Source organism: Arthrobacter sp. STN4 (genome assembly GCF_024539665.1).
Taxonomy (GTDB): domain Bacteria; phylum Actinomycetota; class Actinomycetes; order Actinomycetales; family Micrococcaceae; genus Specibacter.
This window is the reverse complement of record NZ_JAKZGX010000009.1, coordinates 56,270-110,845: the sequence shown is the minus strand read 5'-3', so window position 1 is coordinate 110,845 and position 54,576 is coordinate 56,270. Positions and strand designations below refer to the sequence as shown.

60 protein-coding genes, 1 pseudogene and 1 riboswitch (2 of these 62 only partly in view) are annotated in these 54,576 nt (G+C 63.5%); of the genes and pseudogenes, 27 read left to right on the top strand and 34 right to left on the bottom strand.

The features are described from left to right. The 3 genes from MMF96_RS09220 to MMF96_RS09210 all read right to left on the bottom strand — a co-directional run. Window positions 1-530, bottom strand: partial view of a transglycosylase domain-containing protein gene (locus MMF96_RS09220; protein WP_256883358.1) — the beginning only. It extends 1,720 nt beyond the left edge of the window; only the first 530 of its 2,250 coding nucleotides appear in the window; its start codon is at window positions 528-530; its stop codon lies off the left edge, out of view. Window positions 531-681: 151 nt separating this feature from the next. Beyond that, window positions 682-1,584 carry a prolipoprotein diacylglyceryl transferase gene (gene lgt, locus MMF96_RS09215; protein ID WP_256883383.1) on the bottom strand — a complete coding sequence of 301 codons (903 nt, stop codon included), beginning with the start codon at window positions 1,582-1,584 and terminating at the stop codon, window positions 682-684. Window positions 1,585-1,720: 136 nt separating this feature from the next. Then, on the bottom strand, window positions 1,721-3,187 hold the full coding sequence (locus MMF96_RS09210) for a DHA2 family efflux MFS transporter permease subunit (protein ID WP_256883357.1): 1,467 nt from the start codon (window positions 3,185-3,187) through the stop codon (window positions 1,721-1,723). A gap of 55 nt (window positions 3,188-3,242) precedes the next feature. Here MMF96_RS09210 and MMF96_RS09205 point away from each other — a divergent pair, with 55 nt between their 5' ends. Together MMF96_RS09205 and MMF96_RS09200 are read left to right on the top strand one after the other, a co-directional pair. Continuing rightward, entirely contained in the window at window positions 3,243-3,773 is a 531-nt protein-coding gene (locus MMF96_RS09205) for a MarR family winged helix-turn-helix transcriptional regulator (protein WP_256883356.1), read from the top strand. Next, the gene (locus tag MMF96_RS09200) at window positions 3,770-3,979 is read left to right on the top strand and encodes a hypothetical protein (protein WP_256883355.1); all 210 of its coding nucleotides are present in this window, start codon (window positions 3,770-3,772) and stop codon (window positions 3,977-3,979) included. The genes MMF96_RS09205 and MMF96_RS09200 overlap by 4 nt, the downstream gene beginning before the upstream one ends. Window positions 3,980-4,256: 277 nt before the next feature. On the opposite strand, the gene MMF96_RS09195 is transcribed toward MMF96_RS09200, so the two are convergent. Continuing rightward, a complete protein-coding gene (locus MMF96_RS09195) occupies window positions 4,257-4,682 on the bottom strand; it encodes a DUF302 domain-containing protein (protein WP_256883354.1) in 426 nt (141 codons plus the stop codon). A gap of 34 nt (window positions 4,683-4,716) precedes the next feature. Further along, window positions 4,717-4,974: a metal-sensitive transcriptional regulator gene (locus MMF96_RS09190; protein ID WP_256883353.1), complete on the bottom strand. Its 258-nt coding sequence runs from the start codon at window positions 4,972-4,974 to the stop codon at window positions 4,717-4,719. A gap of 196 nt (window positions 4,975-5,170) precedes the next feature. On the opposite strand from MMF96_RS09190, the gene MMF96_RS09185 reads away from it, so the two are divergent. Then, on the top strand, window positions 5,171-6,580 hold the full coding sequence (locus MMF96_RS09185) for a rhodanese-like domain-containing protein (protein WP_256883352.1): 1,410 nt from the start codon (window positions 5,171-5,173) through the stop codon (window positions 6,578-6,580). A 498-nt stretch (window positions 6,581-7,078) separates the two neighbouring features. Here the strand turns inward: MMF96_RS09185 and MMF96_RS09180 are convergent, their stop codons facing one another. Then, complete coding sequence (locus MMF96_RS09180) at window positions 7,079-7,219, bottom strand: hypothetical protein (RefSeq protein WP_256883351.1); 141 nt, start codon at window positions 7,217-7,219, stop codon at window positions 7,079-7,081. A gap of 306 nt (window positions 7,220-7,525) precedes the next feature. On the opposite strand from MMF96_RS09180, the gene MMF96_RS09175 reads away from it, so the two are divergent. The 3 genes from MMF96_RS09175 to MMF96_RS09165 are packed head-to-tail and all read left to right on the top strand — an operon-like array spanning window position 7,526 to window position 10,142. Further along, on the top strand, window positions 7,526-8,881 hold the full coding sequence (locus MMF96_RS09175; protein ID WP_256883350.1) for a ferric reductase-like transmembrane domain-containing protein: 1,356 nt from the start codon (window positions 7,526-7,528) through the stop codon (window positions 8,879-8,881). Between the two features lie 2 nt (window positions 8,882-8,883). Then, the gene (locus MMF96_RS09170; protein ID WP_256883349.1) at window positions 8,884-9,390 is read left to right on the top strand and encodes an FMN-binding protein; all 507 of its coding nucleotides are present in this window, start codon (window positions 8,884-8,886) and stop codon (window positions 9,388-9,390) included. Next, window positions 9,390-10,142, top strand: a complete 753-nt coding sequence (locus tag MMF96_RS09165) for an FAD:protein FMN transferase (protein ID WP_256883348.1) — start codon at window positions 9,390-9,392, stop codon at window positions 10,140-10,142. Before MMF96_RS09170 ends, MMF96_RS09165 begins: the two co-directional genes overlap by 1 nt. Here MMF96_RS09165 and MMF96_RS09160 read toward each other — a convergent pair. Further along, window positions 10,093-10,653 (bottom strand): DUF6069 family protein, encoded by a 561-nt coding sequence (locus MMF96_RS09160; RefSeq protein WP_256883347.1) that lies wholly within the window; start codon window positions 10,651-10,653, stop codon window positions 10,093-10,095. The two genes, MMF96_RS09165 and MMF96_RS09160, sit on opposite strands and share 50 nt — an antisense overlap. Window positions 10,654-10,802: 149 nt before the next feature. Between MMF96_RS09160 and MMF96_RS09155 the strand changes: the two genes are divergently transcribed. Both MMF96_RS09155 and MMF96_RS19795 read left to right on the top strand, forming a co-directional pair. After that, the gene (locus tag MMF96_RS09155) at window positions 10,803-11,471 is read left to right on the top strand and encodes a response regulator transcription factor (protein ID WP_256883346.1); all 669 of its coding nucleotides are present in this window, start codon (window positions 10,803-10,805) and stop codon (window positions 11,469-11,471) included. Beyond that, a complete protein-coding gene (locus tag MMF96_RS19795; RefSeq protein WP_256883345.1) occupies window positions 11,468-12,691 on the top strand; it encodes a HAMP domain-containing sensor histidine kinase in 1,224 nt (407 codons plus the stop codon). The genes MMF96_RS09155 and MMF96_RS19795 overlap by 4 nt, the downstream gene beginning before the upstream one ends. A gap of 1,181 nt (window positions 12,692-13,872) precedes the next feature. On the opposite strand, the gene MMF96_RS09145 is transcribed toward MMF96_RS19795, so the two are convergent. Next, a complete protein-coding gene (locus MMF96_RS09145; RefSeq protein ID WP_256883344.1) occupies window positions 13,873-14,718 on the bottom strand; it encodes a hypothetical protein in 846 nt (281 codons plus the stop codon). Then, entirely contained in the window at window positions 14,715-15,035 is a 321-nt protein-coding gene (locus MMF96_RS09140) for a PadR family transcriptional regulator (protein ID WP_256883343.1), read from the bottom strand. Before MMF96_RS09140 ends, MMF96_RS09145 begins: the two co-directional genes overlap by 4 nt. 49 nt (window positions 15,036-15,084) lie before the next feature. Here MMF96_RS09140 and MMF96_RS09135 point away from each other — a divergent pair, with 49 nt between their 5' ends. After that, window positions 15,085-15,447: a hypothetical protein gene (locus MMF96_RS09135; RefSeq protein ID WP_256883342.1), complete on the top strand. Its 363-nt coding sequence runs from the start codon at window positions 15,085-15,087 to the stop codon at window positions 15,445-15,447. 511 nt (window positions 15,448-15,958) lie between these two features. Here the strand turns inward: MMF96_RS09135 and MMF96_RS09130 are convergent. The 4 genes from MMF96_RS09130 to pstS all read right to left on the bottom strand — a co-directional run bounded on the left by MMF96_RS09130 (window position 15,959) and on the right by pstS (window position 18,274). Beyond that, on the bottom strand, window positions 15,959-16,345 hold the full coding sequence (locus MMF96_RS09130) for a hypothetical protein (RefSeq protein WP_309145227.1): 387 nt from the start codon (window positions 16,343-16,345) through the stop codon (window positions 15,959-15,961). A 45-nt stretch (window positions 16,346-16,390) separates the two neighbouring features. After that, a complete protein-coding gene (locus MMF96_RS09125; RefSeq protein WP_256883341.1) occupies window positions 16,391-16,585 on the bottom strand; it encodes a hypothetical protein in 195 nt (64 codons plus the stop codon). Next, window positions 16,582-16,836: an HAD family hydrolase gene (locus MMF96_RS09120; protein ID WP_256883340.1), complete on the bottom strand. Its 255-nt coding sequence runs from the start codon at window positions 16,834-16,836 to the stop codon at window positions 16,582-16,584. The genes MMF96_RS09125 and MMF96_RS09120 overlap by 4 nt, the downstream gene beginning before the upstream one ends. Window positions 16,837-17,152: 316 nt before the next feature. Further along, window positions 17,153-18,274 (bottom strand): phosphate ABC transporter substrate-binding protein PstS, encoded by a 1,122-nt coding sequence (pstS, locus tag MMF96_RS09115; RefSeq protein WP_256883339.1) that lies wholly within the window; start codon window positions 18,272-18,274, stop codon window positions 17,153-17,155. Window positions 18,275-18,604: 330 nt separating this feature from the next. Here pstS and MMF96_RS09110 point away from each other — a divergent pair. Then, window positions 18,605-18,703 (top strand): annotated as a pseudogene (locus MMF96_RS09110) (recombinase family protein); the annotation flags it as partial. A 1,051-nt stretch (window positions 18,704-19,754) separates the two neighbouring features. Here MMF96_RS09110 and MMF96_RS09105 read toward each other — a convergent pair. From MMF96_RS09105 to MMF96_RS09095, 3 genes are read right to left on the bottom strand one after another with little or no spacing between them, the layout of a single operon-like run. After that, a complete protein-coding gene (locus MMF96_RS09105) occupies window positions 19,755-20,183 on the bottom strand; it encodes a hypothetical protein (protein WP_256883338.1) in 429 nt (142 codons plus the stop codon). 10 nt (window positions 20,184-20,193) lie between these two features. Then, complete coding sequence (locus MMF96_RS09100) at window positions 20,194-20,625, bottom strand: hypothetical protein (RefSeq protein WP_256883337.1); 432 nt, start codon at window positions 20,623-20,625, stop codon at window positions 20,194-20,196. A gap of 13 nt (window positions 20,626-20,638) precedes the next feature. Continuing rightward, complete coding sequence (locus MMF96_RS09095; RefSeq protein ID WP_256883336.1) at window positions 20,639-20,776, bottom strand: hypothetical protein; 138 nt, start codon at window positions 20,774-20,776, stop codon at window positions 20,639-20,641. A 161-nt stretch (window positions 20,777-20,937) separates the two neighbouring features. Between MMF96_RS09095 and MMF96_RS09090 the strand changes: the two genes are divergently transcribed. From MMF96_RS09090 to MMF96_RS09075, 4 genes are all read left to right on the top strand, one after another. Next, entirely contained in the window at window positions 20,938-22,140 is a 1,203-nt protein-coding gene (locus MMF96_RS09090) for a tyrosine-type recombinase/integrase (RefSeq protein ID WP_256883335.1), read from the top strand. Then, entirely contained in the window at window positions 22,140-23,099 is a 960-nt protein-coding gene (locus MMF96_RS09085; RefSeq protein ID WP_256883334.1) for a tyrosine-type recombinase/integrase, read from the top strand. Before MMF96_RS09090 ends, MMF96_RS09085 begins: the two co-directional genes overlap by 1 nt. Then, complete coding sequence (locus tag MMF96_RS09080) at window positions 23,096-24,136, top strand: tyrosine-type recombinase/integrase (RefSeq protein WP_256883333.1); 1,041 nt, start codon at window positions 23,096-23,098, stop codon at window positions 24,134-24,136. Before MMF96_RS09085 ends, MMF96_RS09080 begins: the two co-directional genes overlap by 4 nt. A gap of 352 nt (window positions 24,137-24,488) precedes the next feature. After that, entirely contained in the window at window positions 24,489-25,067 is a 579-nt protein-coding gene (locus tag MMF96_RS09075) for a helix-turn-helix domain-containing protein (protein WP_256883332.1), read from the top strand. A gap of 159 nt (window positions 25,068-25,226) precedes the next feature. On the opposite strand, the gene MMF96_RS09070 is transcribed toward MMF96_RS09075, so the two are convergent. From MMF96_RS09070 to merA, 9 genes are all read right to left on the bottom strand, one after another. Beyond that, complete coding sequence (locus tag MMF96_RS09070; protein WP_256883331.1) at window positions 25,227-25,607, bottom strand: hypothetical protein; 381 nt, start codon at window positions 25,605-25,607, stop codon at window positions 25,227-25,229. A gap of 11 nt (window positions 25,608-25,618) precedes the next feature. Beyond that, window positions 25,619-27,595, bottom strand: coding sequence for an amino acid transporter (locus MMF96_RS09065; protein ID WP_256883330.1), 1,977 nt, complete (start codon window positions 27,593-27,595; stop codon window positions 25,619-25,621). Between the two features lie 1,091 nt (window positions 27,596-28,686). Next, window positions 28,687-28,857 (bottom strand): hypothetical protein, encoded by a 171-nt coding sequence (locus MMF96_RS09060; RefSeq protein ID WP_306295804.1) that lies wholly within the window; start codon window positions 28,855-28,857, stop codon window positions 28,687-28,689. Between the two features lie 4 nt (window positions 28,858-28,861). Beyond that, a complete protein-coding gene (locus MMF96_RS09055) occupies window positions 28,862-29,614 on the bottom strand; it encodes a F510_1955 family glycosylhydrolase (RefSeq protein WP_256883329.1) in 753 nt (250 codons plus the stop codon). Between the two features lie 222 nt (window positions 29,615-29,836). After that, complete coding sequence (locus MMF96_RS09050; RefSeq protein ID WP_256883328.1) at window positions 29,837-30,439, bottom strand: DUF305 domain-containing protein; 603 nt, start codon at window positions 30,437-30,439, stop codon at window positions 29,837-29,839. A 105-nt stretch (window positions 30,440-30,544) separates the two neighbouring features. Beyond that, the gene (locus tag MMF96_RS09045) at window positions 30,545-31,027 is read right to left on the bottom strand and encodes a DUF6153 family protein (protein WP_256883327.1); all 483 of its coding nucleotides are present in this window, start codon (window positions 31,025-31,027) and stop codon (window positions 30,545-30,547) included. A gap of 84 nt (window positions 31,028-31,111) precedes the next feature. After that, entirely contained in the window at window positions 31,112-33,232 is a 2,121-nt protein-coding gene (locus MMF96_RS09040) for a copper-translocating P-type ATPase (protein ID WP_375141416.1), read from the bottom strand. Between the two features lie 30 nt (window positions 33,233-33,262). Then, on the bottom strand, window positions 33,263-33,544 hold the full coding sequence (locus MMF96_RS09035; protein ID WP_256883326.1) for a heavy-metal-associated domain-containing protein: 282 nt from the start codon (window positions 33,542-33,544) through the stop codon (window positions 33,263-33,265). A 1,107-nt stretch (window positions 33,545-34,651) separates the two neighbouring features. Next, window positions 34,652-36,094 carry a mercury(II) reductase gene (gene merA, locus MMF96_RS09030; protein ID WP_256883325.1) on the bottom strand — a complete coding sequence of 481 codons (1,443 nt, stop codon included), beginning with the start codon at window positions 36,092-36,094 and terminating at the stop codon, window positions 34,652-34,654. Window positions 36,095-36,220: 126 nt separating this feature from the next. Between merA and MMF96_RS09025 the strand changes: the two genes are divergently transcribed. Next, window positions 36,221-36,610: a heavy metal-responsive transcriptional regulator gene (locus MMF96_RS09025; protein WP_256883380.1), complete on the top strand. Its 390-nt coding sequence runs from the start codon at window positions 36,221-36,223 to the stop codon at window positions 36,608-36,610. Window positions 36,611-36,668: 58 nt separating this feature from the next. Here the strand turns inward: MMF96_RS09025 and MMF96_RS09020 are convergent, their stop codons facing one another. The 3 genes from MMF96_RS09020 to MMF96_RS09010 form a co-directional block, all read right to left on the bottom strand. Continuing rightward, on the bottom strand, window positions 36,669-37,208 hold the full coding sequence (locus tag MMF96_RS09020; RefSeq protein ID WP_256883324.1) for a DinB family protein: 540 nt from the start codon (window positions 37,206-37,208) through the stop codon (window positions 36,669-36,671). Between the two features lie 91 nt (window positions 37,209-37,299). Beyond that, window positions 37,300-37,791, bottom strand: coding sequence for an N-acetyltransferase family protein (locus tag MMF96_RS09015; protein WP_309145225.1), 492 nt, complete (start codon window positions 37,789-37,791; stop codon window positions 37,300-37,302). Window positions 37,792-37,811: 20 nt separating this feature from the next. Beyond that, the gene (locus MMF96_RS09010) at window positions 37,812-38,162 is read right to left on the bottom strand and encodes a metalloregulator ArsR/SmtB family transcription factor (protein ID WP_256883323.1); all 351 of its coding nucleotides are present in this window, start codon (window positions 38,160-38,162) and stop codon (window positions 37,812-37,814) included. A 145-nt stretch (window positions 38,163-38,307) separates the two neighbouring features. Between MMF96_RS09010 and arsB the strand changes: the two genes are divergently transcribed. The 11 genes from arsB (at window position 38,308) to MMF96_RS08955 (ending at window position 48,244) form a co-directional block, all read left to right on the top strand. Next, window positions 38,308-39,354: an ACR3 family arsenite efflux transporter gene (gene arsB, locus MMF96_RS09005; RefSeq protein WP_256883378.1), complete on the top strand. Its 1,047-nt coding sequence runs from the start codon at window positions 38,308-38,310 to the stop codon at window positions 39,352-39,354. Between the two features lie 39 nt (window positions 39,355-39,393). Continuing rightward, a complete protein-coding gene (locus MMF96_RS09000; RefSeq protein WP_256883322.1) occupies window positions 39,394-39,816 on the top strand; it encodes an arsenate reductase ArsC in 423 nt (140 codons plus the stop codon). Between the two features lie 18 nt (window positions 39,817-39,834). Then, entirely contained in the window at window positions 39,835-40,806 is a 972-nt protein-coding gene (trxB, locus tag MMF96_RS08995; RefSeq protein ID WP_256883321.1) for a thioredoxin-disulfide reductase, read from the top strand. A 71-nt stretch (window positions 40,807-40,877) separates the two neighbouring features. Beyond that, the gene (locus tag MMF96_RS08990; protein WP_256883320.1) at window positions 40,878-42,386 is read left to right on the top strand and encodes an FAD-dependent oxidoreductase; all 1,509 of its coding nucleotides are present in this window, start codon (window positions 40,878-40,880) and stop codon (window positions 42,384-42,386) included. A 16-nt stretch (window positions 42,387-42,402) separates the two neighbouring features. Further along, the gene (locus MMF96_RS08985; protein ID WP_256883319.1) at window positions 42,403-43,065 is read left to right on the top strand and encodes an arsenate reductase ArsC; all 663 of its coding nucleotides are present in this window, start codon (window positions 42,403-42,405) and stop codon (window positions 43,063-43,065) included. A gap of 9 nt (window positions 43,066-43,074) precedes the next feature. After that, a complete protein-coding gene (locus MMF96_RS08980; RefSeq protein WP_256883318.1) occupies window positions 43,075-43,596 on the top strand; it encodes a universal stress protein in 522 nt (173 codons plus the stop codon). Window positions 43,597-43,611: 15 nt separating this feature from the next. After that, window positions 43,612-44,034: a low molecular weight phosphatase family protein gene (locus MMF96_RS08975; RefSeq protein ID WP_256883317.1), complete on the top strand. Its 423-nt coding sequence runs from the start codon at window positions 43,612-43,614 to the stop codon at window positions 44,032-44,034. Window positions 44,035-44,848: 814 nt separating this feature from the next. After that, window positions 44,849-45,133 carry a hypothetical protein gene (locus tag MMF96_RS08970; protein WP_256883316.1) on the top strand — a complete coding sequence of 95 codons (285 nt, stop codon included), beginning with the start codon at window positions 44,849-44,851 and terminating at the stop codon, window positions 45,131-45,133. A gap of 208 nt (window positions 45,134-45,341) precedes the next feature. Next, window positions 45,342-45,662 (top strand): metal-sensitive transcriptional regulator, encoded by a 321-nt coding sequence (locus MMF96_RS08965; protein ID WP_256883315.1) that lies wholly within the window; start codon window positions 45,342-45,344, stop codon window positions 45,660-45,662. A 38-nt stretch (window positions 45,663-45,700) separates the two neighbouring features. Beyond that, complete coding sequence (locus MMF96_RS08960) at window positions 45,701-45,922, top strand: heavy-metal-associated domain-containing protein (protein ID WP_256883314.1); 222 nt, start codon at window positions 45,701-45,703, stop codon at window positions 45,920-45,922. Between the two features lie 30 nt (window positions 45,923-45,952). Next, window positions 45,953-48,244 (top strand): cation-translocating P-type ATPase, encoded by a 2,292-nt coding sequence (locus MMF96_RS08955; RefSeq protein WP_256883313.1) that lies wholly within the window; start codon window positions 45,953-45,955, stop codon window positions 48,242-48,244. 52 nt (window positions 48,245-48,296) lie between these two features. On the opposite strand, the gene MMF96_RS08950 is transcribed toward MMF96_RS08955, so the two are convergent. From MMF96_RS08950 to MMF96_RS08935, 4 genes are all read right to left on the bottom strand, one after another. Beyond that, window positions 48,297-48,830 carry a DUF3515 domain-containing protein gene (locus MMF96_RS08950; protein WP_256883312.1) on the bottom strand — a complete coding sequence of 178 codons (534 nt, stop codon included), beginning with the start codon at window positions 48,828-48,830 and terminating at the stop codon, window positions 48,297-48,299. Window positions 48,831-48,841: 11 nt separating this feature from the next. Continuing rightward, window positions 48,842-49,960, bottom strand: a complete 1,119-nt coding sequence (ccsB, locus tag MMF96_RS08945) for a c-type cytochrome biogenesis protein CcsB (protein ID WP_256883311.1) — start codon at window positions 49,958-49,960, stop codon at window positions 48,842-48,844. Then, on the bottom strand, window positions 49,960-51,492 hold the full coding sequence (locus MMF96_RS08940) for a cytochrome c biogenesis protein ResB (RefSeq protein WP_256883377.1): 1,533 nt from the start codon (window positions 51,490-51,492) through the stop codon (window positions 49,960-49,962). Before MMF96_RS08940 ends, ccsB begins: the two co-directional genes overlap by 1 nt. A gap of 119 nt (window positions 51,493-51,611) precedes the next feature. After that, entirely contained in the window at window positions 51,612-52,253 is a 642-nt protein-coding gene (locus MMF96_RS08935; RefSeq protein ID WP_256883310.1) for a TlpA disulfide reductase family protein, read from the bottom strand. A gap of 96 nt (window positions 52,254-52,349) precedes the next feature. Beyond that, a riboswitch (cyclic di-AMP (ydaO/yuaA leader) is annotated at window positions 52,350-52,551 on the top strand. Window positions 52,552-52,556: 5 nt separating this feature from the next. Here MMF96_RS08935 and MMF96_RS08930 point away from each other — a divergent pair. Beyond that, a complete protein-coding gene (locus MMF96_RS08930; RefSeq protein ID WP_256883309.1) occupies window positions 52,557-53,381 on the top strand; it encodes a M23 family metallopeptidase in 825 nt (274 codons plus the stop codon). On the opposite strand, the gene MMF96_RS08925 is transcribed toward MMF96_RS08930, so the two are convergent. Together MMF96_RS08925 and MMF96_RS08920 are read right to left on the bottom strand one after the other, a co-directional pair. Further along, on the bottom strand, window positions 53,374-54,351 hold the full coding sequence (locus MMF96_RS08925; RefSeq protein ID WP_256883308.1) for a cytochrome c oxidase assembly protein: 978 nt from the start codon (window positions 54,349-54,351) through the stop codon (window positions 53,374-53,376). The genes MMF96_RS08930 and MMF96_RS08925 overlap by 8 nt on opposite strands. 1 nt (window position 54,352) lies before the next feature. Beyond that, a protein-coding gene (locus MMF96_RS08920) for a hypothetical protein (protein WP_256883307.1) crosses the window boundary here: on the bottom strand, window positions 54,353-54,576 show its 3' portion. Its footprint extends 22 nt past the window's final position; 224 of the gene's 246 nt are visible here — the last part of the coding sequence; its start codon lies beyond the right edge, outside the window; the stop codon is at window positions 54,353-54,355.

Sequence of the window (54,576 nt, the reverse complement as noted above, 5' to 3'; positions counted from 1 at the left end):
TTCTTCTCCATGGCGATGGCTAGGCGCATTTCCTTGAGCTTGTCGCCTACGGTTTTCTGGGCCCCGAGCTTGACCTGGTTTGACTGTCCTTTGGAGACCAGGTTTTGGATGATGATGTTGTTCACATACTGCTGGGTGATGGTGGACGCGCCCTCGCGCCCGCCCTGGACCGTGGCCACAATGGCGCGCAGGATGCCGGTGGGGTCAATGCCGCCGTGCTGGTAGAACCTGGCGTCCTCGATCGCGACGATGCCGTTCTTGATGTACGGGGACATGTTGGCCAGGGTTACATCGTGTCGGTCCTCGGCATAGAACCTCGCGATCACGGACCCGTCGCTGGCGAGAACTTTTGTGGTCTGGGCGGGTGGGTCAATGTCGAGGGTTCCCGGGAGGTGGTTGAACATGGAGATGGAGTCATCGGCCACCGTGGCTGCCACGGCCGTGGCAGGGGCGAAGAGGCCCGCAACAAGGGCCCCGCAGGCGATGCTGACGACGATCAGGCGCAGCAGCCTGCCCAGGGCACTTGCCATATCGAAGACTGGGCTCTTGGTCGCTTTCATCAGGTGGTGGGCCTTTCAGGATCGTGCCGGCGGGGGGATGTTCGTTGGGCGCCATCACGGGTGGTTGTTGGTGGCCGAATATAAAGGGGTCGGTGGAAAGCCACAGGTGCGTGGCGCGCGCCTACACTCCGGTGTCAGTTCGGGAGTGTTGCGTCTTCGGGGCGCCTGTGGGGCCTGCGGTTGGAAGGAAAGCGGTGGAGCGTGGGCGTGTGCGCAGGAGCATGAATGCTGTTGCTGCGGCCAGGCAGATCAGTCCGGCGACCCAGGTGTTGACCCGAAGGCCGAAGATCAGGTTCGCGTAGTCGGAGCGCATGAGTTCGAAGACGAACCTGCCGGCCGTGTATCCGGCGGCATAGCAGGCGAAGACGGCCCCGGCACCGAGCTTGTAGCGCCGGTCCAGGGCGAGCAGGGCGAGCCCGACGACCAGGCACCAGAGGGATTCGTAAAGGAATGTCGGCTGGTAGTAGCCGAGGATGATCGCGTGGCCTGAGGCGTCCGTGGCGGCGGTTCCGGCGCCTTGGTCCATTTGGTGGATTTGGAGTTTCCAGGGCAGTGTAGTCGGATCGCCGTAGAGTTCGTTGTTGAACCAGTTTCCCCACCGCCCGAGAGCTTGGGCGAAGATGACGCCGGGGGCGACGGCGTCCAGGAAGGCGATCAGGGACACCCCGGCCCGGCGACAGCCTATCCAGGCGCCCACACATCCCAGGGCGATGGCTCCCCAGATGCCCAGGCCACCATCCCAGATAGCGAACGCGTTCCACGGGTTGCGTCCGGGCAGGAAATACAGTTCGGGATCGGTGATGACGTGGTAGAGCCGGCCGCCGATGATGCCGCCGGGAACGGCCCAGAGGCAGACGTCCATGACCTGTCCGGGGCGCCCACCCCGGGCGATCCAGCGCCTGGATCCGAGCCAAATGGCTACCCCAATGCCGGCGATGATGCACAGGGCGTAGAAGTGGATGGTCAGTGGGCCCAGGTGAAAGGCGCTGACCGTCGGGGAGGGTAGGAATGTCTGGTTGGTCATGAGGTGCCGTTCGGTGAGTGAGGGACGCGGCGGGTCGTCATCGTGCACATTGTCATGGTTTGCTGCGGAAACGCTGGGGGTCGGTGGGGCACGGCACCCGACGCAGGTACCGTCGGGTGCCGTGCCCGTGAAGCCTTCAGGACCCGGCCTGCCGCTTGCCGGAGACGGCCAGGATGGCGGCGAGCAAGGCCGTGGCGGCGAACACTGCGATCGCGAGTTCAAATCCGGCAGTGGAAGCGGGGGCGCGTCCGCCGGTTGTTGTGGTACCGGAGGCCAGGACGTAGAGGACGGCTCCGAAGGCCACGCCCAGGGAGGTGCCGACGCCTCGGGTCATGTTCATCACCCCGCTGACCATGCCCGCCTGGTGCGTGTGGCCGGCTGCGGCGACGGTGGCATTGTTGGCCGGAGTGAACAAACCCAGACCCACCCCGATCCCGCCCAACGCGGAACCGGCGAGCCAGAGATTTCCGCCGGAGAAGGCCAGGACCGCCAACGAGGCGGCCGCCAGGGCCATGCCGACGGTAGTGGGGACGCGGGCCCCAAGCCGGTCCGCAAGTGTCCCGGCGACGGGGGCGATCAGTGCCAGTCCGATGGGCAAGATGGTCAACAACAACCCGGCCTGCACCGGGGGCATGGAATGCGCCGCTTCCAAATACAACGGCGTCACGAAGAGCACGCCGAAGAGGACCAGGTAGCTGAGCAGGCCTGTGGTGATGCCGCGGGAGAAGGTGCCAGTCCGGAAGAGTCCCATGTCGACCAGGGGGTGGGGTGCCCGCCGTTCCCAGAGGACGAAAGCGGTGAAAAGTACCAAGGAAGCGGCCAGCAGTGCTGCGACCAGGGGGTTGGCGAATCCGAGCCGTGAGGCCTCGGAGAGGGCCAGCAGGAGTGCGCCGGTTGCTGGCATGAGCAGTAGCAGCCCGGCCCAGTCCAGTCGGACCTTGGGCGCTTTGATGTGGGTGCGGGGGAGCAGGAACCAGCCGAGTACCAGGCCGATGATGCCGGCGGGGATGTTGACGTAGAACACCCAGCGCCAGCCTCCTGCGCCGACGAGGAGTCCGCCGACGGAGGGGCCCATGGCCAGGCCGACTGCCTGGGCTGCGCCTTGCAGGCCGATTGCCTTGCCGAGCTTGCCTGCCGGCATGCTGGTGCGGATCAGTGCGACGCTGTTGGCTTGGAGCATTGCCGCGCCGACTGCCTGGATCGCGCGGGCCACCAGCAGCCAGGTGATGTCCGGGGCCAGGGCGCATCCCAGCGACGCCAGGGTGAAGAGCCCAAAGCCGTAGGTGTACAGGAGCTTGCGGCCGAGCATGTCGGCGAGGCGGCCGATGGCGGAGATGCTGCCTACCAGGACCAGCAGGTAGATCAGGGCGACCCATTCAACCTGGGCCAGGGAGGCGTTCATGTCCGTTTTGATGCTGGGGATTGCCAGCGTCACGATGCTCGCGTCCAGCTGGCCCATGAACGCGCCAATGCACACCGTGGCGACCACAAGCCAGGGCGCCGAGGGCCGGCGACGGACCCAATCGGGCCTGGCGGGCTCACGAAAGAGTCGTTCCCACCACGCTTTTGGACCGGGGACCTCCAGGGCAAGTTGTTCTGACATAGAACTATTCTATGTCAGAAAATATCGAAAGTGATAGTGGAGATAGTATGGGGTCATGACCAATACGGCAGAAGCGCTTCTCGAGCCCCCCGACGAACCGCTGCACGTGGTCGGGGATGCTTGGTCCCTGACGGACGTCATCACCCGGTTGCGGCGCGTTCTGCGCTCGAGCGTTCGACATGAGTTCCCCTGGGAAGCGCTGCCCATGGCCCAGGTGGAAATCCTCCAGCGGCTGGCCGACGAACCCGACCTGGGCGTCAGCGAGCTCGCCGCCCGACAGCGCCTTGCGACAAACACCGTCAGCAACTTGATCCAGCAAATGGTGGTTTCACAGTTGGTCAGCCGCACCCCGCGCCCCGGAGACCGGCGCGCCCAGAACCTGCGACTGACCAGAACCGGGGCGGAATTGTTGCAGTCCTGGCAAAACGCCAATGAACGCCGGGTGGCCAACGCCTTGTCCAGACTGCCGCGCCACCGCCAAACCCTCATCGAAGAAGCCATCCCCGCTCTTTCGGACCTTGCGACTCTTCTGGAGACGGACGAATCAACCGACACCACCATCGAGAGGACCGTTGAGAAGCCATGAGCCAGCAAGAAATCAGCAAACCCAACAGCCGGTATGGCCTCGTTCTGGCCATGGACATCATCGCCATTGGCCTCCTCATCACCCTGGCCATCGTGCTCCCACATCTCAGCATTTTCCTGTGGCTGATCGCCCTGGTCTGGATTGTGGTGGCGATCAGGCGCGGCATCAACGAGCGCCGAAACCGAACCGCCGGTAAGTGCCCCTGAAAAGCCGGGGGCATGAGGACTACGCTGCCCACCGCGACTGATTAGAGGGCATCGGCGCCGGTTTCCGTCACGGTTCCGTGGGGGCGGGCGCACACACTGCGCCGGGATTCGCCCCGCCGTGGTCTGTTCAGCGACGCGGGCGTAGGAACGGGCATGGGCGAGGCGTTGCAAGCCCGCTGTCCGCTCTCGCACGTCGAATCCGGAAGGTTGCCGTCTCTGATGGCGAACCCTCCGTCAACATTGGCCACTGATGTGCTGGGTCGGTGGCTGGCGTTGCTCAATCCCGGGGCGTCTGTGCGGCGCTCAGGGCGGCCAGGGCTGCGCGGAGCCGGGTGCCGGCGTCGTCGGCGATCTCACTAACTGCCGGGTTGTCGCTGAGCTGGACCATGGTCTGCGGGTCGATGGCCTCGATGGTGGTGTCGGTGGCGTCAGTGCCGCGTCGGACGACCACGTTGCAGGGCAGCAGCGCCCCCAGTGCTGGTTCAGCGGCGAGGGCGCGGCTGGCCAGGGTCGGGTTGCATGCCCCCAAGATGAGGTAGTCGCCCAGGGCGTCGGCGGCGTCGGGGCCGAGCTTGGCCGCAAGGGTCGCGCGGACGTCAATTGCAGAGAGAATGCCAAAGCCCTGTTCGGCCAGTGCATCGCGGGTTGCCTGGACCGCGTTTGTCCAAGTCAGCGGGACGGTGACAGCATGCGTGTAGCTCATGGGTACTCCTTGGGGTTGACTTTCCGGAGCCGGTTTAGGCAAGGGACAGGAAGAGCTTTTCCAGGTCTTTCTTGGCCATGCCGGGGTCCTCGCTCCTGATGCACTGCTCCAGGCCGGTGGCGATGATGACAAAGCCGGCCCGGTCCAGGGCCTTGGATACGGCGGCGAGCTGGGTGACGACGTCCTTGCAGTCCCTGCCCTCTTCGAGCATCCGGGTCACGGCGGCGAGCTGGCCTTGGGCACGTTTGAGCCGGTTGATGACCGGGGTGAGTTCTTTCGCGTCAAGTTCCATGGCGGGCTCCAAAGTAGTGTAAGTAGTTCCTCATTGTATACCCCGGCGGGTAATTTTCCTGAAGTGGGCCTTTCGTCCCAGGGTTCGCATTCAAGCGCCTGACAAATACCCTAGGGGGTATTATTGTTGTGGTTAGAACAACGGCGGGTTCCCCATCGGGGGCTCCATCACCGACCCCACGCAAGGAGAGCCTCCCATGCTTATTGAGCGCATCTACGACGAAGACTTGGCTCAAGCGAGCTATCTCATCGGCTGCCAGGCCAAGGGCGAAGCACTTGTTGTCGATCCCCGCCGTGATGTCGCCGTGTACCAGTTGTTGGCTGCCGCGAACGGGATGAAGATTGTGGCCGTCACCGAAACGCATATCCACGCCGACTTCCTCTCCGGAACCCGGGAGCTGGCGGCCGCGACCGGCGCCACGGCCTATGTCTCCGGTGAGGGAGGTACGGACTGGCAGTACGGTTTCGAGGCCGAGCGCTTGCTTGACGGTGATGAGATCACCTTGGGCAACATCACGGTGAAGGCCCTGCACACCCCGGGCCACACCCCCGAGCACCTGTCCTTTTTGATCACTGACGGCGCATTCGCCGACACCCCGGGATACCTACTCTCAGGGGACTTTGTCTTCTCCGGCGACCTCGGGCGCCCCGACTTGCTCGACGAGGCCGCTGGCGGCGTGGACACCCGCTTCGCCGGTGCCAAGCAGCTCTTCACCAGCCTGGGGGAGAAATTCCTGACCTTGCCGGATTACGTCCAGGTCCATCCCGGCCACGGGGCAGGCAGCGCCTGCGGCAAGGCCCTGGGCGCGATCCCCTCCTCCACGGTCGGCTACGAACGGCTCTACTCCTGGTGGGGACCCTACCTGGCCGCAAACGACGAACAGGGCTTCATCAACGAACTCCTCGACGGCCAGCCCGACGCCCACGCCTACTTCGGCCGCATGAAACGCAAAAACCGCGATGGCCCCGCCGTGATGGGCGAACGGACCCCGCTGGCCGAACTCGCCACCGCCGACGTCGTGGCCGGCCTCGCCACGGACACGGTGACCTTCATCGACACCCGCTCCAATACCGAAGTCCACGAGGGCACCGTCACCGGCTCCCTGAACGTCCCGGCCGGCAAATCCACCGCCAGCTTCGCCGCCTGGGTCGTCAACCCAGAAACGGACAACAACCCGCTCGTGCTGCTGGCCCCCAACCAGGCCGCCGCCCAGGAGATGTGGGACCACCTGGTCCGCGTCGGCATCGACCGCGTCGCCGGTTACATCACCAGCATCGAAGGCCTGCCCGCGAGCACACCGAAACTCATCCAACCCGCGGAGCTTGACGGTTTCGACGCCGCCATGGTCCTGGACGTCCGCAACCGCACCGAACACGCCGCCGGACACATCCCCGGCTCCCACCAGCTCAGCGGCGGCCGCGTCATGTGGAACCTCGGCCAACTCCCGTCCGAGGGCACCATCGTCTCCTATTGCCAGAGCGGTGTCCGGAATTCCGTCGCGGCCAGCGCCCTGCGCCGCGCAGGCTACGACGTCGTCGAGCTCGATGGCAGCTACGCCGGATGGGCCACCTGGCAACAGACGCGGGAATCTGTTTCCAGCAACTAATCCGGGCCGCATCTGAACCGATTGACTGCACCCGTGGCGGTGCCGGGAAAGCCGGGCACCGCCACCGTTGCACACCCCTGCGAAGGCCTGCCGGCAGCCGCATCCTCGTGGCGGCATCTATGCACAGCAACGGCCACAATCCTGCCGCCTGGCGAGAAAGCACCATCGCAACAAAATACCCCATGGGGTATACTGACGGAACGATCCAAACATATATTTAGGGAGCAAGCAGATGTGTCGTGCGGTGACATGCAAGAAATGCGGTAAGACAACGTGGGCCGGTTGCGGTGAGCACGTTGATCAGGTCATGCGCGGGGTCCCCTCTTCTGAACGCTGCCGTGGGCACGAGCAGGAAAAGTCTGAAGACAAAAGCTTCTTCGCTAAGCTGTTCGGCCGGTAGCTGGAAAATTCCCAGCACCAGGGGAGCCGTTGAGCTCATACGGGAGGCCCCGGAGGATCGAGTCCTCCGGGGCCTCCCGTATGTCGCCGCGGCTCCTCTCAGGAGAGGAGCGCCTGCACGGCCATGTAGGCGGAAATGACCAGGACCAGGATTCCAAGGCCACGTTTGACAATCTTCTCGGGGATCCTGACACCAGTCCTTCCCGCCATAAGCGAGGCGGCCATGTCGAACATGCTCACCAGGCCACCGATGTCGGGGGCGGCAGGTATTCGTTCTTTGTATGGGCATTAATGCCCTATCGGAGTTTTGGGTAGTCGCTCCAGGTGTGACCGGCGCGTTGTGCCCATTGGCCGGCAGTGTAGGTGCTAATTCCGAGAGTGTCAGCGATGACGCTGGCGGGCATGGTTTCTCCCTCACGTGTGCTTGCACCGTGCACTCACAGTAGTGGGTGGGTCGGATCCGTCAAGTTGCAGGCGCGCCGGTTTGGGGGATGCCGCCTAAGAAACTTCTAAGATCGGGTGGCTAGCGTTTGTGGCATGGCATCCATGACTGCTCCCGCCGCCGTGCGGCGGCGACGCCACTCCGCCCGGTCCGGGCGGCTGCTGCTGCGCGCCCTGCTCGTTGCCGGTATCATCGGCGTCCTGGCGGAGTGGTGGTTCGCCACCCCGTCGTCGCTGACCTTCACTCCGGCGTCCACGGCAACCTCCCTGGGCGAACTCAGTGGAATGGCCGGCGCGTTTCTTGTCTGCGCCCAGGTGCTGCTGATCGCCCGTGTTCCCTGGTTCGAGCGCGCCGTCGGCATGGATCGTTTGGTCAGCTGGCACCGGACGCTCGGCAGTAGCGTCCTCTTCCTCATTCTCAGCCACGTCCTGCTCATGGTCCTCGGGGTCCAACTGCTCACGTCCGGCACTCCGTGGGCAGCAACGGCGGCGGTCCTGACCTCATACCCCGACATGTTCACCGCCTTGATCGGCACAATGTTGTTTCTCGTCATCGGGATCAGCAGCGCCCGCATCCCGCGAGGAAAGATTTCCTATGAGACCTGGTACTGGCTGCATGTCACGGCCTATGTGGCTGTCTTCCTGACGTTTTTTCACGAACTGAGCGCAGGGGTCCATTTCGTCAACAACCCCGTCAATCGCGCGGTGTGGATCGCGCTCTACCTCGCCACAGCCTCCGCTGTCCTCACGTGGCGGTTCATTCTCCCAGCCGCCGCCGCGTGGAAGCACCGCATGGTGGTGTCCCACGTAGTGGATGAAGGCAACGGACTGAGCAGCATCTGGCTTGCCGGTCCGTATCTGGATGAGCTGGGAGTGCGGGCCGGCCAATTCATGATGTTCCGTTTCATCAGCGTTGGCCACATGCTGACCGCGCATCCGTTCTCCCTGTCACGGCTGCCCGCTGACGGCCTGATGAGAATCACCGTCGGGGCGCTGGGCGACCACAGCATCCGGATGCGCCACTTGAAGCCCGGCACCGCGGTCCTGGCCGAAGGCCCCTTCGGCCATTTCACGCCCGAGGCAAGCCGGCGGCCGAAAGTCCTGCTGATCGCGGGCGGCGCCGGGATCGGCCCCATGCGCGCACTGGCCGAGAGCCTGGTTAATGAAGGACGGAATGTGGTGATGGTCTACCGGAGCACAAGCAAGGAGCGGCCTGCCCTGGAAAGTGAACTGCGTGCACTCCACCCCCTGGTGCTGCACACCGTCTTGGGAAGCCGTGCGGAGCTGGGCCACGATCCGCTGGCAGCACGCCCGCTTGGACGCTTGGTCAAGGACATCTCGGAACGGGAGGTCTACGTCTGCGGCCCGCTGGGGATGGCGCACACCGTGGAGGAATCGTTGTCACGGCTTGGGGTATCCAAGCGAATGATCCACCGCGAAATACTGAGCATGGGACATTGATCATGAACGGACGGAAGTGGACGGGTACGGCCCTTTTCCTGGCAATCTTCGTTGTCATGGGTGCGACGTTCGGCCTGCGGCTGTATTCGGCCCAGGAGCACTCAGCCATCGCCAGCTCGCTCACGAGCGCAGCAGCCAAGCCGACAACCTCCGGGGGTGCCCCTCCTGGAACCTCTACTCAGTCCGCGGCGCCCAGTGCGCCCCCAGCGGCGACCGGCACCGGCAAGGGCTCGCCGGTCACGACCATCACGGGCGATCCCGAGAGTACGCCGTACGGCAACGTGCAGGTGGCGGTCAGCTTCGCCGGCAAGAAGATCACCGGCGTGACGGTCCTCCAGGTACCCACCTCCGGAAACTATGACCAGCAAGTCGCTCAGGTGGTGCCCCCCACCCTCCTGCAGGAGGTCCTCACCTCGCAGTCGGCCAAGGTCGACACCGTCAGCGGCGGCACGTACACCTCCACCGGTTACTTGCAGTCGGTGCAGTCGGCGATCGACAAGGTTCCCTGATGCGGTTTCTGGACACCGTCATGGGCATCCCCATGTCCCTGGACATCCGTGACGCGGGGGACCATCACGCGGCGGCCAAGGAGGCCTTCGCATTGTTGCATGAGGCGGATGCTATTTTCAGTCCGTACCTTCCCGGCAGCCAACTCAGCCGGCTCAACCGCGGCGAGCTGACGCTGGGGACGGCTGGCGCATTGTTTCTGGAGGTGCATGACCTGGCGGCGCGGTTCGCGGCGGTCTCCGGCGGCGTATTTTCCCTTCAAACAGCATCCGGCGACTCGGATCTGAACGGCACCGTCAAGGGGTGGGCCGCCCAACGGGCAGCCCAGCGCCTCAGGACGCTGGGGCTGGCAAATTTTTGTCTCAACGCCGGAGGAGACGTCGTCGTCGCCGGGGGCAGCGGGCGCGGAACGGCCTGGAACGTCGGGATCCGATCCCCGGACTCACCGCAACGGATGATGGCCGTGCTCGCCCTTCGCGACATGGCCGTTGCCACATCCGCCACGTATGAGCGGGGAGAGCACATCATCGATGGCCGCACGGGCCTCCCCGCCTGCGCGTTCGCCAGCGTTTCAGTGGTCGCTGCCGACTTGACCATCGCCGACGTGCTCGCGACGACGGTGTTCGCGATGGGCCCCGACGGTCCGCGCTGGGCTGCTGAACGCTATGACTGCAGCGTCCTTGCACAGTTGGCAGACGGCACGTTCATCGACGCAGGGGAGCTGCGGCGCTGGCTGGTGTCGGCGCCAAAGTGACCGGTGGGCCCGGCGCGGGCTTTTGCGGCGCGATGAACACCAGGGCCGGGTAGGTGACCGCGGCCAAGGCCAGGTGCATGACCACCAGGAGCAGCACGGCGTTGGGCGGGGCGCCTCGGTACAGGATCCAGAGGTCAGGGGCCAGGCCGCCCATTGTGACGACGACGGTGAGCCAGGCAAACAGCAGCCGTGCCCGCGGCGTGAACAACGTGACAACGGGCCATGCCAGGGATGCCAGGGCCACCCCCGGCACCGTCAACTTCGCATAGTCCAAGAACCGGAAATGCTCATAGCCGGCCATTGCCGGGAAGGTGGCGGTGCCGGCCGCCACGATCGCCGCGCAGGCAGCCAGCGAACCGATGATGGCGACGGCGGCGGCGGCGAGGAACCGGCCAGGGGCGGGCTGGCGCCGTCGCCGGGGGCGTTCGAGACTGAAGTAGCCGCCCGCCCGCTGGACAAGTGTTGGACGGGCCGTGGCCTCGTCATTTTCCGGGCTTGACCAGTGGGGCATTCGATGGGCTCCTTGCGCTGTGGACGATGTCGGGCGCCGGGCCGCAAGCACGGCGCCTCCTGCCCCCGACGCTATGCGAGCTTTCTTAGAAGATTCTTGGACGCCACCGCGGAACCTGGAGCCGGTCCATGACGCCTATACTTCAAATCATGTCGGACACACTCTCCGTCCTGGTGGTTGAGGACGACCCAGCGCTGGCGTCGATGTTGCGGGAACTGCTCGAAGGCGAGGGCTATGCGGTCGTGGCCGTCCATGACGGCCAGCGCGGACTGCATGAAGGATTGACCCGGCGCTTCGACATCCTCCTGCTGGATCGGGGGCTTCCGGCCCTGGACGGTCTTGACCTCCTGGGCCGGCTGCGGGCCAAGGGTGTTACGGCCCCGGCGTTGATCCTGTCGGCGCTCAGCAATCCCGCCGACAGGGTTGAGGGTCTGGACATGGGCGCCGAAGATTATCTCGGCAAGCCGTTCGATATTGACGAGCTGCTGGCCCGGCTCAGGTCCTTGCTGCGCCGACATGCGGCTGTCTCGGATGCCGTGCGGGTCCCCGGGGGGCTGCTGGAGAGCGCGAGCCGCACCGTGACACTGGACGGAGGAGCCGTCGTCGTCCTTTCCGAGCGGGAATGCGGGCTGTTGGCGCACCTGGCCCGCAGTCCGCGGCAAATATTCAACCGGCAGGCCCTGGTGGACAGCGTTTTTACCGAAGCCGATGACGAAGGCGTGGTGGATACCTACGTGCACTATCTGCGCAAGAAATTGGGGCGGTCCTGCGTCGTCACCGTCCGCGGTGTGGGGTATCGGTTGGGTCCGTTGGCGTGAACACCCGGGACAAAACCGAGCTTAGGCGTGCCGTGGTGTGGCTTGCTCTGCAATTCACTGCGTTGATCGTTGTGCTGTTTGTCCTGCTCGGCACCCTCATCTACTCGATCGTGGCTGCCGGTGTCCAGGAATCGACCAACAAGACACTGGCCGGCGCGGCCCTGATCGATTCGCCCTCCGACGCGCCGTTGGGGGTCTTCGTCGCCATCAGCGCTCACGGACAGCTGCTGCTCTCCCATGCCGCGCCTCCCGGTCTGCCCGACACCGTGGCGATCGATCAGGTCGCCGCGTCACATAGGAACGAACAGAAATACGCGAGGATCGACGGGAAGTCCTATACAGTTCTGACCACGTACCGAGATGGCAAGGTCATCCAGGTGGCAGTCAACCAGCACGAACGCCAAGAGGAACTAAACCGCTTAGTGCTGGCCATCTCGATAGCCACATTCGTCTCGGCGGCGATGGCTGCGGGCCTGTCGATTTGGATAGCCCGGCGTGCCATGCGGCCGATGGCTGAGAGTTTGGCCCTGCAGCGTCGGTTTGTTGCCGATGCCAGCCACGAACTGCGCACCCCGCTGACTTTGTTGAGCACCCGCGCCCAACTTTTGCGCCGCAAGGTCCAGGGCACTGGTTCTAAGCTCTCTGATGACGAAGTGGCGGCCGGTGTGGCCAGACTTGTGGATGACGCCAAAATGCTGACTGGAATACTGGATGACTTGTTGCTGTCGTCGGATCCGCGCGAAACCATAGGGCATTCCCTCGTAAACATCGTAATGATCGCGGACAGTGCCACAGCATTGTCCGAACCGGAGGCCCAGCAGCGCCTCATCCGGTTGAGACGGACCGGATCCCCGGGCCCGGTCAATGTCCGGGGCTCGGAGGTCGCTCTCCTGCGCGTCTTTACTGCACTGATCGCCAACGCCCTTGACCACGCCGCAACGAGCGTGGAAGTTGAGGTGACCGTCCAGGGCCGGGACGCCGCCATCCGCGTCATCGACGACGGCCCCGGCTTCGCGGCCGGGACCGAGACGAGGGTCTTTGAACGCTTCGCCTCGTCGCGCCTGCCCGCCGGCAAGTCCGACGCCGTCCGCCACTATGGACTTGGCCTCGCCCTGGTTGCCGAGATCGTGGCACTGCACAGTGGGAAGATCATGGTCGAACCTGGGCTGCATGCGAGCGGGGCCGTCGTCAACGTCCTCCTGCCCCGGGTCCAGTCCTGAGCAGCAATTCCTTATGCCTGTCCAAGAAATCGCAAAGGAACCGAGTGAAAAATGAAAGTATGAATTTAGGCAAAACTGAAGACCGGAGCAGGCCATGAGCACGCGCCCAGATTCCATGACTCTTGAGGCACCACGCGAGTACCTGGGCGCAGAGTCAATATTGGCAGCCATGAGCCAGGCCCAATCCATGGATTGATTGGAGAACGCTCTGCTCGTAGTTGGATTAGCCGGTGTCGTCGTACGTTTGTTGCTCATGTTCCGACGGCATCTTTCCAAGGCCGGCAGTCGCAAAGGGAGGGGCGCGGCTGCTGGCATGGCTTTGATGGAGACCCTATCCGCCCCTTCGAGCCTTGAGGCTCGGATTGAGTTGGAACGGCAACGTCAAAAGCAGGCTCGGGCCCCGTGCCGGGGGACCCTATGCGCGGGGTCCACGTGGCCGTGAATGACGACGGCATTTACCGCCGAGTGGTCTTCAGCTCCAACAATCCCTGACGCCAAACTAAAGTTTGTACGTGGCTCGTCCCGAAGTGACGTCCCGCAAGGGGCATCCCGTATAGAGGATGCCAAAGCGTAAACCGGTCCCATCCGCGACGATTTGGGAGTTTGGCTGACGGGATGAAAGCCGGGCTGGTACAACAATTCTGTCACCGTTCGTGAGGCCGTCGATTCGATGCATGGTTGTCGAATTGCGTGAGCCGGAAAGGCTGCGCTTCAGCGCCGGTTTGATCGCCGTCCCGCGGGCAGGATACTTGCTCACCGGCCGTGTTCAGTGCCGTGAGCAGGACGTTCACGGGGATACTCACCCAGCCACGATAGTTGATCGCATCCGGGCCGACTGCTGGCAGCCACCCCTTCGCAGATGGCCATCTGCCGATCGTGCTGTAGGTCGATCCCCTTCTGGAATGGGTGAGTTGTCCCAGTAAGCGTTCCCCCTTTGACATCGCGGTGTGTCCTCTGCACTGCTAGCGAGGGGCGAAAGGATGCCGCCACTGTTTGATGAACCTTCATGTGGTGAGAGCCGAGATCGCGTGGTGGCACGCGATACCGGGCTCCTGCTCCCATGAGGGCAGCGGGCCGGTGACCTTGCCAACCGTCGTAGTGGTCCGGCCGATATCAGCGGGTGCTGGCGGCGGTGCCGTCACCTGAGCGCGCTGGTCCTGCGACCGGGGGTTGTGGGGCGGCTATTTTTGGTGCACGGACTTGAGGCCATGGGCGGAGCTCACCTGGGCGATGACTGAGGCGATGACGGCAACGACGACCACGATGATCACAGGGATGACGCTGCCGAGCAGTGCGGCGTCGCGACCAAGGAATACTGCGACCACGCTGCACCCGCACATGCCAGTCAACACGAACGCAAGGCCGGAACCGAGGAACACGGGTGCACGCAGCGTCGAAATCCCTGCGTCAAGTCGCCGCAGGCTCACGGTCGGCCCAACACCCAAACAGCCAAGGAAGACCACGAGCGCGAGCAACCAGGCCGTCAGGGCCCAGGACAGGCCGGCCGGAGCCTGTGTTCCTTCAGGGCGGATCAACACAAGCGCCAGGAACCCCACCACCACAACGACCGCCAGGACTATGGCGGGAATGAGCGGGACGAGCACCCTCCGCGCCTGTGACCGGAGGGCGGGAATGAGAACGCGGGCCACAATGAGGCCGAGGCCAAGCAGTGCAATCACCCCTCCGAGACAGAGGAGGACGGTCGCGGCATCCATTAACCCCCTGACCGCTGCGAGGGCGTCTGGCCCTGCCGGGTCCAGGAGGGCCTTGTTTAGTGCCGGGACGATCAGGAAAGCAGCGCACCACGCGATCCAGGTGGTCGAGATGGTCGCTTGCAGGCGCAAGCGTATGCCGTCCGGGCCGGTGAAAGTCGGCCGGACCCACGCCCGGAGTGCGCCACCGAACAGATCCGCCGTCGTACGCGCCGAACCCGGCATTTCCTCAACCAGGGCGGCCAGTTCGTCACCGTAGCGCGCACGAAAGGAGGGCGGATACGAGCGCAGTGCGAGTTTAGCCAGGCGACTCATGGCTGGGCCGTCTTCAACCGTGCCAGGCCGTGCGAGGCGAAACTGCTCATCGCCTTCAACCGCTCCGTCAGCAGCGCCGAGCCGGAGGCCGTGATCTCATACGGGCGACGGCGGTCCTCACCGGGAAGGGCGTGCACGTAACCGCGAGCTTCCAGTCGGGAGAGAGCTGCGTACAGCGTGCCTGGACCGAGGGTGACCCCGGCGGATTCCTCGGTGTCCTGCACGATCGCGTATCCGTGCTTCGGACCGGCCGCGAGGCTTCCGAGGATCAGCAGTGCCGGGTCCGCCCACGCCACATCTTGTTTGCGCCGAACCATCAATTACTCCGTCTCTCGTAGTACGTGAAACGATACTATACTGCCTCTCATGAGCAAACAACCCGGAATGACGGTCCTTGGGCTAATCCTTGCAGCGGCACTCGTCGCCCTCCTGGGCCTGATCGGCGCTCGCTACATCTTCGTGGGGTCCGCGCTGAGCCTGGTCCCCTGGGGGCTCGCTGCCCTCATCATCGGGTTGTTCTCCCGAACCTGGGCGACTGCCCTCAGCCGCAGTGCACTCTTCGGGTTCTGCCTCGCAGGGACGTTCATGCTGGCCGGCTATCAAGGAACAGTCCCCGTGACGAACCATCTGATCCCCTTCGCCATCATCGGCCTCGTCGGCGCGCTCTGCGCCATCACCGGTGCAACATTCGGTCACCTGGTGCGAACGAAGCTTCGCGGGCGGCCCTAATCCAACCAGGGCCGACAGCCGATGCCGATGCGCACCTGCCCCTCGAAATGAGCCACACCGCCGGGAAGGAGTGCATGAGCCGTCGTTTCCGTGGTCCAGGAATCCCTTCCCGCAGGAACCCAAACCACGAGCAAATACCATCCCGGTCAAGGTCCCCATTCTGGGGTTTTTTGGGGGGTGCTGGGACAGGCGCTTGGCCTGCACCCCACCGAGGATGTGCATGCTCCGGAGGCCGGCCATGACGGCCAGGACGACGGCGAGCAGCCGACCCCGGGCAGCGGGGATCCCGCCGCCGGCACGTCATGGATTGGGTGCGCGGGGATCCTTTCCCGATGTTGGGGGCGGCTGTCGGGTCGTCGGTTATTGTATGGGTGAAGGGTGGTTGAACTCTTGGTTCGTGGTCAGTGGGCGTTGGCCGGGTTGAGTTTGAGCCGGCGCAGCAGTTGCGTGTTCAGAGCCACTACGATGGTGGACAGTGACATAAGCACCGAGCCGGCGGCGGGTGAGGGCATTATCCCGGCAAGGCCAGCATGCCGGCAGCAAGCGCTACGGAGATGACGTTGTACTCGGCTGCCCAGACGAGGTTTTGCCACATCTTGCGGTAGCTGGCGCGGGAGAGGTTCACCATGGACAGCACGGCCCGGGGGTCGCTGCCGGCCAGGACCACATTGGCCGATCCCATGGCGACCTCGGTTCCGGCCCCTATGGCAATGCCGACCTCGGCCCGAGCGAGTGCTGGGGCGACGTTGACGCCGTCGCCCCCATGGCCACCTTCAGCCCGCGGCCGTGGAGTTCGGTGGTTTTTTGTCCTTGTTCCGGGGAGAACCTCGGCGAAGACTTCGTCAATGTGCAGTTCGGCGGCCACAATGACGGCAATCTGGTGGGCGTCGCCGGTAATCTTGGCGACCTTGATGCCGCGATTCCGCAGGGCAGGGACGGCGTGTCAGTATTCGTCGTGGACTTCGTCCTCCAACGCAAGTGCCCCGATCACTGCCGCGTCGCGAATTACGTGCAGCACGGCAGCGCCCCGGCCCATCCGCGCAGCAGTGACCGCGCCAGTGGTCTCGGGTTCGGTCAGTGCGCGTTCCGCCAGGAGGGTGGGGCCAACGACGTTGGCTTGGATGCTCCGGCCGGTCATCGACTGGAAATTGCTGGCCGGAGCGGTGGGCGCCCCGGTGGGCCGGCGGCCGCGACGCTGGCACTCGCCAGGTGGTGCTCGCTGTCGGATTCAATAGCCCCGGCCAGGGCCAACAGCTCATCGGTTGTCACGCCGTCGACCGCCATAGCCTTGGTGACGGAAGGCTCGCCCTTGGTCAGGGTGCCGGTCTTGTCGAAGAGCACGACGTCGATGGTGCGCATCCGCTCCAATGCCATCGGGTTCTTGATCAACACCTCCAGCCCGTGCGGCCCGTTCGGTGGAGATGGCAATGGTAAGGGGATGGCCAGACCCGGGGCTTGGCCATCCCCTTACCGTTGCCCTGGCTGGCATATCGGTACTGTGCGCCGTCCTCCTGCACCGGATCCCCACCCGCTAATCAAAGGGACTCGCAACGGCGGAATAGCAAGACCTGAGTGCTATTGCTTGATCTTTGGTGGCGTGAGGCCTACGGCGATGGCGAGTGCTGCGGGCAGGCTCCCGATCGGCAGCAACGCGAGGGCGGCAAAGCCCACGGCGGTGCCGTAAATGTCGTTCTCTGTACGTTGCTTACTTTGCGACGGTGATGGAATCGATGGCAACCTTGGCCTTGGCTGCGAGCGCTGCGGGAAGCGGGGCGCTCTTTGCAGCGGCGACGGCGGCCTGCTGGCCGGCGTCGCTGATGGCGTAGTTTCCGAAAGCTTTGACCAGGTCAACGGTCTTGGCGTCGGGGTAGGAGGCGCAGACCACGGCGTAGGAGACGAGCGTGGCCGGATAAGCGCCGGCTTCCTTCGGTGTGCGGTTGAGTGTCAGCGACAGGTCGTGTGCTGAGCGCCCGGCCACAACTGTGGCAGTACCGACGCCCTTGGCGGCAGCCTCGGCGGTGACGGGCACGTATGAGTCACCGACCTTCAGCTCAGCTTTGCCCATGGCGGCGGTGACGGCGGAGTCGTCGGCGTAGGCGATGGCGCCGGCCGTCTGGGTCACGGTCTTGACGACGCCGGAGGTGCCCTTGGCGTTTTCACCGGGCAGTGAGGCGGGCCAGTCGCCGGTTGCCTTGTCTGTCCACACGGTGGGGGCGGCCTTGGCCAGGTAGTCGGTGAAATTCTGGGTGGTGCCCGAGTTGTCCGAGCGGTGCAGCGGTGTGATGGCCAGGTTTGGCAGCGTTGCGGACGGGTTCGATGCCTTGATGGCCGGGTCGTTCCAGTTCTTGATTTCGCCGCGGAAGATCCTGGCTACGGTGTCGGCGTCTAGCTTGAGGGTCTTCACGCCGGGGACGTTGAACGTGACCGCGATCGGGGAAATGTACCACGGGATGTTGATGGCGCCACCGGGGCCGCACTTGGCCTTTGCGCTGGCCATCTCGGCGTCGCTCATGAACGCGTCCGAGCCGGCAAACTGCACAGCTCCTGCGATCAGTGCCGTGCGGCCCGCACCGGAGCCTTCCGGGGAGTACTGGATGGTGGTGCCGGAGTTGGCGGATTCGAAGCCGGTCTTCCAGGCATCCATGGCAGCCGAAACAGCGGTGGAACCCGTCCCGGTCAGGGTGCCGGTGACGGATCCGCCGGCCGCCGCGCTGGTGGAGGAGCCGCCATTGCCGGTGGTTACGGCGTTGTCCGTGCCACAGGCAGTCAGGGCGAGTGCGCCGATGGTGAGAACTGCCGCCACGCGGCCGATGTGAAGTGCCTTCACGCGATTTACCGATTCGATGGGTCTGTAGATTCCTTACCGGTCCAAGCTAGGGGCTCCAAGTGACGAGGTGGTCCATTCCAGGTGAACGGAGGGTTAACGTTGATGTGATTGTCGAGTTTGATGTGCAAGGTTGGACGCCCCCGGGTGTGGGGTATCTTGTGGGAGGGCCGGGGCTACCAGACCAAGACGCAACCCAGATGAGAATTGGTTGCTGTTAGCCATCGTTATTATGGAGATGACGTCATGCAATGGTTTAGCGACTGCTCATTCGTCCTTGGTGTCCCTTTGTCGCAAACAAGCGAGGCGACACATTGTTGCATGACCGCGGGGCTGCTCAGATTCGCTTGGGAAGGGGACACCGTCTTGGTGCACGGCATGGACCGCCTGGCCCGCAACCTCGACGCCCTTCGCTCCATGGTCAAGCGCCTGGCCGCGGGGGTGTTCCAGATGAGTGGTTTGCGTGGGCGGGCGTTGAGTTCCTGGGCGACGTGTTCGCGGTCTTCGGCACAGTGTTGATGTGTGTCAGTGTCTCTACATGGTGAGTGGATTAGATCGTCTTGCTCAATCCCTGGTCTTCGTAGTAACGGATAGGCGTCAATCAGGCTGTCGGTGTCAGTTAAGATGGTGCGCAGCGCGCCGTCAGCGTAGCTGTGTCCGCCCTCCTGGAGGGCTGCAGATCCATGAACGGCTCCATGATCATGGTTGGAATGAGCTAAAAATATCCCGCTCCGTGGGCGTTGGGCATACGGAAGGAATCGCCCCAAGAGGAGATGATGGGCTGGCTTTCAACGGCTCCTGTCGACTGTGGGGGTTATCGCTTAGATGCTTCAAGGCCATGGTCAGGGCGTGGCAGAAGGGGCCGGCAAAGAATGGGCGGGCGGGACCGGGCGTCGCCATGTCCCATTCGAGGTAGCCGCTCTCGCTGATGGGCTCGAGGTTGGCTGCGGTGGTCCGGCCACGTCGCCGTGCGGCGTTCCTGCTGCAGTGGCCGGGTTCCTCGACGTGCCTGGAGTACAGCACGCCGTCTTCTCCCAGGAGTGCCTCGCGCCGTGCACGGCCACAACATGCCGGGCCCGTGGTCTGCGTGGGCTTGTCAAGCAACAGCCAATACCGGTCCGCCCGGCTTATGCCTCGTTGTTGAGGTCGCTGCCCTCTGATGCGGCTGTGGTGCCAAAAACCTGCCGGTTGTTCAAGGCAAATCGCGCCACGGTGGCCGGAGACCAGAAGTTCCACGGCCGTTTGCCGGGCGTCCCGAGTCAGTGCCACTATGGCTTCAACGGTTTTGGTCAAAACTAATTCTGGCTGGGAAAGCAAGTGCTGCCTCCAGGTACGAGGGAAAGGTTGGAAGGACCCCTAAGCCAAGTCTGTCGCGGGCCGTGGGGTGCGGACTACAACAAGCACAGGAATGACGGATCCGACGGAGCTGGGACCGTCACCAAAATGGCGGTCTCAGCTCCGTCGGATCAGTTAGTCGGATGGGTCAGGCCTTGCGGACGACGCTGGCCAGCGCCAGCGGAAGGGTGAGGATGGCGGTGGCGGGGACGATCCACCATGTTCTCGTGGCGCCTGAGGTGCTGAGGACGGCGATGATGGCGAAGGATGCGGCCACGGCCACGGCCACTCGCCAGTCGTCGCCAACTACGAAGTCGTACCAGAACAGCCCGAACCGGCGCAGGACGTCGAAGACGCCGGTTCTCTGAGCCTGGGGGACCGGCGGACTGTCGACGGCCACGGTGCCGGCCTGGCCGGTCATGCCGGCATCGCTGGCGAATTCGCTGGAGTCGTGGGGCGCTTCCGCCTGCAGCGGATCCTTGACGGCTCCGCCGGCCGGCGAAGCCGGGGACCCCGCGGGGGCCGCGGCGTTCCGGGATGCCCGCTGGCGCAGGAACCCTACGAGGGCTAGGGCCAATGCCGTGAAGTTAAGCAGTGGGCTCTGTTGTCAACGCTGCTTTGGGGTGGATGACTTGAATGGTCAGGCGGGCTGGTTGGGTGGGGCCGTGGGGTTTGGTGGCGCGGGCCTGGTACTTCGAAATGGCTCTTTTGACGGTTCTTGGGCCGGTGCGGAGCCTGCGTGGGGGCAGGAGGTTTGCCAGGAGGTGTTCTCCGATCCGTCCGGCCAGTGCGTGCCAGCCATGCCCGGGGCTGGCACGCGGTGCCGGTCCGAGGATGATCGTGTCTCTGGCCGTGGTCAGTGCGATGGTGAAGCTGGCCCGGTCCGGGTCCAGGCCGGGGGCGGCGTTGGTGGCTTCGCTCATGGCGGTGCGCAGCAGTTGCTCGGCGATCAGCACGGCATATATTTCCTGTTCGACCAGCGCAACGGTGCGTGAACGCAGAACTCTGCCGCCTTGCATGGTGGACTTGATCTCACGGAAGGTCGTCTCGACTTCCTTGTTGCTCGTGATACAGGCCCATCAACGCCGTGGCAGTACCCTGGACCGGGTCGGTCATGTTCGTGACGAGCCGGTTGTTGAGCGTCGCTTTGTATTGCGATGCATTGGTCATTGTTAAACCGAACCCGGTTTAACAATGATTATGCCGAAGAATACGTTAAGCCGAGGTTGGTGTGGTCGCCCTTGCAATGAGGGGTTCTCTGTCGTGTTCCTCGGCTTAATATTTCCTTCTAGCCTGTCTTGTATCCATGCTCCCAATGGAAGGACAAGGCAATGGATACGTCAGTTACGGCGATCGGGGATGTCGTGGTGGCAGCGTTGGAAGACGCCGGCTACATGCACTCAACGATTGGTCAGATTCGCAAGTCCATCAAGTGGCTGGGTGTGTTGGCCCAGAAACAGGACGGCATTTATACGATCGGGTTGGGTGCGGAATTCGCTTCGATGACGACCAGCCCGCGCACCGGGCGGTACAGTGCCCAGCGGCACAATGATTACAGCCGGTTGGTGTGGTTGTTCGACTCGTTCGTGCTCACCTGCACGGTGGATGTTTCCACACGACCCCGCGGGCAGCAGCGGAAGCAACCTGACGGTGCTGAGTTCTCCGGGCTGATGGCGTCGTGGTACCACGACATGGAAGAGCGTGGCCTCGCGCTGTCGACTCAGAACTACTTCGGGTTCCTGGCCTGCGAATATTTGCGCTTTTTGGAGGTCACCGGGGTTTTCAGGTGGGATGACGCCGACGGGGCCAGTGTCCTGGGATTTCTTCAGTCCCTGCGGGACCGGTGGGCTGATACGAGCATGTGGTCGGCGGTGGCCAGTTTTCGTCCGTTTCTGAAGTTTACCGCCCGCACGGACCTCCTTGATGCGTTGGCGCTGGCCAGGGCAAAGCGTCATCACAAGATCATTCCCGTGCTTGATTCCGGGGTTGAACGGAAAGTTCTTGATGCCTGCCAACAAGAATTGGTGTCTGCTAGGGATGCTGCGATTGTCCTGCTGTGCCTGCTCACGGGCTTGCGTGCGTGCGATATCCGCAGCCTGCAATTGGCGGATATCGACTGGCGGGGTGGCACGATCGGGATCGTGCAGCAAAAGACAGGGAACCCGTTGACCCTGCCGCTACCCCAACTTTTACTGGTCAAACTCGCCCGCTACGTCCTTGATGAACGACCAGTATCCGAAGCGAAGGAAGTCTTTTTGAGGTTGAAGGCCCCTCATGTTGCCTTGGCAGACCACACGACGATTTACGTGATCATCAACAAGGTCTTCCGTGCCTCCGGAGTGGAGGATGTGAAGGTTGGATCGCGTGTTCTTCGCTACAACGCCGCATCGAAGTTGCTGCAGGCAGGCACCGCGTTGCCGACGATCTCTGCCATTCTGGGCCACGCCCACAGCGACTCGACCAATGTGTATCTCAACGCTGACGCGGAGCGGTTGCGTGCCTGTGTCCTTCCTCTGCCGGAAGGGACGCGGTGATGAGCGCGCAAGTGTTCACCAGCGTTTTCGCTGAGGAACTGAGACGGTATCTGGCCTTCAAGCAGGACATGGGCTGCTATGGCAGCTCACGCATCTGGTACCTGCGCAGCTTCGATGCCTACTGCACGGAACACGGGGTGACGTGTTTTGACCAGCCGACAGTCGAAGGGTGGGTGATCTCCAAGAAGGCCTCCCAACTGGGGTCGCCACCGTCGTGGATGTCATACATCCGGGACTTTGGCCGCTGGATGCGCACCCATGGCAACCCGGAAGCATATGTGCTTGCCGAGTCCTGGCGGGCCGGATTCGCCCATTCCCGGCCCTACTTGTTGAGTCGCGACGAAATCAAGCTGTTCTTCCAATCCGCGGCCGAACTGAAGACCACCTCGCCGTGGAAATGGCAGTCTGTCGCCTTCTTCGGGTTGATGCACTCGTGCGGGCTTCGTACCTGCGAAACCCGCAGGCTTCGGCCCCAAGATGTTGACCTCGAGAAAGCGGGGATTGATGTGTTGTGGTCCAAGGGCAACAGAAGCCGGCGCCTGCCGATCACCGCTGAGATCATTGACATCCTCGCCGAGTGTGACCGGACGTCCCGCAAGATATTCGGGCAACAGCGTCCCCGGTTCTTTGTTTCTTCAACCCCTGCCCCGGTCGCGCCGGCCTCGATAGGGGTTATGTTCAATCGGATCTGGGACCACGCCGGGCTGCCGAGGGCAATTGATGGCATCCAGCCTCATCCGTACTCCTTCCGGCACCATTTTGCCTATGCCAACATCGAACGGTGGATGGCAGAAGGCACCGACGTCAACGCGATGCTGCCCTACCTCTCCCGATACATGGGGCACGCCTCATTGGATAGCACGTACTACTACATCCACACATCACCGGACTTCATGGATGGCTACGCAGCCCTCACCCGTGACGGCCAAGGCGTATTTCCCGAGGTGGGATTTCAATGAAACACACACCACACGAAGCGTCCCCTGACTTTTGGGGGTACGCGAGGAACTACCTGCACGACTTCCTGCCCCAGGTCAGGGCCCTGGCACCGAACAGCATTGAGGCTTATCGGATCAGCCTGGAGAGCTACGTCCAGTACCTGGTCACGCAGAAGCAGGTCCGTCGTCAAGACATCGGTTTTGACCACTTTGACCGGCAAACCCTCAAGGACTGGCTGGTCTGGATGCGGCAAAGCAAAAACTACTTGCCGGCAACCATCGGCCTGCGCCTGAGCTCCATCAAAGCCTTCCTGAATTTCGCCTCCACGGAAGAAATCACCTTGGTCGCGGTATACCAAGCAGCGAAGACTCTCAAGACGCCAGCCACACCGCGCAAGCCCATCGAATACCTGCAGGAGAACGAGACAACAGCGGTTCTGGCCGCCCACGACGGCAAGGACTTGAAGTCCCGGCGGAATCGCATGCTGCTCATCCTGCTCTACGACAGCGGCGCACGCGTCGGTGAGATCACCGCACTCACCGTTGACGACCTGGCACTGGCAAAACCAGCCCACCTGACACTCACAGGGAAACGGGACAAAAGCCGCGTCGTCCCCCTGGGCGAGAAAACCCTCGAACACCTGATGGTCTATCTCAAGGAGTTCCACCCGCAACGGGCCACCCGGTCAGCGACACGTCCGCTCTTCTACAGCTACCACCGCGGCCAAGCAACAGCGCTTTCCAGCGACACCGTCGCCGCAGTGCTCACCAAAGCCGGAAACCTCGCCCGCGAACGGTGCCCTTCGATCCCCGAGCACCTCCACTGCCACATGCTGCGAAAAACCAAGGCCATGGACCTCTACAAACAAGGCATACCGTTACCGATCATCATGCAGATGCTCGGCCACGAAAGCATGAGCACCACCTCTGCGTTCTACGCCTTCGCGACCCTCGACATGATGCGCGAAGCAATGAACGCCGCCACACCGGCTATCAGCGAATCAAGTACCGAGTCCCTCAGCGACCGCGAACTGCAACTGCTCTACACCCTGAAATAATCCAAAACATTAAGCCGAGGAACAAGCCGGAGAACCCCTCATTGCAAGGGCGACCACACCAACCTCGGCTTAACGTATTCTTCGGCATAATCATTGTGGGTGACCACGGTGATGCCATGGTCCAGGGTTCGTTGGCGGCGTCATCGTGGCGATGAAACCCGCCGTTCCGGCGGCGTGCTTCGTTCTTCGCGTCCCTGTCGTCAAGCCGGTTTTGCTGGTTCAGTCGGCGGCCGGCGGAATGTCCGTTTAAGGTCCCGGCCGGTTCCACACGAAGTGGCCCCTTTCCAGCAGCTGGCATGGTAGACAAGAGTCGTTGGCATGAGTGTGTGGCAGAGCAGCAGGAGCCGGCGCGATGATAAGCGTGAACAGCCCCGAGCGGGACGAGGCGGCCTTGAGGGCAGGGGAAATACTCTGCCCTGGCTGTTCAGCGCCGTTGCGCCCCCACGGGCACGCCCGCACCCGCACGGTGCGCGGCCTGGGCTGTGCGCGGTTGACGGTGCGGCCGCGGCGGGCCCGCTGCTCCGGCTGTGGCCGCACCCAGGTATTGTTGCCGGCCGCGTTGTCCGTGCGCCGGGCTGATACCCTCGAGGTCATTGGGACCGCGCTGGCGGCCAAGGCCGCCGGCAGCGGGCACCGCACGATCGCGGCCGTACTGGGCCGGCCCCTCTCGACGGTGCGCCGCTGGCTCCGTCGCGTACCGGAGGCCCACGCCCGGTGGCTGTACGAGCAGGCCGTGCAGCACGCATTTCGCCTCGACCCTGACATCCTGGTCCGCCCCAAGCAGTGGCCGAGCCTGATGGGCTGGAGTCTGAACATTTTGGCCGGCGCCGCCCTGGCCTACCGGAACCGTGTGGATCCCGGGCAGCCGCCCTGGTCCGTGATCGGACACTTCACACGAGGTAACCTGCTGAGCCCGCCGCTGCGCACCTGATAAATGAGAAGACCATTCTTTGCCATGCCCTGCAACCGGCGTCACCATGACGACGTGGCACATTGCGGTGTAATTTATCCGGCAGCGATGACGACCACCACGTCACGATGACGACCAAACCCAACAATCCCGTCGACATTCAAGGTGACGCCGCCATCGTCAAAAAGCGCGACGGGTAACACTTTGGGTCGGAATTTGGGAGGCGGTGCGGGTTGCTTCTTCGTAGGTGGCGGGGCATGCACTGAGGAAGGCGTTGTCCGCATCCCTCTGGAGGACGTTGCGGGCGAGGACGCGGACCGTGACAAGCTCGTCCGTGGATTCACTGCAGGACAGAATGTCGCCCACCTGCTGGGCGCCTCCTGATCCAGTGCCCGTGGTAGGGGAGTAGATGATCCACCACGGGGTTTCGTCCTGGTCGCGAAACAGGTATCCCTGTGCCGCTTTGTAGGCGGTGCCGTGGATGCTGCGGTTCTCGTCGCCGGCCACGGTGCCGGGCTCGGCACTGTATTGGATGTTTCCGGTGTTCTCTGGTGGTTGCATGGTCAGTGTCGCTATCCGACGTGGACCCAGGGGCGTTGGGGGAGGTCAGGTTCGGCCTGGCGGAGGACTTCGCGGGTGACCGGGGCGATTTCCCCTTCGCCGAAGAACAGGAATCGGAGCAGGTTGGCGATGGGGTTTCCCTCGGTCCAGCGGAAGTAGATGTGCGGCATCAGCCCGGTGGCGTCGCGGATATGCAGAAGAACGGAGGCGATGGTGTTGGCGACCACGGGGCCATGGACCTCCAGGATGCGGTAGCCTCCGCGTGTGATGCCGTGGACCTCAAGGGCTGTTTCGAAATCTGAGGTGTCATCCAGGACCACTTCCAGGAAGACGACTTGGTCGTGCAGGGGCACATGGCTGATCATCCGGATTGCTTCTAGCTTGTGCTGGTAGGCGCCCGGGTCTACATGTTTGGGTTCGTGGGCGATGATTTGGATGGGTCCCTCCTCGTTCGCGGCCACGTGTTCCAAGGCTTGTTCGTCGAAACGGACGTGGGTGGCGTGGAGCTCAAAGGAGCGCCGGACCCTGGAGAGCAGGGAAATGACGATGATGCCCAGGATGAAGACCGCGGCGATTTGGATCCCTTCGGGACGCTCAACGATGTTGGCAATGGTGGTGTAGACGAAGACCACGGCGATGGTTGCGAACCCGAACATCCGTCTGGGCTGCTTCCGGCGCCGTGCCGAGAGGGTGACCGCGATCGAGGCCGAGGTCATCAGTACCAGCACCCCGGTCGCGTATGCCCCGCCCTGGGCATCGACATTGGCGTCGAAGAGGAATGTGATGAGGAACCCGATCAAGGTGAACACCAGCACCAGGGGGCGGACGGCCCTGGCCCATACGGGAGCCATCCCATACCGGGGCAGATAGCGCGGGACCAGGTTCAACAGCCCGGCCATCGCGGAGGCGCCAGCAAACCAAAGAATGGCTATGGTGCTCAGGTCATACAGGCTGCCGAAGCCCACGCCAAGGTATTGGTGGGCGAGAAAGGCCAAGGCGCGGCCGTCGGCCTGCCCGCCGGGCTGGAACTCCCGGGCCGGGATGAGCACCACGGTGATGAAGCTCGTGGTGATCAGGAAACAACTCATTGTCACCGCTGCCGTGGTCAGCAGTCGCCTGGTGCCGCGAATCCGGCCCGCCGGGTTTTCCTCTGTGTCGCCGGCATCTCCACGGATTTGAGGCATGACGGCGACGCCGGTCTCGAACCCGGACATGCCCAGTGCCAGCTTTGGAAAGACAAGCAGGGCGAATCCCGCCACCATGAACGGGTTGCCGTGCGCAGTGGTCAAGTCCAGCCACCAATTGCCGACCGCCAGCGGATGCATGACCACTTGAACGAGTGTCACCACCACCACGACCGCGTTCAGGAGCAGGTACAGCCCGACCAGGACCACGGCGATGCCAATTGCGTCCCTGAACCCGCGCAGGAACACAGCTGCCAGTAGTGCCAACAGGAACAAGGTGACGGCCACGTTCTGGCCCTGCAGCCACCGGCCCGTGAGGGGGTTCTGGATCAGGTGGGCACTGGCGTCCGCGGCCGAAAGGGTCATGGTAATCATGAAATCCGTGGCCGCGAATCCCAGCAGGACAAGCACGAACAGCTTGCCGCTCCAGCGCGGCAACAACCGCTCCAACATGGCGATGGATCCCTCACCCCGGTGGCTTTCAGCGGCCACCCTGCGGTAAATAGGCAGGGCCCCCAATAAGGTGACCACGATCAGCACCATCGTTGCCAGCGGGGACATCACACCGGCGGCCAGGGCCGCGATGGCCGGCTGGTAACCCAGCGTGGAGAAGTAATCCACACCCGTCAAACACATCACCTGCCACCACGCATGTTTTTTTTCGTGGACGTCCGGGGCCCGGTGGGGTCCCGGGTGGGAGCCCGAACTATCCTGGAGCCCATGCATGAGCCACGACGCCAGCCGGGCCCTGGCCCGCGGCCCTGGCTCGGACGGGTCAAACGGAGGTCTACCCAAAGTGCTCACGCTGTTGTCCCTGCCTAAGAAATCGCCGCTAACAGATGCGATGCTAGCAGCGACAGACTCCCCGGCACATTGCTTGGGCACGATCTTGACGATTCCCTAACGCCTCAAAGATCCACCAAGCCAACAACGCCCGCTCCCGAGTGCCACCGGCCAAACATACCGCTACACAGCCGGCCCCGTCCTGCCAGCCAGTCCCAGACCAGCTGCTTTAAGTCCCACCACCGTGAAGGCGGCAATCGGAGGGCGAATAGTTGGCGGCCACGATCTCTCGTCGTTCGGGCCTGGGAAAACCGCGGATTTCCGCGGATTTCCTGCCCGCCAGTTGAAAAACGTGACGTCAAATGGAGTCTTAATTGGCCCCGAACATGTCAAAAACGTGACCAACTTTTCGTTCAAAAACGTGAGTAAAGCGTGATTCGGCCCCTTCCGCGGGCCTGGCTGAAACAGTAAAACCGCAGGTCAGGGGCCCTTTTGGGTGCCCCGGGCCGGACTCGAACCGGCGGCCAAGAGAAACTCAGGATTCTCATGCCAACAGACATCGATAGACGCCAAAATCCGCCACAGTCCGGGGAACTTCGGGCCAGTGGAGTCCGTCGATATGCCATGATCTGTGGTTGGTTTTCGTTCAAAAACGTGAGTAAAACGTGACGGGGCTCAGCAGCGTAGCGCCGGAGCTACTGTTTGATGGCCGTTTGCAGGTTCATCGGCATGGCTGGTGGAATGTCACCGGTTGTCATGGGCGGGCCGTCGTATGCCAACAGACTTTGTCGTACGGGACGCCGATTCGTCCCGGACAGGAATCTCCCCTCCCTGGCCGGGAAATCTGATTCTTGGTGGCCTTTTGCTGGGTGGGACAATCATGAATATCAATGAATCCTCGCGGGATTTGCCGCGGGTCGGCCTTCGTTTTGTCGCTCCAGAAGTGCGCGGTGGGGAGCATTTTCGTGACCGAGCTGCGAACAGTTGGAAGCCTGATGTGCGAATGGATATGCGAGCGTTTGCTTGGCCGCGGGTCCGATAAGGTGACGACTGAACACGGTGCCAATGCCGAGCACCAAGAGCCTCATTCCGGCAACCACGCGCCGCCGGTTTTAGGCTTGGTTCGGATTGGTCAGACCGGAGACGTAGCCGAGGTAGCCCGTGACGAGCGGCAAAATGCACGGGAACCGGAAGGAGACGATTCCGGCGATCAGCGCCAGGGGCCTAGCCACCAGCAGGGCACGAGAGGTCACCGTTGTAGCGAAAAACTCTCCGATACTCATGGGGTTAGGACGCGGCCGGGCGGAACGAATCCCCGCCGTCGGTGGAGACCTGAACACCATCGGTGGTGGCCGCCCATATCCAGGGCTTGCCGGGTTCGCCTTCCAATGCGGTCACCGCCTCAATTTGGCCGGTAATCGTCCCGGTCGCTTTCCACCTCAGTCCCGTATCGGTGGAGACGTAGACGCGCCCGTCCGGGGCGACACCGATAGCCTCCGTGGGGGCTTTCGCTACCGACGTGGCAAAGGCAGCAAACTGGACGATCGGGCCACCGGGGACGGGCTTCCAGGTCTTGCCGTGATCGGTGGAGCGCTGCAACCCCTCTTGCGTGGTGGCCAACACCACCGTGGAGGATGGACTGCCCGCCAGGACGGCCGGCACAAACGTCGCCTCGGAGTTCGTCCAGGATGTCCCGTCGGTGCTGGTGCGCAGTTGCCCATCGAAGGCGACCAGGGCGCCGCCGCTGACGGTCAGGGCGTGGAAGTCGGATTGCCCACCGCGGGAGATCTGTTGCCACGTCTTCCCGGCATCCGTGGAGCGGATGAGTCCGACCGGGTTCGGCAGGGACGACCCGGGGCCCGGGTGGCCGGAGGCGTAGAAGACGTTCGGCTGACCTGTTGCGGTGAATCCCATCAGATCGATGGTGGCCTCGCTGACCTTCACCTGGGTGTTCGTGGTCGCGTCAAAGAGGCCGTCATGGGTGGCGATCAGGATCTTGGTGGAGACCGGGTCCACACTGATGCCATGAACATGGCTCACGGCTGCTGCGGGTGCGGGACTGGACGGTGTGGTTGCGGTGGAGCACCCCGTCAAGGCCAGGGGCACGAGAAGAAGTGTGGCGGCAAGGCGGTGGGTGCGCAAAAGGGTGGTGCGGGGTTTCACAGGGAACTCCAAAAGACGAGAAAGGCAGGCGGGAGGAAGGGTAGTGGCGGTCCGCAACTGGTTGGGGACCGCCACCGGAAGTGCAGGCTTACGTTGGTGTTACAGGGTGGCGAGCAGGTTCTTCATGTCCTTGATTTCGGTTTCCTGTGAGGCGATGATGCTCTTGGCCAGGGACACTGCGTCCGCGTTTTTGCCGCCGGTGACCTCGGATTTGGCCATTTCCACGGCGCCTACGTGGTGGGCGATCATCTGGGTCAGGAACAGCTTGCTCGCCACTGTTCCCTGGGCGGCCTTGAGCTTGTCCAGATCCGCGGCGGTCATCATGCCGTTCATGGAGTGATTGCCGGCCATGGCGGTGGGTTCGGACCAGCCGGTGAGCCAAGTGTTCATCTTCTTGATTTCAGGTCCCTGGGCGGCCTTGATCTCGGTGGCCAGCGCCGTGATTCTCGGATCCAGGCCAGTCTTGGCGAGCATGGTCTCGCTCATCTCCACCGCTTGGACATGGTGGGGGGTCATCATTTGGGCGAACATCGTGTCGGCGGCATTGTGCTCCCCGCTCGTGACGGTCGCCTGCGAGGAGGAGGTGGTTGAACCGCTATGGTTCATGCCCGGCATGGAGCCATCGTTGGCACCGGTAGAGCATCCGGCCAGGGCAATCACGGCTGCAACAGCGGTGGCGGAAAGGGTCAGAAATTTCTTCAAGGGAACAGTCCTTCATTAAAACGAATCTCGAGAGTTGGCAGCGGCACCCTTTTGGAAGGGCGCGTCAATGAGGACCCGCCATGGTGGGCAGGTCTGGTCATCGGTCTACGTTCTGCTGATCGAGAGCTGGTTCAGTGAGGGAGGGTCGGGTGCCCGGTCGACGGACTTGTGCCCTGGGGTGGCAGCAAAGACCGCTGGTGCGGCCAGTTGCGTGTGGATTCCAGGTAGGGGAACACTCAGCACAGTAGGCCCGAAAGTTGGTACGCATCCTCCATGCATGGCCATGGTGGCGTCACACCCGGATGGCGTGCAGCTACACGCTGCCGGGAGGCCTTCCTGAGACGGCAGGCCCTGCCCGGCAACAGTGTCCCCGGACGGCATGGCGTGGGCGGACTCAGCGGCTGACTGGGTCGTGGCAGCTGGTGCTGCGACGGCGCTGTTCATGCTGGCCGGGGACAAGGGCGACGCCTGTGCGCCGCCGATCACGTGCATGCCCAAAAGGCCGGCAATAATGGCGAGGACGACGGTGAGCAGCCGGCCCCAGCGCAGCAGGGATCGTGCCGTCAACATGTCATGGTTTGAGTGCATGGGGGATCCTTTCTGGATGTTGGGGTGGCGGTCGGGTCGTTGATTATTGGATGGGGGCAGGCTGGCTAAGCACGTGGTGCACTATCAGTGGGCGTTAGCCGGGTTGAGTTTGAGTCGGCGGAGTAGTTGTGCGTTTAGTGCCACCACGATGGTGGACAAGGACATGAGTACGGCACCGGCTGCCGGTGAGAGTACGATCCCGGCAAACGCCAGCACGCCGGCGGCCAGCGGGACGGAAATGATGTTGTAGCCGGTGGCCCAGATGAGGTTTTGCCACATCTTGCGGTAGCTGGCGTGGGAGAGATCCACCATGGATAGCACGGCCCGGGGGTCGTTGCCCGCCAGGACCACGCCGGCCGATTCCATGGCCACATCGGTGCCGGCGCCGATGGCAATCCCAACCTCGGCCCGTGCCAAGGCCGGGGCGTCGTTGACGCCGTCACCCACCATGGCGACCTTCAACCCGCGGGCCTGAAGTTCGGCGACTTTCTGGTCCTTGTCCCGGGGGAGTACCTCGGCGAAAACCTCGTCAATATGCAACTCCGTGGCCACCGCCCGGGCGACTTGGTGGGCGTCCCCGGTGATCATGGCGACCTTGATACCACGGTTTTGCAGGGCCTGTATGGCCTGGCGTGATTCCTCTCGAATCTCATCCTCCAACGCGACGGCTCCGATGACAGCCCCATTGCGGATCACGTGCAGAACGGCCGCATCCCGGTCCATCCACTCACTTGTTGTGCCACTGATGCTCTTCGGTTCGGCTAGGCGGAACTCCTTGAGCAGGGCGGGACCACCCACAGCGACGGTGGCACCGTTGACGCTGGCCTGGACCCCGCGACCGGTCAGCGACTGAAAGTTTGTAGCTTCCGGGACGGTCCTGCCGGTGTTCGCGGCGGCACCAACGATGGCGCGGGCCACAGGGTGTTCACTGTCGGATTCAACTGCGCCGGCAAGGGCCAACAGCTCATCGGTTGTCACGCCGTCGACCGCCACAACATTGGTAACGGCCGGCTCGCCCTTGGTCAACGTACCGGTTTTATCGAACAAGACGATGTCGATGGTGCGCATCCGCTCCAAGGCCATCCGGTTCTTGATCAACACCCCGGCACGGGCCGCGCGCTCGGTCGAGATCGCGATCACCAATGGGATGGCCAATCCGAGTGCATGGGGGCAGGCAATGACCAAGACCGTCACGGTGCGGGTCACAGCATCCGGGATACTCCCCATGAGGGACCAGACTATGAAGGTGATGATGCCGGCTCCGGTGGCAAAGTAGAACAGGAATGCCGCAGCCCGGTCGGCCAGCGCCTGCGCGCGGGACGTGGAGGCCTGAGACTCGGCGACCAGCCGCTGGATCCCGGCGAGGGCGGTATCGTCACCGACCGCCGTGACCTGCATCCGCAGGGAATTGTCGGTGGCAACGGTTCCTGCCACCACAGGATCACCCACGCTGCGTGGGACGGTCTTGGATTCCCCGGTGATCATCGACTCGTCCACCTCGGCTGACCCGTCGGTGACGACGCCGTCGGCCGGCATGCGGGCCCCGGAGCGGATCAGGACAATGTCGCCGGCCTGCAGCTCGGCAACGCTGACGGTCTCGGTGCCGCCGTCGATGACCCGTTCGGCCTCATCCGGCAGCAGGGCGGCCAGGGCGTCCAGTGCGCCGCGGGCCGAGCCCAGCGCCCGCATTTCGATCCAATGGCCCAGCAGCATGATGGCCACCAGCAGGGCCAACTCCCACCAAAAATCCAGATCGAAGCCACCAAGCCCCAGGCTCGTCACCCAGGAGGCAACGAACGCGACCGTGATGGCCATGGAAATCAGCAGCATCATGCCCGGTTGCCGGGACTTGATTTCCTGCCAGCCACCCTTGAGGAAAGGCTGCCCGCCGTAGAAGAAGATGAAAGTACCCAGCAGCGGTGGAATCCACGCCGCCCCGGGAAACTGTGGCGGGGCGTAGCCGAGCAGATGCCTGAACATGGGGCTAAAGAACACCACCGGGATCGAGAGCACCAGGGTCAGCCAGAACCGGTTCTTGAACATGGCGGTGCTGTGTCCGGCATGCTGGCCGGCGGTGTGGACGGCATGGTCATCATGATCCATTCCGCCGTGGCCCATGGCCGCATGATCCATGCCGGGCATCGCTCCGGGCGCGGTGCCGATTGGCGCCGTCTGGTGGTTGTGGCCGGTGCTGTGATCGTCCATGACTCTCCCTACATCGTTTGCGGGAAATGCTTAGCTCTCGGTGACCGTATAACCGGCAGCTGCCACGGCGGCACGGATGTCCTCTTCGGACGACTGCCCGGAGACGGTCAAGGTGGAGGTGCCGCCGGGGACTAGGGTGATGCTGGCAGCGTCGACACCGGCCACGGCCCAAACCGCCGTCTCTACCGTTTGGACGCAATGCCCACAGGTCAGCCCCTCCACGGCATAGGCCGTTCCGAAGGTATCGGCTGATTCAGTGGTCTTTGCTGCGGTGGAGCCGCAACCGCAGGAGCCCTCCTTTGCGGGCGTCAAGATCAGATCTGTGGGGGCTTCAGGGACGCACATGGTGGTCATTTTCCTTTAATAAGGGGTTGGTTGTGTGCGTTGGGGTTGAACGGCAGTGGCGGCCGGAATACTCAACGGCGGCGACAAGCTACTTCACTGACAACATCACCAATATACCCCCAAGGGGTATCTTGGTCAAGACGGGCATCGTTCCGATAGGAGTTCTCGTCGTTCAGATGTCACTGAGACCCAGCCCTTGGTCGTCGAGGCAAGGGGAGTGTTTCCCGGCTGCCGGTCCGATGGAGCGCAGGCAGGTGCAAGCCGGCCCCTTGATGGCTGGTATCTCAGACCAGACAAAGCGTTGCATCTTGTTATGCGTTCCGTAATGAATAGGATCCAACCTGCAGCAATCCACCTCCATCCCACACTCGGCGAAGTCGACAGTCGAGTAGACCAGCATCGGGTTTTGGTCGGCGGTCTCCCAGTACAGCATCGTCTCGTACAGCCCTCGGTCCAGTAGGTGGACGCCCAAAAACAGCGTGTTTCCGGGGGAGTGCGGGGCTACGGGGACCCTTTGATATGCCAAGGATTGCCATAGGTTTTGGTTGAAAAACGTGAGTAAAACGTGACGAGGCCCTGCAGCGTAGCGCCGGAGCTGCTGTTTGATGGTCGTTTGCAGGTTCATCCACATGGCTGGTGACATGTCGCTGGTTGTGAATGGGGCTCCGTCACTGTTCAACAATTGCTGTTGTTTGAGGCGTGGTCTCGGCCCCACCGGTCGTGTGGCCATTGTCGGCCGTGATACGTGTTTTTTGTTGTCTCTTTGCTGGGGGATTGGAGCACCATCCACCCTAATTTGGTGTCCATTTGTTTCCGACTAGCCGACTTGGTCAGCCCAAATTGGGATCAATTTCATACGCCAAAATGCGAATGGTTTAGGAGCAAATAGGTGGTAGACCACTACTCCTTTGAGAGTGTCGAGGGCATTCATGCCGCGACTCATTCCTGAACCTGGACCGTTGGTCATGCAAAAACGTCTGGCCAGCCAGTCACGGCTTCAAGGCCGATGCCAACCCCACCGCCTGCCGAGCGCAAAGTGGTGCATAGTTGCGCTCGGCTTGAATGAGCCTGGGTTTAGGCGGCGCAGCAGGACAACATTGAGACGTCCGTGGTGAATGACTGGGCGGCGATCCTGAGGCCTTCGGCCATGGTCAGGTAGGGGCTCCACATGGCTGCGACCTGGTCCACTGTCATGCCTGCTTCCAGGATGTAGACGCCGGCTGCGGCGAGTTCTCCTGCGTCCTTGGCCACGGCCGTGATCCCGACGATGCGCCCGGTGTCGGCGTCGGCGACGATCTTGATGAAGCCGCGGGTGTCCCTGTTGACCAGGGCGCGGGGCACGTATTCCAGGGGCAGGACGCGGCATTCGCACCGGATCCCGGCTTCGTTGGCCTGATGGTCGGTCATGCCGACGGCGGCCAGGGCCGGGCTGGTGAAGGTGACGCGGGGCAGGTGGCGGTAGTCGACTTCGCGCCCGGCCGCGTTGAAGGCGTTCTCCGCCACCATGGCCCCGTGGGAGGCCGCGACATAGACGAACTCGCGGTGCCCGGTGACGTCCCCGGCGCCCCAGATGCGCGGGTTGGAACTGTTCAGGCCATTGTTCACCAGGATTTCCCCGCCGTCCCCTGTCTCAACTCCGACGGCGGCCAGGTTCAGTCCGTCGGTGACGGGACGGCGCCCCGTGGCAACGAGGAGCTTGGTGGCGCGGAATTCCTGCTGTCCGCCGGACACGGTTGCGGTGACGACCACGTCCCCGGTGTCCGGGCCTGTTTCCACCTTGGACGCGGTGGCCTGTCGCACCACGTCGATGCCCTCGTCCGCGAAGATGCCGCGCAGGGCGCGTGAGGCGTCCGGCTCCTCGGCCGAGGCCAGGCGGGAGCGGACCAGCATGGTCACTTTTGTGCCAAGTCGGGCGAAGAGCTGGGCCTGTTCCAGTGCCACGTATCCGCCGCCCAGAACCAGCAGCGATTCTGGCACGGCGTCCAGTTCCATCGCGGTGGTCGAAGTGAGCCAGTCGACTTCCGAGAGCCCGGGGATGGGTGGCGCCCACGGGGTGGATCCGGTGGCCACCAGGTAGTGGTTGGCCCGGATGGTTTCGACGGTCCCGTCAGCGCTGGTGATGGCCAGCAGCGGCTCCTCAGCCGTGCCGTGGAAGGCTGCGCTGCCCTGGCGCAGGTCCCAGCCGTACTCGGCGATCAGGTCAACGTACTTTTCTGAACGCATCGCCTCCACGAGGGCGCGCCTTCCTCCGATGAGTTCCTGCATGTCCACCGGACCTGCGGACGTGGAGACGCCGGGGAACCTGGCCGAATCCAGGGCCACGTGGCGTGCCTCGGCGGCTGCCAGGAGCGCCTTGGACGGCACGCATCCGGTGTTGACGCAGGTGCCGCCTATGGTGGAACGCTCCACCATGACCACCCGCTTGCCCAGGTTGGTGGCGCGGATCGCGGCAGCAAATGCGGCCCCGCCCGAACCGATAACGGCAAGGTCGAAATCATAGGTGGCCGGTTCTGACATGGTTCCTCCAAGGTTCGGGCAGTATGGCACGCTATGTCGCAGAGCGGCTGCTGATGCCACTATTGTGCACCTTCCCCTAAACTGGAAGGTCAAGTGAAAGAATTCCAACGAATCACGAGGTGCATGATGCAGATTGGCGAAACCGCTGCGGCAGCCGGCATGACGGCCAAGACCCTGCGGTTCTACGAGGACTCCGGCTTGCTGCCGCCGGCAGACAGGACACCAAACGGATACCGCAGCTACACCCGGAAGACCGTGGACAGGCTGGAATTCATCCGACGCGGCCGTGCCGCGGGTTTGACGCTGGCCCAGATTGGCGACATCCTTTCCGTCCGCGACGTAGGCCAATCTCCTTGCGTTCATGTACAGGATGTCTTGGCCATGCGGCTGTCCAAGCTGGACGACCAGATCGCAGAACTCACCGCACTGCGCGATTCCGTTGCCGACATGCTCGACACGGCCGTTGCAGGCGATCCGGCCATTTGTGATCCCGCACGTATCTGCAGCTACCTGTAAAGCCGCCACGCGAAGCGACCGAGTGGTTGCCGGCCGCATCCGTGGCAGCGTTCAAGCGCTACTGGAGATTGTTCAGGCTGAGTTGTTTGCGGTGGAAGTCGTAATGGTTGATCGGGTATTGATAGGTCTGGAGCAGGCTCATGGTCTCCTTGAAGAACGGATCCCACCGGGCGGGAAATGCCATGCTCCGTTCCAAGGTTTCTTGGTCCTCGGCCGTGAGGTGCCGGGCCAGCGACGCCAATACCCGCTCGAGCTTGCCGGCCATCCGCTGGCGGTTGAACACGAGTGCGGCATAGCGTGAGCCAAGATAATTGACCCAGTCGAACGGGATCGTGCCAGCATTGAGCACGCGCGCCAAGGTACAGCCAAACACGGGCGGCAGGATGGTGACCGTGCGGATCAGGTTGCGCAGCGCTGCAACAATCACGAAGCCGAACACCATGTGGAAGAGCAGCTGCTCGTTGGTCCACTTCGTGCCGGCACTTTTCCTGCGCAAGTCAGCGGTGCTGGCATGCTCAAGTATCCGGCGAAGATCACTCTGGACCCGGTTGTACCCGTCGAGAATCACAGACCGCTCAAATTGCTCGGATACCGTCACCTGGATCATCCGCCTTTCAACAGCATGGACCTGGTGAACCAATTCTCCACCCTGCCCGCGGTCCGCGCAGCGACGCACTGTCCGGGGCGTGTCAGAGGCGAATTTCGTAGAGGATGGTGTCGCGCCATTGCCCGGACCAAGGGCCGTGACCCATTTGGGCGATGCGTTCGCGCCGGCCGATCTCCCTGAAACCTAATTTGCTGTGGAGTGCCCGGCTGGCGGTGTTTTCGGTGAAGATCCCGGATTGGATGGTCCAGTAGCCATTGACCTGGGCGCGCGTGATCAGTTCCCGCAGGAGCTGGGTGGCGATGCCCTTGCCTGCCTGCGCCTGGTCGATGTACAGGGAGTGCTCCACGACGCCACGGTAGGCGGCCCTGGCCGAGGTTGGCGATGCTGCGGCCCAGCCCACAATGACCCCGCTGGTGTCCTCGGCGACGATGCGGAGCTCAGGAATCCTTGTGGACAGAAAATCATCCTTGGCTGGCACGTGCTCTTCGAAGGTGGCGTTGCCGGTGGCGATTCCCTGGGCATAGATATCCTGGACAGCATCCCAATCCCTTTCGGCCATGAGACGGATCTGCACGCCCCCGCCTTGATGTGCGGTCACAGGCCGGTGATGATCGTGGCAGCCCTTTCGAGGGCGCCGGGGACCAGGGAGTAGTAGGCCCAGGTGCCGCGCTTTTCTCGCTCCAGCAATCCGGCGTCCACCAGGATCTTCAAATGGTGCGACACGGTGGGCTGGCCCAGGTCCAGGGGTTCGGTGAGGTCACACACGCAGGCCTCGCCGCCGTCGCCGGCCTTGACGATGGAGAGCAACCGCAGCCGGTTCGGATCCGAGAGTGCCTTGAGAATCCGGGCAGAGTCCTGAGCATCGGCGGCGTTGAGCACGGGCCGGTCGCTGGGTGCGCAGCAGACTTGCTCGGTCGTTGTATCCATCGTTAATGCAGTGTTCATGTACCCATTATGCCAAAATATTGACAATTGTCGATGTAACCCTCAATACTTCTTATATCGACAGTCATCAATCTTAGCTGGACCGACTAGGAGCCTTGTGAGTACCACGACCGCCACACCCCCTGCCTCTGGAGAGGCCGCCATCATGGGCAAGCTCTCCACCCTGGACCGGTTCCTGCCGGTCTGGATCATTGCCGCGATGGCTGTTGGCCTGTTGTTGGGCAAGTTCGTTCCGGGCCTGAACACGGCGCTGGAAGCGGTGAAGATCGGCTCGGTGTCCCTGCCCATCGCGATCGGCCTGCTGGTGATGATGTATCCGGTCCTGGCGAAGGTCCGCTACAACGAAACCGGCCGGGTCCTGGCGGACCGCAAACTGATGATCACCTCACTGATCATCAACTGGGTTGCGGCGCCGGCGTTCATGTTTGCGCTGGCCTGGATCTTCGTTCCCGACCTTCCCGAGTACCGCACCGGCCTGATCATTGTGGGCTTGGCCCGCTGCATCGCCATGGTCATGATCTGGAACGACCTGGCCTGCGGGGACCGCGAGGCCGCCACCGTACTGGTGCTCATCAACTCCGTGTTCCAGGTCTTCGCTTTCGGCGTTCTGGGCTGGTTCTATCTCCAGGTCCTGCCGGGCTGGCTGGGACTTCCCACCACCAGCGCCGACTTCTCCTTCTGGGCCATCACCGCCTCGGTGCTGATCTTCCTCGGCATCCCCCTGCTGGCGGGATTCCTGACCCGTACCTTGGGCGAAAAGGCCAAGGGCCGTGACTGGTATGAGGGCAAGTTCCTGCCCAAGCTGGGCCCGTGGGCACTGTACGGCCTGCTGTTCACGATCGTGCTGCTGTTCGCACTGCAGGGGGATGCCATTACCTCCAAGCCGCTGGACGTGGCGCGGATTGCCCTGCCCCTGCTGGTCTACTTCATCGTCGTCTTCACCGCCGGCATGGTCATCGGCCGGGTCCTGAACCTGGGCTACGCCAAGACCACCACCCTGGCATTCACAGCCTCGGGCAACAACTTCGAGCTGGCCATCGCCGTCGCGATCGGCACCTTCGGCGTCACCAGCGGCCAGGCCCTGGCCGGCGTCGTCGGACCCCTCATTGAGGTGCCCGTCCTGGTCGCCCTGGTCTACGTCGCCCTATGGGCGCGCAAACGCTTCTTCACCAGCCAGCCCCTGTCAGTTTGATCCCAAATATCCCTTCATTTTCTTCAGGAGCATGAACTCATGAGTACCACCGAAACCGCCAAGAAGCCCTCCGTCCTGTTCGTCTGCGTGCACAACGCGGGCCGCTCCCAGATGGCCGCCGCCTACCTGACCACCCTCTCCAACGGAGCCATTGAGGTCCGCTCCGCCGGCTCCGCACCGGCCGCCTCTATCAACCCGGCCGCCGTGGCCGCCATGGCGGAGGAGGACATCGACATGTCCACCGAGATCCCCAAGGTCCTCACCACCGAGGCCGTGAAGGAATCCGACGTCGTGATCACCATGGGCTGCGGGGACACTTGCCCGTTCTTCCCCGGCAAGCGCTACGAGGATTGGGAACTCGAAGACCCGGCCGGGCAGGGTGTGGACGCCGTCCGCCCCATCCGGGACGACATCAAGGCCCGCATCCAGGCCCTCATCGCCGAACTCCTCCCCACCGCCTAGCCAAGGACTGCACCTGTCATGACCGAACAAATCATCATTATTGGCTCAGGCCCGGCCGGGTACACGGCCGCGATCTATGCCGCCCGGGCCGGGCATGCGCCGCTGGTCATTGCCGGCGCCGTCACCGCCGGTGGGGCACTGATGAACACCACCGAAGTCGAGAACTTCCCCGGCTTCCCTGCCGGCATCCAGGGTCCGGAGTTGATGGACAACCTCCAGGAACAAGCCGAACGATTCGGTGCCCGCATCATCTTTGATGACGTCACCGCCGCCACACTGACCGGGTCCGTCAAGACGGTGACCACCGCGGCGGGCGACAGCTATGAGGCCACGGCGATCATCCTGGCCACCGGCTCCGCCTACAAGGAGCTCGGCCTGCCGGAAGAGAAGAAGTTCACCGGCCACGGCCTGTCGATGTGCGCCACCTGCGACGGGTTCTTCTTCCGCGAGCACGACATCGTCGTGGTCGGCGGGGGCGACTCGGCCATGGAGGAAGCGACGTTCCTGACCCGCTTCGCCAAGTCCGTGACCTTGATCGTGCGTCGTGATGAGCTCCGGGCCTCGAAGATCATGGCGCAACGGGCCATGGAGAACCCGAAGATCCGCATCATGTACAACAGCGCCGTCACGGCCATCCAGGGTGAAGACAAGGTTTCCGGTGTCACCGTCCGCGACACCATCACCGGCACCGAAGTGGACCTGGCCGTCACGGGCGTCTTTGTCGCCATCGGCCACCTGCCCCGCACAGAGCTGGTGGCAGGGCAGGTCGATTTGGACGAGAACGGGTACCTCCGGGTTCAGGCACCAACGACGCACACGAACCTTGAGGGCGTGTTTGCCTGCGGCGACGCCGTGGACTCCCGGTACCGGCAAGCCATCACCGCAGCGGGAACCGGGGCCGCCGCCGGCCTGGACGCCAAGAGCTACCTCGCTGCCTTGGATGACCGCCACAGCACCACGGCCAGCATCGCTGAACCCGCCCTCGCCTAAACACCACTTGGCAGGGCCCTCAGCAACCGCTTACGAAACTAATTGTGAATATCTCAAGGAGAACCACGAACATGACGACCCAACGAAACGACCTGCCAGTAGCCATCATCGGCGCCGGCCCGATCGGCTTGTCCGCGGCCGCGAACCTGATCGAACGCGGCATCACACCCCTGATCTTTGAAAAGGGTGCCGACGTGGGTGCGGCCATTCGCCAGTGGGGACACATCCGTCTGTTCTCCTCCTGGGAGCACAATATCGACCCCGCGTCCCGCCGCCTGCTTGAGCCCACTGGCTGGACTGAACCCCGCCTCACGGCCCTGCCCTACGGTGCCGAACTCGTGGAGCAGTACCTGAACCCCTTGGCCGCTGTCCCGGCGATCAGTGCTGCACTGCACACATCCTCGACGGTGACGGCTGTGAGCCGCGTCGGTATGGACAAGACCCACTCCCGTGACCGTAACGAGCAGCCCTTCCTGGTTCGGGTCGCAACCGCCGACGGGAAGGCAACCGATCACCATGTTCGCGCCGTGATCGACACCTCCGGCACGTGGGCGCAGCCCAACCCGCTGGGCCAGGCAGGGCTTCCCGCCCCCGGTGAGACCGAATCCATCGCTGCTGGACTGATCACCGAACCCTTGGCTGATGTCACCGGGGCTGACCGTGCCCGCTTCACCGGCAAACACGTGCTCGTCATCGGGGCCGGCCACTCCGCAGCCAACACCCTCATTTCCCTGGGTCAGCTGGCCAAGAACGAGCCCGGCACCCGTATCAGCTGGGCCGTACGAGGCGCCGACGCGTCACGCCTCTACGGCGGCGGGGACCTCGACGGCCTGCCTGCCCGCGGCCAGCTCGGCACCCGCCTGCGCGGCCTGGTGGAAGAGGGACACATTGAGCTCCACACCTCCTTCACCACCACAGCCTTCACCAGCACGGACCAGGGACTGGCCGTCACCGGTTCCACCCCGAACGGCGACGTGACACTGAACGTGGACCTGTTGATTCCCGCCACCGGGTTCCGCCCCGACCTGGACATCCTGCGCGAGATCCGTCTGGAACTGGACCCGATCGTTGAAGCACCCCGGGATTTGGGGCCGATGATCGATCCCGAATTCCATTCTTGTGGCACCGTCCCAGCCCACGGGGCCAAGGTTCTGGCTCACCCGGACAAGGACTTCTACATCGCCGGGATGAAGTCCTACGGCCGCGCCCCGACCTTCTTGATGGCCACCGGCTACGAGCAGGTCCGCTCAATCGCCGCCGCCGTGGCCGGAGACCAAATGGCCGCCGATCAGGTCCACCTTGAACTGCCCGAAACCGGTGTCTGCTCGACCGATCTTGGTGGTAGCTGCGATCTCCCGGCAGTAACCGGCACAGATCAGGACATGGCAGCAGATTCTTGCTGTTCAACCCCGGAACCCGTCGTTCTTGGCCTGCCCGCTGTGGGTGGGTGCGGTGCCCCGGCCGAAGACACAACAGCGGAGGAAGCAGCATCATCATCGTGCTGCGCCGCCCCGGAACCTGTACTTATCGGAATCCCTACAGGATTGGCCCACGGCCGCTCCGCCACCATCACCGACTAAAGGAAATGAGTCAGCCATGACCGAGCCCCGTATGAGCGTACTGACAGGACTCAGGGACGACACGGCCGTCTTGGAGCGGATCAGCGAAGACCTGACACAGAAATTCACCGGCATCTTCGCCGCCGAAACCGTCGAACGCTACGTCTTCGAGTCCTACACGGCCCTGGCCAGGACCTCGCGGATCCGCACCTACCTGGCATCGACCACGGCCCGGTTCGCAGCCGACCGGCTCAGGGCCTTGGCTCAGGCCAAGGGCGCCATCGCTCACGACGTGCCCGAAGTTCTCTTCGTCTGCGTTCATAACGCCGGACGCTCCCAAATGGCAGCGGCGTTGCTGAACAAGCACGCCCAGGGTGCGGTGCACGTCCGCTCCGCAGGGTCCGCACCCGTGGCCGAGCTCGAACCCTCCATCGTGGCAGCAATGGAGGAGGCTGGCATTGATCTTTCCGAGGAATTCCCCAAGCCCCTGACCGATGACGTGGTGCGGGCTGCCGACGTCGTGGTCACCATGGGGTGCGGGGATTCGTGCCCGATCTACCCGGGCAAGCAGTATCTTGATTGGAAGATCGAAGACCCGGCCATGAAGGACTTGGCAGGGGCGAGGGAAATCCGCGACGAGATCGACCTGCTGGTCCGGGATCTCCTCACCGAACTCACCACCGTCAAAAAGGAAAACTAAGAGGGCATCATGAGCGAGCAACCAGCCAGGACAGGGTTTAGCGGTTCACCGGTCATCGTCGGGGTCATACCAGGCCAGGACCCGACAGTGTGGGCCAGGGCCCTGGAACTGGCCGAAAGCCGCTCGGTGCCACTCATCGCGGCGTTCGTGGACCCCGCCAGCTACCTGACCGAATGGACACCAGGGAACAAGGTCCTGCCGAGCTCACTGGAACCCATCCTCGAACCAGACGATGAAACCGCTGTTGCGGCAGCAGAGCTCAAAGAATCTCTGGCTGCCGCAGCGGCCGGTTACGGGGTGGACTGGTCCTTGCGGATCATTGGCGGTGACCCCGCCCTGGCCCTGGGCCGCCTGGCCGAAGCGGTCGGCGCGGCCACCATCGTCATTGGCGCCCGCCGGCCGGGGTTCATGGCCAAAGTCGATGAACTCGTCTCCGGATCCCTCATGCACCGCCTCCTCACCACCCAAACCGTCCCGGTCCTGGGTATCCCTTCCCCCGATGTGCAACGTCATTTCCACTCCCACGGCTGAAAGAAGAACCACTCGATGAGCAACAAACCAGGCGTACTCTTTGTGTGCGTAAAAAATGGTGGCAAGTCTCAGATGGCCGGCGGCCTCATGCGCCACCTCGCGGACGACACCGTCACCGTCTACACCGCAGGAACGAAACCCGGGCCATCCTTGAATGCCCAGTCCGTGGAATCCCTGGCTGAGCTCGGCATCGACATCAGCGGCGAACGAACCAAGCCCATCACAGCCGAGATGCTCGCCAATGTCGGTCTGATCATCACCCTGGGCGGCGAGGCCGTGGTGGATCCTGTCGCGGGGATTGAGATCCGCAACTGGGACACCGACGAACCCTCCAAACGCGGCATCGAAGGCATGGAACGCATGCGCCTAGTCCGCGATGACATCAACAACCGTGTCATCGCCTTGGCGAAAGAACTGGGCCAGAGCGCCGAGAACTAGACGCCGACCGGCTCTATCCAGAATTCTGGATAGAGCCGGCTAGTTCCAGACTCTTTTGCTCGACAGCATAAATCTGACACTGCTCGAATTTCCTGGGCCTGTCATCCCGGAGTTTCTAGGTGCCCCACTAGAGCCTTTCCTTGCGGGACGAGTTCGGTATTTGGCCGGCCGGAGGAAATTCGGACCGGTACGGCATGTCGACGCGGTTTGTTGGGCCGTTGGTGCGAGGACTCATCGTCGAATGACGTGAGGTGGAGGGCAACGTTTCCACACGGATTGTTCTTGCTGTTTGCGGACAGGATTCCTACACACTGACGGTGTTCAATGCCGTGAGTAGGGCGATCGGAGGGCCAATATATTGCTCGCACGGCGCTGCGCCGACCGGACCCTAAAAATCCGCGGATTCCCGCGGATTTCCCGGACCCCAGTTGAAAAACGTGACCACGAATTGGCGCCTTTTTAGGCCCCGAACATGCCAAAAACGTGACCAACTTTTCCTTCAAAAACGTGAGTAAAACGTGATTTGGCCCTTTCCGCGACCCTGGCGAAAACAGTAAAGCCGCAGGTCAGAGGCATGTTTGGTGCCCCGGGCCGGACTCGAACCGGCGGCCAAGAGAAACTCAGGACTCTCATGCCAACAGCCTCCATTGACGGTCAAAAACCGCTAGTTTCCGGGGGAGTCCGGGACGACGGAGCCCTTTGATATGCCAAGGATTGGCGCTGGTTTTCGTTCAAAAACGTGAGTAAATCGTGACGAGTCCTTGTAGCGCAGCGCCGGAGCTGCTGTTTGATGGCCGTTTGCAGGTTCATCAGCATGGCTGGTGACATGTCACCGTTTGTCATGGCGGGCCGTCGTATGCCAACAAACATCGTCGTCCACGGTGTGGGTTCATTTCATGCGGGAGAGTCTCCGGAGTGGCAGATAATTCTGATTCTTGGTGGCGTTTTCGGGGGAGATATGACCATGAATATCAAGGCATCAGCGGGGGGCATTGGCCTCTGGCAGGGCTCCGATTTGGTGTTCGGGCCGGCCCGGATGAATGGCATTTACGTGACCGAGCTGCGAACGGTCAGAAGTCTGACGCGGGAAACGATCTGAGAGTGAATTCTTGACGACGGGTCCGAAGGATTGTCGAAGGGCGGGCCCTGATACACCCCCGAGAATTTGACGTCGTCAAAGGGAGAAACTTGGTAGGCAGCCTCGACGGGCAGTGCTATCAAGAGAATCGCAAGTATACCCCTGTGGGGTATTTGACATATACCCTACTGGGGTATAGAATGGCCTGACGTTATAGGAAGGGGTCATCATGGCTGAGAGCGTCGATGAACATATCAATCACGGCTACACCACGGACAAGGCTGCTTACCTGCGGCGCCTGAAGCGGGTCGAGGGGCAGGTGCGCGGGATTGCCCGGATGGTGGAGGAGGACAAGTACTGCATTGACATCCTCACGCAGGTCGCTGCCGTCAACAAGGCCTTGCATGCGGTCAGCCTGGGCCTGGTCGAGGATCATATCGCGCACTGTGTGGTCGGAGCAGCCCATGAATCCGAAGCGACCGGGAACCCGGAGATCGTGGCGGCCAAGGTCAAGGAAGCCACCGACGCTATCGGCCGGCTGCTGCGCTGACGCCCATCAACCGTCTATCGAATAGGAAGCACGAAATCATGAAGACAACTATCAGCATTTCCGGCATGACCTGTGGGCACTGTGTTTCCTCCGTGATGGAGGAACTGAAGTCTCTTAAGGGTGTTGACGACGTCAGCGTCGATTTGAACGCGGGCGGGATCTCCACAGCGACCGTGACTTCACATCTGGAACTGGCGCCTGAGGAAATCGGCGAAGCGATCGCGGAAGCCGGCTATCTCGTCGTCGCCACCGACGCGTAACCACCACTCCACCTGAAAAAGGACATCTTGATGAGTACCGAGGAATTGCTGCACCAGCCGCTGACCCGGGTGATCGAGCTCGACATCGAGGGCATGACCTGTGCCTCCTGTGTTGGTCGCGTGGAACGCAAACTCGGCAAACTCGACGGTGTCCAAGCTGCCGTGAACCTGCCGCTTGAATCCGCCCAGGTCACCGTCCCGGCGGGGATTTCCGATCAGCAGATCGTTGATACCGTCAACGCCACCGGTTACAAGGCCCGCCTGAAACCTGCACCGTTGCCTCACGGCCACGAGGCAGACGGAATACCCGACTCTGAGGAACTCGGCCATGATGCGGGAATGGCCGGCGGAGACCATGACCATATGAACCATGGTGGGACGGCATCCCAGTTGCGGCCGAGGCTGGTCCTGGCAGCCATCTTCAGCGTCCCGATCTTCCTAATTTCAATGTTTCCCTTGCTGCAGTTCCCACAATGGGGATGGGTTGTCGGCATCCTGGCACTGCCGGTCGTAACCTGGTCAGCATGGCCCTTCCACCGGGCCGCGGCCATCAATGCCCGCCATTTTGCCTCCACCATGGACACCCTGGTCTCCCTGGGCGTGATCGCTGCCTACCTTTTCTCGGCGGTCATGCTCGTCGCCGATCCTTCCATGACGGCTCATCCGGGAACGGGTGGACATGCGGAACTGTACTTTGAGGTGGCCGCGGTCGTCACGACGTTCCTGTTGCTGGGCCGCTACCTGGAAGCCAACGCCAAGTCCAAGGCCGGTGACGCTCTGAAGGCCCTGTTGAGCCTAGGGGCGAAGGATGCCACCGTGATCCGCAACGGAGCCGAGGTCAAGATCCCCGCCGACACGTTGGTTGCAGGGGATGTGTTCGTAGTCCGGCCGGGCGAGAAAATCGCCACCGACGGTTATGTCGTCGAGGGCCGCTCCGCCATCGACGCCTCCCTGATCACCGGGGAATCCCTTCCGGTGGACGTTGACGTGGACGACACTGTCACCGGGGCAACGATCAATACTTCCGGTCGCCTGCTGGTCAAGGCGACCCGGGTCGGCAGCGATACAACGCTGGCCCAGATGGGGCGCCTGGTCAGTCAGGCCCAATCCGGCAAGGCACCGATCGCCCGGCTGGCGGACCGGATCAGCGCCGTGTTCGTCCCCATCGTCCTCGGACTCGCCGTGGTGACGTTTGTCCTGTGGCTATTCCTCGCCGGTGATGTGCAGGGCGCGTTCACAGCCGCCGTCGCCGTGCTGGTCATTGCCTGCCCCTGCGCCCTCGGCTTGGCAACCCCGATTGGTCTGCTCACGGGCACCGGCCGTGGCGCCCAGTTGGGCATCCTAATCAAGGGCCCGCAAGTTTTGGAAGACACCCGCACAGTCGACACCATCCTGCTGGATAAGACCGGTACGGTCACCAACGGAAAACTCGCCGTCGCCCGCACCCTGGCACTGGGAACCCTCAACGACATTGAGGTTCTGCGATTGGCCGGATCCGTGGAGGCCGCCAGCGAACATCCCATCGCCCACGCCATTGCCGCAGCCGCCACGGCCGGCCCCGGCCTCGCAACGGTCGCGGACTTTGACTCCGCCCCCGGGGGCGGCGTCCGCGGCACCGTCGCCGGACACCTAGTAGTCGCGGGCCGGGCCGGCTGGCTGGAAGAGAACGGTAGTGACATCACCGACACCCTGCAAGAAGCCCTGCGCCAGGAGCAACTGTCCGGGGCGACGGCCATCTGGGTCGCCGTGGACGGTGCCGTCGAGGGCATCATCAGCCTTGAAGACACCATCAAGGACGGCTCCGCCGAGGCCATCACCCGATTCAAGGCACTCGGGCTGCGCCCCATCCTCCTCACCGGCGACAACGCGGCCGTCGCCGCCCAGGTCGCGGCCGCCGTTGGCATCGCCCCTGAGGACGTTTTCGCTGACGTCCTGCCCCAGGGCAAGGTAGAGGCCGTCAAACGACTCCAAGCCGCGGGGGCCACGGTGGCGATGGCCGGCGACGGGGTCAACGACGCCGCCGCCCTGGCCCAGGCCGACCTGGGCGTTGCCATGGGATCCGGCACGGACGTGGCTATCGAGGCCGCCGATTTGACGGTCATGGGCAACGACCTGGGCCAGGTGGCCACGGCCATTGAACTCTCCCGCAAAACCCTCGCCACGATCAAGACAAACCTGTTCTGGGCCTTCTTCTATAACGCGATTGGCATCCCCGTCGCCGCCCTGGGCTTGTTGAACCCGATGATTGCCGGTGCCGCGATGGCCGCCAGCTCGGTACTGGTGGTCGCCAATTCCCTGCGGCTGCGCCGCTTCGGCAGGTAGTCCGAAACCCTTCCTGACACCCGGGCCCCTCCATTTGAAGGAGGCCCGGGTGTCAGTCTGTGGGCAGCGCCGGGACGTCCGCGTGCCCGACACACCGATGGGTGGCGGGCAGCAGTGATATGGCCGCCCCCAGCGCCGCGGGGACGGCGCCTGCGTGGGAGTCATCGACCGCCATGATGACCTCGGTGGCTGGGATGCGGCCGTAGGTGGTCATCGTTCTGGTGGTGCCACTTTCCTGGACGATCCAGTCTACTCCGTTGACCGTTCCGCACGGCAGTGTGGTGGGTCCTGGGACGGTAACGCCGCAGCGTAGAACCACACCGGACGGTGAGCCCCAGGCGGCCGTTGAGGTACCCGTGGTTTCTCTTCGTGACAGGCCTCCAATGGTGTCGGGAAGTTGGGAGAGAATCGTGGCGCAGCCGGGATTATTGGCGTCAGGTGCGGCCTTGATGTCAAGGGTTGCCGTGCAGCCAGTGACCGCTACCGTGACTAAGACAAGGGCCGCTACTGGGTGCACAGTGATGCCACGCGTGCGTCGTCGCGAGTGCTGCCCGAGGCTGGGATCTTCTACGTGAGGGGCGGACATGGGGGATGGGGTCAACTGCCGACCCCTGCATAGGAGTGCAGGCCGGAGAAGAAGACGTTGACAATGGCAAAGTTGAAGACCACGCACAGGTAACCGACGATCGAGAGCCAGGCGGCGCGCGTGCCTGTCCAGCCGCGGGTGGCGCGGGCGTGCAGGTAGCCGGCGTAGACCACCCAGATCACGAACGTCCAGACTTCCTTGGTGTCCCAGCCCCAGAACCGGCCCCACGCCTTTTCGGCCCAGATCGCTCCGAACATCAAGGTCAGGGTCCAGCCGATAAAGGCGATGGCGTTGATCCGGTAGGCCATGTTTTCCAGGCTCAGCGCAGAGGGCACCAGGCGCAGGAACATCAACCGATCGGGCTTGTCGGCGGCAAGGGACGTTTCGCGTCGTGACTGGAGCAGTTGGAGCACGGAGAGGGCGAAGGTGAGCGTGAACAGGGCAGAGGAGACGACGGCGATGGAGACGTGGATGACCAGCCAGTAGCTCTGCAGGGCCGGGACCAGGTGCCCGGCGGGGGTCCAGAACGCCACGGAGGCAGCGGTGAGCATGACCAGGACCAGACCGATGACGAAGGTGCCCACGAAGCGCAGGTCCCGGCGGGTGAGCACCAGGAGGAAGACCAGGGTCACCACGAGCGCGCCGGTGGTGCAGAATTCGTACATGTTCCCCCATGGGACCCGACCGGCGGCCAGGCCTCGGGCGAGGACGGCGGCGGCATGGATGGCGGCGGCCAGCACGGTCAGGGTCACCCCGATCCGGGCGGCCTTGCGGGGGCCTGCCAGGCCGTACCGCATGGAATCATCCGCCATCAAGCCTGGGTGCGGGCCGGAGTGCTGGTTGGTGGGTCGCTCGGCCCGGCCCTCCGGCCCCTCCAGGTCGGATGCGGCCTCCTGGAACCCTGGCGTGCCGTGGCCAGTGGTGCCAGCGCGGGCCGGGATCTTTTGCCCGATAACGGCTGGTTGGGATGCCGGGGCATAGGCCACGCCATGTAGCTGTGTGGTGCGGCCCGTTTTGCTGGTGTTTACCAGGTCCCAGGCGAACGCGATGAGCGCGGCCACATAGGCGATCCCGGCCAGGAGCATGAACCGCTCACTGTAGAGGGCGAAGGCTTCGTTGATGGTTGGCATTACTGGTCCTTAGCGAGATGGTTCGTGTTGGTGGCCGGCGCCGACCATTCCTTGGTCAGGAGCCGGCCGATGGCTGCGGCTTCGGCGGCGAGGCGGTGGTTCTCCCCGCGCGCCAGGAGCGCGTATTCGACCATGGTCCGCCCGTCCGGGTGGGTTCCCGTTCTGACCCAGGCGCGGTGCCGGCCAATGAATAGGGACGCGATCAGTCCGGCCAGGGCGGCGAGGGCGAAGATCAGCACCCCGACCTGGCCGGGATCATGGCGAATGTCGATGCCGACGTAGCGCTTGATCCCGTCGAAACTGATGGATCCCTTTCCTTCGGGCAGGGTGTAGCTTTGCCCCGGGGCCAGCACGATACCGCCGGCCTTGAGGTTGCGGTTGTTCAGGGGGGTCAGGTTCTTCGTGTCCAGGGTGTAGACGTTCCGTGGCTGCCCGGTATTTAGTCCCAGGTCGCCGTAGTAGGAATTCAGGTTCAGCCGCGGATTCAGCGGGTCCGGGTCGCTGGCGTAGGAAATTCCCTGGTCGTTGACCAGCGCGGTGGGCAGGAAGAAGCCAACGAAGCCCAGTTGGGACGGCCTGGCATCGGGTGCCTTGACGACCAGCAGGGAAGTGTAGGCCCCGTCGCTGGGAATGGACACGACGGGCCCGCTAAACGCGGTCTTCCCGGTGCCGTCCTTGACGGTCACCACGGGCGCGTAGCCGTTGCCGACGAGATAGAAGCTGGCCCCGCCCACGGTGATCGGGTCGTTGACCTTCAGGATCCTTTTTACCGGCTCCGCCCCGGGTTTGTCTGTCACCGTCACGGCTGCGGTGAAGTCGATGGGCTGGCCGTAGTGGGCGGCCGAGGAACGGTCGAAGGTCACCGCGAATTTGTTTAGCGTGATGGCAAATGGGTCCAGCCGGGCGGGGTTGAAGTTGGGCCCGGGGGAAAACTGGTCATAGCCGACCAGGGTGTTGACGAAGGTGTCACCTTCGACCAGGATTTTCTGTCCCCGGTAGCCGAACAGGCCCCCGATGGCGACGCAGACCAGGACCCCGATCAGGGAGACGTGGAAGAGCAGGTTCCCCACCTCCCGGATCAGTCCCCGTTCGGCGGCGACGGAGGGGCGGTCCCCGCCGGCATCGTAGATGTGGACCCGGTAACGGCGCCTTCGCAACAGCCGTGCCGCATCCTGAACCGCCTGCCCGGCACTGATCCCGGCCGATTCCGGCAGCTCCAGGGTCCCGTATTCGGGCAGCCTGGACAGCCGCTTGGGGGTGCGGGGAGGAGCCGAACGCATGGCCTTCCAATGCGCCCGGGTCCTGGGGACGACACAGCCGATCAGGGACAGGAACAACAGCAGGTAGATGGCCGAAAACCAGGCGGAGGAATAGACGTTGAAGAACTGGAACCGATCCAGCCACGGCCCGTAGCCGGGATGGTCCTTCAGGTATTGGGTGACCACGGCGGGGTTGACCGGTCGCTGGGGAAACAACGAACCGGGCACGGCGGCCACGGCCAGCAACAGCAGCAACAACAAGGCGTTGCGCATGCTGGTCAGCTGCCGCCACGCCCAGCGCAGCGCCCCCCAGGCGCCCAAGCGGGGAAGTACAGGGTCGCCGGCCGGGGGCGTCGGTGCGGCTGTGGAACTCTCTTTCGTTGGTGGCACGGCTATTTCCCTGCCAGGGCGTCGGAGATCAGGGCTTTGAGGGTGCCCTGGTCGGCGGTGCCAAGGATGCGTGAGGCGACCCTGCCGCTCGTGTCGATCACCAGCGTGGTGGGGACCGCCTGCGGCGGGACGTACTGGGTCATGGACAGCAGCACCCCGCCGTCGGAGTCTTCCATGCTGGGGTAAGTGACACCAAAAGTACGCTCGAAGGCCGCGGCCTCCGGTTCCCGGTCACGGATGTTGACCCCGTAGAAGAGGACACCGTTCGGCTTGAATTCCTTGTACAGGGCTTCCAGCCGGGGTGCTTCCAGGCGGCAAGGGGAACAGGCGGCGTACCAGAAGTTCAACACCACCACCTTGCCCTTCCACGCGGCTGACTCCACGGCGGTGCCATCGAACAACTTGCCCGACAGGACGACCGGCTGCTTGCGTTCGGCCTTGGCGTACTGGGCCACGGATCCGTCCCCGGCGATGAAGTTCTTGTTGTCTCCCGCGTTGGCCTGCCGAGCCAGCGAATCGTTGGATGCGCACGCCGACAAAGCGAAGGTACCTAGTCCGGACAGGGCGGATAGCTGGAAGAATCGGCGCCGGGACGGCGGCGCCGTTGACGAAGTCGCTAATGCAGTCGGGGGGTTTTGGGGCATGGGATGGGGCATCGGTATCCTCATATAACGAAATTGTAACTTTTGGTTTTTGTCGGTTAGGCTGGTAAAAACACATACCCCTAACGGGTATGTTCGTGGGCCGTTTCGCCAAACCCCGTCGGCGGCCCGCGACCGTTCAGCTTCCCGACGGGGGCGGAGGAACCACCACCGGTGCGTTGGTGCACCTTGGGGTGAAGCACGCTCAACAAACAACAGCCATTGCGGCTGCGTGTTGGGCGGGCCGGGCAGGCCCCTCGCCCGAATCCGACAGCTAACTTCGCCGGCGCCGAGAGGAACCCCACCATGTCTACCCACCGCCAGCACGGCCGCCGCCGCGCCACCACTGCCATGCCCGTCCCCACCTCGCGTGGCCGCCATTGGGCCACCACCACTGAAGTTGAAGCCAAACATTTCACGCGCAGAAGGCCCTTGGGGATGGCCGTGGCCGCGGCAGGATTCATTGCGCTGACAGCCCTTCCGGCCGCCCACGCCGATACCGGCCACCTTGCCCCGGCGGTGACCGCCGGCGCAGCCACGACTTCAACGCAACCGGCTGTGACAGCGGACAAGGACATCGCGGTGTCCTTCGCCCATCCAGTGGTTCGCAGCAAGCCCGCGCCCTCTGCATTGGCCGCCGACGCCCTGCACCCGGCCGCCGCGCAGGAATCCCCGCTCCCGGCGCCGGCTCCAACAGCGGCACCGGCTGCCCAGACCCCAGCGGCCCCGGACCAGCCGTCCTCGGGGCTGCGCCCGCCCTTGGCCGCCCTGACGGTCACCTCACCCTTCGGGTACCGGAGCAATCCGCTGACCGGGGCCGGCGGGGAACTGCACACCGGGATTGACTTCGCCGGGACGTGCGGAACCGCAGTGTTCGCCTCTGGGGCAGGGACCGTGACCGAGGCCGGTTGGAGCCAGTACGGTGGCGGAAACCGCATCGTCGTCGACCATGGGGGTGGCATCAAGACCACGTACAACCACCTGGAGAGCATCGGGGTCAGCGTCGGCCAACAAGTGGGCGCGGGCGCCCAGATTGCCGGTGTCGGCTCGACCGGCAATTCCACCGGCTGCCACCTGCATTTTGAGGTCATGGTCGACGGCCAAACCGTCGACCCTGCACCGTTCATCTGACCGGCCCCCCATCACCGATGGAAGGTGATCCCTGCCGGGGGTGGGCTGAACCGACGGCTGGGCCGGTGGCAGTCCGTCCGTCGTGGTCCCGCCGGTTGGCCAGGTGTTCCCGGGTGAGTTCGGCGAGTTGGTCGTCGCTGAGCCTGTCGAAGGAGCGCGCTTCACGCTGGTCGCTGCGGGAGAAACGGACAAACATCAAAATGAGCAGGGGCAGGTCCACTATTTCGGCCACGAACCACAGCAGGTCTCCGGCCAGCTGCTGGTCCCGCAAGGGATTGGGCATCCAGCCCGGATGGTTCAGCAGCCCCACGGTGGCGCCGTCAAAGATCTGTGGGACCATGCGCATCATGATCCCGGGGACGGCGTCGAGGACGAGTTCGATAAAGACGAAGATGAACTCCACCACGATCAACGCGTTCACCGCCGCCTTGGCCCCTTCTTCAATGATCGGCACCGTCATCAACAACCCCATCAGCGGCACCACCACGGTCACGAGAACGTCGGCGACGGGGCTGGTGCGCAGGGGATAAAACAAGGGCGTCAAAAACACCGTAAACAGGGTCAGGCCCAGCAGCGCGGCGATGATCGTGTTGCCCAGCAGGCGCATCAGGCGGTGCCCGAGAAAGGCCTCCAGCCTGGCCACCCCGGCGGGGCCCAGGGTTGCCCGGGCCAGGGTGAGCGGTTTGCCCAGTCCCACCAGCAGGGGGACAACAAAGAGGTAGCCGGTGATCTTGAGGGTAAAGACCCAGCGCAAGTCATGGCTGTAGACGCCGGGGAAACCAAAACTGAGCACTGCAAAGCTGCCCAGCCCCAGAGCATAGAAGGACAGGGAACGCCACACCGGCCACCGCACACCCCGCTGGTGGGCGCGGGCCAGTCCTCGAGCATAGAGGATCGCGGCGGGCCCCAGCAGGCACACTGCAGCCCAGTTCAGGGTCCAGGACCCGGCCACGACGTCCCAAGGTGGCATGTCAGCGCTTCTGCGGTGCGGTGCGGCCCGCCAGGACGGCCCCGACGATCAGCACGGCCGCGGCCGTGGGGTAGCCGATGAGGAGGTCCTGGATCCCTGGCGGGCCGCCGGGCACGGCGAAGTGGGCGATCCAGTGTGAAATTCCAACCAGGAGGCCCAAAACCATGATGGCCTGGCCTATCCTGACCAGGCGTCGGTGGTGGCGGTAGTTCTTCGCGGCGTCAT

What these genes read in the sequence shown, in the direction of transcription:
- MMF96_RS08970 (WP_256883316.1), top strand. Translation starts at nt 44,849, where the DNA reads ATGGCTGGTGACATGTCACCGTTTGTCATGGCGGGCCGTCGTATGCCA.
- MMF96_RS09040 (WP_375141416.1), bottom strand. Translation starts at nt 33,232, where the DNA reads ATGGACGATCACAGCACCGGCCACAACCACCAGACGGCGCCAATCGGC.
- MMF96_RS08935 (WP_256883310.1), bottom strand. Translation starts at nt 52,253, where the DNA reads ATGCCCCAAAACCCCCCGACTGCATTAGCGACTTCGTCAACGGCGCCG.
- MMF96_RS09190 (WP_256883353.1), bottom strand. Translation starts at nt 4,974, where the DNA reads ATGGAACTTGACGCGAAAGAACTCACCCCGGTCATCAACCGGCTCAAA.
- MMF96_RS09075 (WP_256883332.1), top strand. Translation starts at nt 24,489, where the DNA reads ATGATAAGCGTGAACAGCCCCGAGCGGGACGAGGCGGCCTTGAGGGCA.
- MMF96_RS09165 (WP_256883348.1), top strand. Translation starts at nt 9,390, where the DNA reads ATGCGGTTTCTGGACACCGTCATGGGCATCCCCATGTCCCTGGACATC.
- MMF96_RS09160 (WP_256883347.1), bottom strand. Translation starts at nt 10,653, where the DNA reads ATGCCCCACTGGTCAAGCCCGGAAAATGACGAGGCCACGGCCCGTCCA.
- MMF96_RS09125 (WP_256883341.1), bottom strand. Translation starts at nt 16,585, where the DNA reads ATGACCGGCCGGAGCATCCAAGCCAACGTCGTTGGCCCCACCCTCCTG.
- MMF96_RS08925 (WP_256883308.1), bottom strand. Translation starts at nt 54,351, where the DNA reads ATGCCACCTTGGGACGTCGTGGCCGGGTCCTGGACCCTGAACTGGGCT.
- merA (WP_256883325.1), bottom strand. Translation starts at nt 36,094, where the DNA reads ATGTCAGAACCGGCCACCTATGATTTCGACCTTGCCGTTATCGGTTCG.
- MMF96_RS09060 (WP_306295804.1), bottom strand. Translation starts at nt 28,857, where the DNA reads ATGAGTATCGGAGAGTTTTTCGCTACAACGGTGACCTCTCGTGCCCTG.
- MMF96_RS09210 (WP_256883357.1), bottom strand. Translation starts at nt 3,187, where the DNA reads ATGTCAGAACAACTTGCCCTGGAGGTCCCCGGTCCAAAAGCGTGGTGG.
- MMF96_RS09135 (WP_256883342.1), top strand. Translation starts at nt 15,085, where the DNA reads ATGAGCAAACAACCCGGAATGACGGTCCTTGGGCTAATCCTTGCAGCG.
- MMF96_RS09140 (WP_256883343.1), bottom strand. Translation starts at nt 15,035, where the DNA reads ATGGTTCGGCGCAAACAAGATGTGGCGTGGGCGGACCCGGCACTGCTG.
- MMF96_RS08940 (WP_256883377.1), bottom strand. Translation starts at nt 51,492, where the DNA reads ATGCGCAACGCCTTGTTGTTGCTGCTGTTGCTGGCCGTGGCCGCCGTG.
- MMF96_RS09095 (WP_256883336.1), bottom strand. Translation starts at nt 20,776, where the DNA reads ATGACCAATGCATCGCAATACAAAGCGACGCTCAACAACCGGCTCGTC.
- MMF96_RS09000 (WP_256883322.1), top strand. Translation starts at nt 39,394, where the DNA reads ATGAGTACCACCGAAACCGCCAAGAAGCCCTCCGTCCTGTTCGTCTGC.
- MMF96_RS09010 (WP_256883323.1), bottom strand. Translation starts at nt 38,162, where the DNA reads ATGAACACTGCATTAACGATGGATACAACGACCGAGCAAGTCTGCTGC.
- MMF96_RS08980 (WP_256883318.1), top strand. Translation starts at nt 43,075, where the DNA reads ATGAGCGAGCAACCAGCCAGGACAGGGTTTAGCGGTTCACCGGTCATC.
- MMF96_RS08930 (WP_256883309.1), top strand. Translation starts at nt 52,557, where the DNA reads ATGTCTACCCACCGCCAGCACGGCCGCCGCCGCGCCACCACTGCCATG.
- MMF96_RS09070 (WP_256883331.1), bottom strand. Translation starts at nt 25,607, where the DNA reads ATGCAACCACCAGAGAACACCGGAAACATCCAATACAGTGCCGAGCCC.
- MMF96_RS09145 (WP_256883344.1), bottom strand. Translation starts at nt 14,718, where the DNA reads ATGAGTCGCCTGGCTAAACTCGCACTGCGCTCGTATCCGCCCTCCTTT.
- lgt (WP_256883383.1), bottom strand. Translation starts at nt 1,584, where the DNA reads ATGACCAACCAGACATTCCTACCCTCCCCGACGGTCAGCGCCTTTCAC.
- MMF96_RS09085 (WP_256883334.1), top strand. Translation starts at nt 22,140, where the DNA reads ATGAGCGCGCAAGTGTTCACCAGCGTTTTCGCTGAGGAACTGAGACGG.
- MMF96_RS09045 (WP_256883327.1), bottom strand. Translation starts at nt 31,027, where the DNA reads ATGCACTCAAACCATGACATGTTGACGGCACGATCCCTGCTGCGCTGG.
- MMF96_RS08955 (WP_256883313.1), top strand. Translation starts at nt 45,953, where the DNA reads ATGAGTACCGAGGAATTGCTGCACCAGCCGCTGACCCGGGTGATCGAG.
- ccsB (WP_256883311.1), bottom strand. Translation starts at nt 49,960, where the DNA reads ATGCCAACCATCAACGAAGCCTTCGCCCTCTACAGTGAGCGGTTCATG.
- arsB (WP_256883378.1), top strand. Translation starts at nt 38,308, where the DNA reads ATGGGCAAGCTCTCCACCCTGGACCGGTTCCTGCCGGTCTGGATCATT.
- trxB (WP_256883321.1), top strand. Translation starts at nt 39,835, where the DNA reads ATGACCGAACAAATCATCATTATTGGCTCAGGCCCGGCCGGGTACACG.
- MMF96_RS09170 (WP_256883349.1), top strand. Translation starts at nt 8,884, where the DNA reads ATGAACGGACGGAAGTGGACGGGTACGGCCCTTTTCCTGGCAATCTTC.
- MMF96_RS09100 (WP_256883337.1), bottom strand. Translation starts at nt 20,625, where the DNA reads ATGCAAGGCGGCAGAGTTCTGCGTTCACGCACCGTTGCGCTGGTCGAA.
- MMF96_RS09195 (WP_256883354.1), bottom strand. Translation starts at nt 4,682, where the DNA reads ATGAGCTACACGCATGCTGTCACCGTCCCGCTGACTTGGACAAACGCG.
- MMF96_RS08985 (WP_256883319.1), top strand. Translation starts at nt 42,403, where the DNA reads ATGACCGAGCCCCGTATGAGCGTACTGACAGGACTCAGGGACGACACG.
- MMF96_RS09185 (WP_256883352.1), top strand. Translation starts at nt 5,171, where the DNA reads ATGCTTATTGAGCGCATCTACGACGAAGACTTGGCTCAAGCGAGCTAT.
- MMF96_RS09200 (WP_256883355.1), top strand. Translation starts at nt 3,770, where the DNA reads ATGAGCCAGCAAGAAATCAGCAAACCCAACAGCCGGTATGGCCTCGTT.
- MMF96_RS09080 (WP_256883333.1), top strand. Translation starts at nt 23,096, where the DNA reads ATGAAACACACACCACACGAAGCGTCCCCTGACTTTTGGGGGTACGCG.
- MMF96_RS08990 (WP_256883320.1), top strand. Translation starts at nt 40,878, where the DNA reads ATGACGACCCAACGAAACGACCTGCCAGTAGCCATCATCGGCGCCGGC.
- MMF96_RS09175 (WP_256883350.1), top strand. Translation starts at nt 7,526, where the DNA reads ATGACTGCTCCCGCCGCCGTGCGGCGGCGACGCCACTCCGCCCGGTCC.
- MMF96_RS08965 (WP_256883315.1), top strand. Translation starts at nt 45,342, where the DNA reads ATGGCTGAGAGCGTCGATGAACATATCAATCACGGCTACACCACGGAC.
- MMF96_RS08950 (WP_256883312.1), bottom strand. Translation starts at nt 48,830, where the DNA reads ATGTCCGCCCCTCACGTAGAAGATCCCAGCCTCGGGCAGCACTCGCGA.
- MMF96_RS08975 (WP_256883317.1), top strand. Translation starts at nt 43,612, where the DNA reads ATGAGCAACAAACCAGGCGTACTCTTTGTGTGCGTAAAAAATGGTGGC.
- MMF96_RS09205 (WP_256883356.1), top strand. Translation starts at nt 3,243, where the DNA reads ATGACCAATACGGCAGAAGCGCTTCTCGAGCCCCCCGACGAACCGCTG.
- MMF96_RS09155 (WP_256883346.1), top strand. Translation starts at nt 10,803, where the DNA reads ATGTCGGACACACTCTCCGTCCTGGTGGTTGAGGACGACCCAGCGCTG.
- MMF96_RS08960 (WP_256883314.1), top strand. Translation starts at nt 45,701, where the DNA reads ATGAAGACAACTATCAGCATTTCCGGCATGACCTGTGGGCACTGTGTT.
- MMF96_RS09090 (WP_256883335.1), top strand. Translation starts at nt 20,938, where the DNA reads ATGGATACGTCAGTTACGGCGATCGGGGATGTCGTGGTGGCAGCGTTG.
- MMF96_RS09025 (WP_256883380.1), top strand. Translation starts at nt 36,221, where the DNA reads ATGCAGATTGGCGAAACCGCTGCGGCAGCCGGCATGACGGCCAAGACC.